We start from the raw sequence: 56360 nt of genomic DNA, 5'->3' as shown, positions 1-56360 counted from the left end.
GGGGCGATTGCTGAGCGAGTGGGCCACGAGTATTGAAACCGACCGCATCAACCGCATCAGCAATACCGTGCGGCAGGGCTTTTTGCTTGGCGATACCACGGAACAAATAGCCCGAAAGGTTCGCGGGCATGCAAACCGGGGCTATCAGGATGGCGCGCTGCAAATGAGCCGTGCTAACGCCGCCAGCATCACGAAAACGGCAGTCGGGCATGTTGCGGCAACGGCGCGTAATCAATTCGCTGATGCCAATGATGACATCATTAAAGGCAAGCAGTGGCTGTCTACCCTCGACAACCGCACAACACCGCAGTGCCGCATACGCGATCGCCTTAAGTACACCCTGAAGAACAAGCCGATTGGTCACAAAATCCCATACCTGCAGGGTCCGGGGAAAATTCATTTCTGCTGTCGCTCCACGGAAACCTACATCCTGAAATCAGCAGCAGAGCTAGGCATCGATGTGCGTGAGATTCCACCTGCCGACCGCGCAAGCATGGATGGCGTGGTTCCGGGAGATACCGACTATCAGGACTGGTTTAGCCGGCAGTCATACGAACGGCAGAAACAGATTGTTGGCCAGCAGCGCGCGAAGCTTATTCGTGATGGTGGCATGTCACCGGACGAACTCTACAGCGACCGGGGCGAGTGGCTGACGCTCGATGAGTTGCGGGATCGGGACGAGCAGGCGTTTAGAGACGCAGGAATCAACTAACGGGTCACTTCGGTGGCCCTTTTTTATGGCCGCGATCCGGATGGTGAGTGGCGCAACGGTCGGATGACCAAAAAGGTAAAAGCATGAAACTGAAAACAGTAGAAGTGAACGGTCAACAATACGCCAGCCTCGACGCCAATGGCCTGCCTGTTTATGTGCATGACGATGGCAAAGAGATTGGTTTCGATGCTGCGCAGGCGATCGGCAAGATTTCCTCCCTGAATGGCGAGGCCAAATCGCACCGCGAAGCTAAAGAGTTGGCTGAAACCAACCTGGCTAAGTTCTCCGGCATCACTGACCCGGCAAAGGCGCTGGAAGCTCTCGACCTCCTCACCAAAATCGACCAGAAAAAGCTCATTGATGCTGGTCAGGTTGATCAGGTGAAGGCCGAAATCACCAAATCATTCCAGACCCAGTTGGATGAAGCCAACGGTCGCAACAAGACGCTGGAAGGCCAGCTCTATGATGCGAAGATTGGCGGCAGCTTCTCTGCATCGAAATTCATCGCTGACAAGATTGCCATCCCTGCCGATCTGCTGCAGGCGCGCTTTGGTCAGGCATTCAAGGTTGAAGATGGCAACATCGTCGCCGTGGACGCAACTGGCAACAAAATCTATTCCCGCTCTAAACCGGGTGAACTGGCCTCATTTGATGAAGCGCTTGAGTTCCTGGTGGAGCAGTACCCGCAGAAAGACCACATCCTGAAGGCCAGCGGCAACAGCGGCGGCGGATCACATACGTCACAGCACCAGGCTGGTCAGAAAACCATGAAGCGCAGCGCGTTTGATTCTCTGGATATGACAGGCAAACAAACTGCACTCAAAGACGGTGTAAGCATCGTCGACTAAAACCCGCATTTGCCGCACCTCCGGATGGGGGCGCGGCGCCAGAGCTGGATAGCTCAACCAACCCCAAAATTATCTCAAAGGAACATTGAACCATGTCTAACACATTGACCGGGTTGATCCCGACTATCTACACCGCTCTGGACGTAGTATCACGCGAGCAGGTGGGCTTCATTCCCGCCGTGGCGCGCAACACCAAAGCAGATGCAGCGGCAAAAGGCCAGACTGTAACGGCACCTGTCGCACCTGTGGCAACAACCGTCGATATCACCCCGGGTGCAACCGCGCCTAACGATGGTGATCAGACTATCGGCACCGTGAACGTGCAAATCACCAAATCCAAAATGGCCCCGGTCAAATGGAACGGTGAAGAGCAGTTGGCCCTTGGCCCGGCCGGTACCTACAACACCATTCTGGCGGATCAGTTCAAACAGGCGTTCCGCGCGCTGTCCAACGAGGTTGATGCTGACCTCGGTGCGCTGTACCTGAACTCTTCACGTCAGGTCGGAACACCTGGCACCACGCCATTCGGCGTGAAAGAAGACCTCAGCGATGCTGCTCTGGCCCGCAAAGTGCTGGAAGACAACGGTGCGCCGACTACCGATCTGCAGATGGTTCTCGGTTCCGCGGCTATCGCTAACCTGCGCGGCAAGCAGTCAGTGCTGTTTAAGGTGAACGAAGCGGGCACTGAAAGCCTGCTGCGCGAGGGTACGCTGGGCCGCCTGGAAGGTTTCAACATCCACAACTCTGCTGGCGTGAAAACTCACACCGCCTCTGCCGCTGCTGGTTATCTGGTCAACGGCGCCAAGGTGGTTGGCGATCGCATCATCGCGGTTGATACCGGCACTGGTTCGTTTGCTGCAGGTGATGTGGTGGGCTTTGCGAATGATGACAACAAGTATGTCGTCGTGGCTGCAACAGCCAGCACCATCACCCTGGCTGAGCCGGGCCTGCGTCAGACCCTTGCCGATAACGCAGCGGTTACCGTGGGCGCTGGCTACGTCGCGAACATGGCCTTTGACCGCAATGCGCTACTGCTGGCATCTCGTACCCCGGCAATGCCGCAGGGTGGCGATACCGCTGATGACGTCATGAACGTTACTGACCCGGTATCTGGCATCACCTTCCAGGTGGCGCTGTACCGTCAGTACCGTCAGGTGCGTTACGAGGTTGGGCTGGCGTGGGGTGTTGCTGCACCGGTTCCTCGTCACAGCGTCATCATCGCAGGCTAATCAAACCATGGGGCTTCGGCCCCTTTTTCATTAACTCTCGAGGTAATGACATGGCTGGTATCACAAAAGAAGAGCGCGCCCGCCGCGCAGAACAGGCAAAGGCTTCTGAGCAGGCCAATCAACAGACCGATCAGGGCGGGGAATCACAAGTATCTGATGCTATCCAGCAGGATGGTCAGCAGGGTGGTGAAAGCTCACTTGGCGGTGAAGGCGGTAATCCCGACCCTGACCTCGAGCTAAAAACTCAAGCCGGTGCGGAAGGTGAGCAGACGTCAGGCGAAGGGAAAAGCGAAGAGAACAAAAAGCCGGATCTGGTAACCATGTATCGCGATGAGCCTGAACATCCGGGCCACCCGACCACCGCCGAAGTGCATCCGGATCAGGTCGAATCATGGAAAGAGCACGGCTGGAAGGTTGAGGAGTAATCCCCAATGGTAATTTTTGTCACAGTCGAAGAGGTTGACGCTCTGCTTGGCGCTGACTGGACTGACTCCTCCAAAAAGGCAAAGTCGGTACTGATGGCAAATGTCTGGTTAAACGGACTTAACCTGACGCTGCCGTGCGACCCTGTAACGCATGAGAAGGTCATCCCTGATGATGTGAAAATGGCTGGCGCGTATGCCGCTCAGGCAGCGGCTAATGGTGGCCTGTTCCAGCAGAAAACCGACTCCGGGGTTCTCCTCAGCAAGTCGGTTGATGCTGATAGCGTTAGCGTGTCGAAGAGCTATGCCGAATTGGCAACCAATAGTAGTTCTCTGCTTGATTCTGATCTGCAACTGGCTATGGCTCTTCTGAAGCCATACGGATATAGCACATCACAAATCCGCATCTATCGGGGGTGATATGAAAAACCCACACATTCATTGCGTTGGAGATGGGCGTGGATTGCGTGATGTATCTGTGAACGGCAATCAAATAAAAAATGTCGTTTATGCCGATGAGCAAAAGGGAATTATCGAATTTGCCCCGAAGCCTTTGCGAGCTAAGAGAAATGGCGAGGTGTATACCAGAAAATTGCGGGGCACGGTAACCGTTGATTTTAGGGAATGCCTTGGAGTCGACAATGGGAATTCGTGAAGAGCTACAGTCGGAGATTTCAGCCGCTTTTAACGCTGATGATGAGCTAGCCGATGCGGTGAACAGCTTCACTGGCACCTACGTTATCGAGGGCGATTATGACCCGGTGACGGAGCAGTCAACCAGCGAAACCATCACCTACACCGGGCGCGGCGTTCTGTCGAAATACAGCCTCAACCGTATTGATGGCGTGAACATCCTTCATGGGGATCTGAAACTGACGGCGCTGGTTAACGAGGTGACTGACAAGCCGAAAGTTGACCACATCATCACGGCCCCCGATTTGGTCACCGGCAATCAGCAGCGCTACAAGGTGATTACAGCGGGCACCGACCCGGCGCAAGCGACCTACTCGATCCAACTGCGGAGGGCGTGACATGGCAAAAGCCTGGAGCTTTGACCCATTGATGTTCGCCAAGCAGGTAGAGGAGGATGTGGGAAAACGGCTGCGGGTGATTGCGATTCAGGTGCTGAATGAGGTGGTCACCCGTTCTCCTGTCGATACTGGCCGGTTTCGAGCCAACAACCAGGTGAGCATCGGAACCGCTGATTACAGTCAACTTGCGACGACTGACGTGTCAGGTGCGAACACCATCCAGCAAGGCAGCGCAGTTATAGCGCAGGGTAAGCCGTATTCAGTCATCTACATCCAGAACAACCTTCCTTACGCCGAGGCGCTGGAAGATGGACACTCCAAGCAGGCCCCGGCAGGCATCTACGCGACATCCTTCCACGGCGTTTCACAGGCATACAAATGACCCTCACCGAAATACGTGCAGCCATCATCACCCGGATGACGGCTCAGACTGCTATTGCCGCAGCAGACGTGCGGTACCCGAATGACAAGACGTATGACCCATCCGGCAAAAGTATCTGGGCGCGGCTAACCAACCTGCCTGGCGTTGCAGGTTCAAACGAGATCGGCAATGGCCCGGTCGTGCACCGCACGGGCATCGCCGTTATCCAGATATTTGTGCCGGCGGGCAGCGGTTCACTTCTGATCACCAAAACGGCGGATCAGCTGAGAGAGCTATTCGAGTTCAAGTCGGACGGTCGCCTCGATTACTTCGCCGTATCAGCCGTGGACGCTGGCGAGACGGGCGGGTGGGCGCAGTACAACTTACAAATTCCATATCGCGCTCTGTAGGGCGCTCCATTAATCAGGAGGCTCATGTGAGCTCTGGCGCAAAGAACGTCACGGCGTATATCCGTGAAACTACCCCCGGCACCACGCCAACCACTGGCACATGGAACTTGCTGAAGCGCAGCTCCTTCGGCCTCGGTCCAACTCAGAACATGATCGACAACGACGAAATCGGCGGAACCCGAATGGCGCAAGGTCGTTCGCCGGGTACCACTGATGTCGGCGGTGACGTCGTGACAAAATTCCGCTGGGGCCAGCATGACGAGTTTCTTGCGTCCTGCTTCGGCGCTGAGTGGGTAAATAACGTGCTCACCATGGGTAATGATCGCATCGCTTTCTCAGTGGCTTCTTACGCTGAAGACATCGGCGTTGCTTCGATTGCCCGCGGTGCTCAGGTCGGCACCTTCCAGCTGGAAATCCCGAACGATGGTGATATTGCCGCGACCGTAACCTTTGCTGGTCTTGGCTGGGATTCCAAGTCCGACGACACCAGCTACTTTACAGCGCCAGCCGATACGGCGGGTGATCTGCGCTATTCCTTCAAGCAGGTGAGCAACATCAGCCTGAACGGTGTGAATGGCGGTGACGGCTTCTGTGTGGACTCGTTCAACATTCAGTTCGATAACAACCTGCAGACGCAGCGCTGTATAGGTACCGGCAATGCCTTCGCTGGCGCAAACATCCCGACCACGTTCACGCCATCCGGCAGCATCACGTTGTCATGGTCGAAGGATGCATACGCAGCCTGGAAGAAAACACTGACGGGGGAAGTGATGCCGTTCAGCTTCACGCTGGAGAACGATGAAGGCAGCTACACCATCAATCTGCCATCCGTTCAGGTAGATGGTGACTGGCCTGATGGCGGCAACACTGACATCGTGCAGGTTGAACTGAACATCACCGGTGCTGACACGCCGCCGACCATCACCCGCGCCGTAAACGTTCCGGCCACAGCGATGACCGTCGCCCCGGCAACATCATCCGGGGTGGTTGGCTCAACCGTGACGCTTACCGCAACGCTGACGCCTGCGGGCTCGACCGACACAGTAACATGGGAATCATCAGACCCATCCATTGCGACTGTGGTCTCTACCGGCCAGAAAACAGCACAGGTCACGCGCGTGGCAGAAGGCAATGCAACCATTACCGGCTCAGTGCGCACCTTCACAGGCACCACGGCTATCACAGTAACCGCAGCATAATGACTTAGCCCACTTCGGTGGGCTTATCTCAGGAGAGAGCATGCTTATCCTCGCACCACGTCTTGATGTTAACGGCGAGCGCTGGTTTACGCCGAAAGAAAAGGGGAAAGACATCCCCGGCTTGCGCCTGAAGGTGGCGAGCATTGAGAACGACAAATACCGCAGCCGTAACGCTCTGATACGCCGCCATATCGAACGACTCGACTCTACCTATGGCGCTGGCACCGAGACATTCGATCTCAGTGTGGTGGGCGATTTCGACTCGATGGATGATTTGCTGATCCAGAACTGCGCACAATTCCTGCTTGTTGGCTGGGAAGGCGTCGGGGAAGTGGTCGATGGCGAACAGCAAGCGGTGGAGTACTCAGCAGAGAAAGGTTTCCTGCTGCTGAAGCAAAAGCCAGAGCTGTACTGGCAGGTGCTTGGCCTCGCCGCCGAAATTGCCCAAGGTAAGGCAGAGCAGAAGAAAGACGCAGTCGCAAAGTAATCCGGGCGCAGGAATGGCTTAATGAATATGCCGGAGAGCTTGGCGAAAAGGCGCGCTGGCGCAGGGAGAAACTGAAGTTACCTCCCGTGCCGGAGCCAGATAGTGATCCGGTTTGCGCGGAGATTCTGGACGCTTATGCGGTCATCTCGCGTGGGCGTCAGTATGCTGGCATGGCCGGCGTCCCTTTGCCGCTAAGCCTGCACGACATTCAGCAATATCTATCCTCGCGCCCATCCCTGATAGACAGGCCAGAATTTGACGCTTGCATCTTTGCGCTTGATGACGCCTATCGCAACGCATGGAGTGAAAAGCAGAAAAAACACTCATGAATGGCCGCTATTTTGCGCTTACTTGCACTTGCCATTTGGTAGGATGTTTCTGATTGCAATCAATGGAAACATAAAAATGAAAAAGGTATTGGCGGTATTAATTTGCGCATCTGCTCTTAGCGGTTGCGTTTCTCCAAGCATGGTCAGCCAGAAAAAGGCAGATTTACCGGTATTCCCGCAGGCTGAGTATTCATCAGTTGTGGTTGATGGTAATGAATCTCTTTCTGGGCAGGCGTTCCTGACCACAGTGGGTGGCGATGTCAAAGTCGCTGCAGGGCAGAATGTAATGTTGATGCCTAAAACCAGCTACACGGACGCGATTTATAACTTCCAGTCAGTCGGGATCGCCTACAACACGCCTGATGCACGCTATGCCAAATACACAAAAATGGTACAGGCTGACGCGCAGGGTAAGTTCACATTCAATGACATCGCGCCTGGTAAGTACTATGTGGAAACCATGGTCATGTGGTACCGGCCATCACAGTTCGGACTTCTGCCTGAAGGTGGCGTGATCATGAAACCAACCGAAGTGGTTAAAGGTAAGTCGAACTCGGTAATGGTCACCAGGTAGCAAAAGAAGAATTCAAATGAACCTCGCTCCGGCGGGGTTTTTTATTGCCCGGAGAAAGCCAATGTCTGAATCACAGTCCCGCCTCGCAGTCATTATCGACAGCACTGGAGCACAGAAAAACGCCGAAAGCCTCACCACTGCTCTCGATAAAATGACGCAGTCAGGTGATAAGGCTGTGACAGGTATGCTGAAGGTAACCAAGGCGTCTGACGAAGAGAAAGCGGCATTAGAAAAGCTCAAGGCGGCTATAGACCCCATTGGCGCGGCGATTAACACAGTCGGTCGCAGATTCACTGAGCTGCAAAAGTACTTTGATAAGGGCCTGATAGACGAAGAAGAGTTCCGAACCCTTTCCCGGCTTCTCCATGAAACCACTGAAGAGCTTAGTGGTGTGGCTCAGGCGCAAAGAGATGCGGAGAAGGCGGGCAAAGATGCGGCTGCCCAGCTAGAAGTCCAGTCACGCGCGCTGCAGGCCACCCTTGATAAAGTTGACCCTCTTGCCGCAGCTCTGCGCAATCTTGAGCAACAGCAAAAAGACCTGTCAACGGCACTCTCTCAGGGAAAGATCAATACATCGCAGTACGATACTTACACCAAGAAACTTCAGGATACGCGCCGTGAAGTGACTGGCGAGGCGCAGGCAGAGCGAGACGCCATTAGAGCCAGGGAAGAGCAGGTGTCGTCACTCCGCCGACTGGAAGCGCAGATCGACCCGGTTGGTGAGGCATTCCGCCGACTGGCAGAGCAACAGCGCCAGCTCGATAGCGCAAAATCGTCGGGGATGCTTTCACCTCTTACCTATGATCGCCTCAACAACAAGCTTGCTGAGTCGCGTGACGCCCTTGAAAAGACATCGACTCAGTTCGGCAAAACCGGCATGTCGGCGGCTGCAACTGCAAACGCCATGAGAATGGTTCCTGCGCAGATGACGGACATCATCGTCAGCCTTCAGGGTGGGCAGGCTCCGCTCACCGTATTGCTTCAGCAGGGTGGGCAGCTGAAAGACATGTTTGGTGGCATCGTACCGGCCGCAAAAGCCATGGGAACATACGTGGCTGGATTGGTGAATCCATTCACGCTGGCGGCGGGCGCTGTAGGACTACTCACCTATGCCGTTTATAGCAACCGGCAGGAATTGGACGCCGCAAGCAAACTGGCAAAATCGTCACTGGGCGCAACCGGGGATTATGCGGAACAGTTGGCGATGAACATCCTCGCCATTTCCGATAATACTGGCAAAGCAGTTGATGAAGTTGCCAGCATGTTCATCACCACCAATGACGGCGCAAGCGAGGCCATCAGCAAGCTCATTGACGTGGGTTATGGCTATGATGATGCCCGTAAAATGGTGGAATCATACAAAGGTTCAGCCAACTTTACGGCGCTGAATAAAGACATCGATGAGCATCAGCGCAAGATCCTGAAAATTGGTGATGCGTGGACCGCAGCAGCCATCGACGTCAAAAACTATTACACCGGCGCACAGTTCGGCAAACAGGATGTTGCGCTTGGTGGCGCTATTGACCCATCCATGCGCTTCATTGGGCAGGCTGTAGATCTGCAGAACACAATGAATGAGTTGCGCATTCAGGGAAACAAAGAGGTTGCCGCATCAGTTGACTGGATCACCAAGGAGTATCTGGCAACTGACCGCGTGGCCGGTGCAGAAGACCGACTGAAACAGGCGAGAGAGCAGGCGCGGAAGATAGCCGCATCTGGCAATCAAGAGGCCATTACCCAGGCCAACAATCTGATCGCTTTGCGCGAGAAAGAAGTTGAGCAGGCGAAGAAGGCGCAGGAACCCAAGCAGAAAAAAGAGAAGGCTTACACGGAAGATGCCGCGACACGCTTGCTGGACCAGATTAACCAGCAGACAGCCTCTCTCATGGATCAATTGCAGGCCACGGATAAATTGTCTGCGGCCACAAAGCAGCGCATCAAGTTTGAACAGCAGATCGCCGACATCAAGACCAAATCACAGCTGACAGCAGACCAGAAATCATTGCTGGCTAACGCTGATGCAATTGAGGCGGCGCTGCGGCGACAGGAGATCATCCAGTCTCAGGTAACAACACTCGATGATTACCGCAAGATGCAGGAGCAGGTTAAGCAGAAGGATGTGCAAACCAATGACCTGCTGATTGAGCGACTGAAGCTACTGGATAAAGCTAAAGCAGCTGGTGCTACAGATACCGATGCCACACGCGCCAATGTGTTGCGCGCCACCAAGGCCTCGCTGCCTTCAAGCGTGACATCTGTGACAGGTGGCCTGAGCCCTACAGGTGGGCAGTTGTCGGGAACGTGGGATGGATTACAGGCGCAGACCAAGCAACTGCAGCAGGCGCAAACAGCGCTCGATCAATGGCAGCAGCAGCAGTTGCAAAGCTATCAGGCCTACTACCAAAACCGTTCTGATCTCACCGCTGAGTACGAGCAGCAGATCGCCGCCGTTCGCCAGCAATATCAGGACCAAAGCACAGCCATCAGCAGTCAGCAGAACACCATTCAGGTTGCAGCCACGCAGTCCATTATGGATAGCATGGTGTCGATCACCCGCGATGGTTTCGGTGAACAGTCAGCCATCTACAAAGCAGCGTTTATCGCCAACAAAGCCTATGCAATCGCTCAGGCAACGTTATCAATAAACCAAGGCATTGCAATGGCAGCCGCCAACCCATTCCCTTACAACCTTGTCGCCATGGCATCAGTCGCCGCCGCTACCGCCAGCATCGTTTCTAATCTTGCCTCGGTGAGTTCGGTAGGTTTCGAGAAGGGTGGCTACACCGGAAATATGGGCACGAAGTCAGTTGCTGGCGTGGTTCATGGTAAAGAGTTCGTCTTCGATGCTCCGGCAACCAAGCGAATTGGCGTCTCTAACCTTGAGGCGATCCGCAGCGGAAACCTTGATGCAACCTTGTCTAAGCCGGGATTCGGCACGGGAAACAATGAGGTGTCAGCAACTGGCGGAAACACCCAAACCAACCATATCAACCAGGTCATCAACATGCCTCAAAACTCAGGGATGACGCAGCAGGAGATGGATTCGGTGCTGAAGCGAAACAACAAGCAACTGGTGACCGAACTCAGTAACCAGACTCTGGAAGGCAAGGGGCAATTTGGTAAATCACTCAGGACGGCTCAGGGTCGCGGAAACAGGATGACATAATATGGCGATGGCAATTTATCCCCATGAGTATCTGCCGCTGCCATTGCAGGACGGCTATGGTTTTCAGCCAGTAACCCCGCTGTTACGTACACAGCTGACGTCTGGTCGAGCGAGGCAGCGCAGGCAGTACAAATCAACGCCTACACAGGCAAGCGTAACGTGGATGTTCACAACGGACGGGCAGTCTCAATATTTCGAGGCGTGGTACAGCGAAACCATTCACGATGGCGCAGACTGGTTCCTGATGCGACTTCAAACGCCGCGCGGGGTTGAGGACTACAAATGCCGGTTCATTGATATCTACGAGGGACCGACATTAGTAGCGCCGATCTACTGGCAGTTCACCGCAACGCTTGAATTGTGGGAGCGCCCAATCCTGCCGCCTGGCTGGGGCGATTTCCCTGACTTTGTGGTTAACCAGAGCATTATCGATCTGGCGATGAACCGGGAGTGGCCTGAAGCATGAACATTCTCGAAAGGCTTTACGCTTCTTCCGGTTCGGAAGTGATCATCCAGACAATGGAGATCAACATCGGCGGCACCAAATACTGGCTGGCCCAGAGCTATGAAGATGTGACGGCGACCATTGAAGATGGCTCGACACAGTTGTTTGAGGCTTGCGCGCTGGATATTGCATTACCGGCGCGCAATTCCGACGGCACCCAAGACCTGAAGTTTGCGATGAGCAATATCACTGGCTTAGTTTCGCGCACTATAAGGGATGCACTGAAGGATTTGTCAGGCGCGACCCTGACGCACAGAAGCTTTATTTCCACCGACCTGACTGGACCAGCGGAAGCGCCGTTCTCGATGACAATAAAGTCTGGTTACTGGACCAACACGGAAGTGCAAATCACCGCGGGCTTTATGAACGTGCTCGACACCCGTTGGCCTCGTTTCACCTACACCCTGAACAGATTCCCCGGCCTTCGTTACACCTGAGGTTCAAATGCTCAACATTGATAAATACCTTTCTGTCAGGTGGCAGATGGGCGGTCGCGTATACCCAATTCTCGACTGTTATGGCCTGGTGCTTGAGGTGCAATCCGACCTTGGCATTGATGTTTGGCCCGCATTCGATGGTCTTGGGCAGAAGGATATTGAGTCCGATGGCGCAGTGAGGGTGCGTGAAATAACTAAGCAGTGTGAAGCGCGTGAGGGGTCAGTTGCCGCTTGCTATAAGGGCGGCATGGTCACCCATGTGGCGATCGTCATTAAGCAGGATGGGCAACTGATGGTGATGGAAAGCAACCAGAAATCAAACGTCACTATCCTGTCACTTCCTCGGTTTGAACGAAAATATCCAAGAGTGGAGTATTACCTGTGACCATCAAAATATTCCCCTCGCGGCTCCCCGGGGAGCCTCTGGAAACGCACGAACACGCCGAAACCACTATCGACAAGTGGATGCGAGAAAACGTGAAATCCTACGAGGGTGACATGAAGCACCCTGTATCGATTGATCTGGATGGTGTGCTCGTCCCGGCGCGCGATTGGCCGACGGCGGTAATCACCAAAGACAGCGATGTGCGAATCTACCCGATCCCAGGCGTCTACATCGTGGCTATTGTGGCGGCTATTTACTCTATCTACGTGATGAGCACGATGGATACGAGCACCAAGGATACCGCCACAGGCAACCAATTGAGCATTGACCCGGCAAAGGCCAACTCTGCCGCCCTTGGAGACCCGATCCGCGAGGTGTTTGGCAAGTATCGCGTTTTCCCAGATTACGCTGTTCAGCCGGTTTCCCGTTTCGACTCCAGCGACCCAGAAATATTCCGCACGACCATGTTGTTGTGCATCGGCGTGGGTAATTTCAGCATCCCCCAATCAGGCATTCGCATAGGTTCGACTCCGGTTGCGAGCTTTGGTGATGACGTGAGTTACACCATCTACCCGCCTGGCGCCACAGTATCGGCAGATGCGCGATCGGAAAACTGGTGGTCATCGACTGAAGTTGGCGGCACAAGCAGCGGATCTGGACTTGATACAAACTCAACGGCGCCAGGTAGTATTTATGCCAGCTCCGATGCGGTACTGCTCGATGGCAACACAATCACCCTGATCGGAGTCACCACTGAAAATGATGATGACGATGATGATGATTCAGACGATATCAGCGTGCCGACATCGTGGGTAGAGGGAACTGTGTTAACCGTTGTCGCGCCTGACAGCTACGTCATCAGTGCTGACGGTGGTTACAGCGTTATCTATGGTGACTTCACCGAACTGGTTCCCGTTGTTGGAATGCCGGTTACGCTGACGTTTAACGATAACAGTTACAGCCTGTTTATTTCCTCATACACCGAAGCGGTGCCGCCCGTTCCGGGAGTCGGAGGAAGTGCGGCAAACATTACCGCAAACGCCGCGCCATCTACATACGACTTCACCTCAACGCCGTACACATTCACCATTACATGGGGCGGTTTTACCTACACGGTAAGCCTGGTGACAAACTATGTGACCATGAGCGGATTGGTTGATGCCATCACCGATGCGCTAACAGGATCCGGTTTAGTGGCAATCGACAGTTCTGGTAAGGTGGTAATTCAGGAAGAAAGCAGCCCATACACTGGCGGAACGATTGTTAATTCAACTTTGCCGGCTGCCGTGTTTGGTGACAACCCGGTAAACACTCCGGGAACTGCTTCAAGTGGTGGCGCAGCGGGTGTGCAGGCGCACATCACACTGGCCTACACCTCTGCAACAGGTAAAGCATTCACCGGCATTCCAGTGGGCACTCAGCGCCTTTCAGTGATGTACGGAGCAGGGCAGTTCATCATCACTTCTGTCGACGACACTACCGTCACCGTTAACCGCCTGGTTGCGACCGATGATGGCTCTACGGTTGTTGATTCGTCATGGCCCGGCTTTAACAGTCGCACGATACTGGACGCGGTTGTCTCTGGTGATAATGATGCCGAGAACTGGCTTGGGCCATTCCTTGCATGTCCCGATGGCGAAACCACCACCGTCATCGAAAACAATTTCATTTTCCCTAATGGTCACATCCAGTACAAAAACAATGGCAGCTCGCAATCGCACAACGTGCATGTGCTGGTCCAGTACCGCAATGCGGCAACGGGCGGCACGTGGAGTCAGGTTTCATACGACTTCAGGGGAGAAACCGCGAATGGCCATGGATACACGAAGCGCATTAGCGGCCTGGCGGCGGCGCAATATGAAATTCGTGTGCGCCGCACCACCAAGATCGGCGGCTCCAGAACAGTGAATAATCTCTACTGGCAGGCTCTCCGTTCAAGGCTGGCAAAGCGCCCATCGTCATATGCGGATGTCACCACTATTGCGCTGACCGTGCGCACGGGTAACAGGCTGGCGGCGCAGTCAGATCGCCGCGTCAATGTGGAAGCGACACGCCTGTATGATGGCTATGCGTCACGCTCTATCAGTGGCGCGCTGATGCACATCATGACCAGTCTGGGCATGACAAACATCGACACCGATACCATCACCGCGCTGGAAAACACCTACTGGACGCCACGAGGTGAGACGTTCGATTTCGAGGCCAACGACAGCAGCACCTCTGCACTGGATATTCTGCAGAAGATAACGAACGCGGGCATGGGTTACTTCCTTTTGTCTGACGGGCTGGCATCGGCTGGGCGCGAAGGCATTAAGGCGTGGACTGGCGTGATAACCCCGCAGGAAACCACTGAAGCGCTGCAAACTGCCTTCTCGGTACCGTCGCAGGATGATTACGATGGTGTAGATGTGACATACATCAACGGCACTACGTGGGCAGAGGAGACTGTGCAATGCCGAACAGCAGATAACCCGACACCCTCAAAGGTGGAGAGTTACACACTGGATGGCGTTCTGGATCAGGACAGGGCATACCGCATCGGTATGCGCCGCCTAATGAAGTATCTCAATCAGCGCCTGACGCACACAACAAGCACAGAAATGGACGCGCTTTGCTACAACTACATGGACCGCCTGGTGCTGACCGACGACATCCCCGGCAACAACACCATAAGCTGCCTGGTGGTTGATGCTTCGCTTAATGGCTCAGCGCTGACGCTGGAAGTGAGCGAACCGCTGGACTGGACATTCAGCAACCCGCGCGTGTTCTTGCGATTACAGGACGGAACGGCAACGCAGTTGCTGACGCCAACGCGTGTCGATGATTACACCCTGATAATGCCACTGACCAGCGCGCTTAATTATGACGAGTGGATAATGGATGATCCGGCTGTAGAGCCACCGCGCCTGATTTTCTGTTCATCCTCGCGCCATGGTTATGATGCAATTGTCTCAGAAATTTCACCCCAATCTGACGGCACCTGTCAGGTCACCGCCTCCGAATACCAGGATGCATTTTACGCTTACGATGACGCCACTTACCCTGGCGACGTAGCCTGAATATATAACCCGCTTCGGCGGGCTTTCTCTTTTATGAGGCCAGAATGAGCACATATAACACCGGCAACCCGCTGGGGTCTGCTGCTGCAAAAGATTTGTTCGATAACGCGCAGGGTCTTGATGTTGCCGTAAATGATACTGCTAACAGGGCTTGGGTAGACCGCTTAGGCATGCCTAGGAAAACATGGTATGGCATTGAGCAACAGGCAAATGATGCAATAAAAGCTTATGGTTACATTACCCTGGACAGCTTTGAGGATGGCAACACCTTAACCTTACCAAATCAAGTGTTGCGCTGGCTAAGTAATGGCGAATACTACAGATGGGATGGTGATTTTCCTAAGGTAGTCAGTTCAGGATCAACGCCAGATACCTCTGGAGGAATAGCAACCGGAGCATGGGTGGCAATAGGTGATGCAGCATTAAGATCACAACTTGCCGATCCAGAGGGAGCAATAAAATATCCAGAACTCCAAGTTGCCAGATGGATTGACGAAGTCAATGTTAAAGGATGGGGTGCGAAGGGGGATTATGATACTGATGATACCGCAGCCATAATTGCAGCTGATGCTTATGCAGCTTCACTTGGTAAATCATTATATTTTCCGTCTGGTGTCTACAGATGCTCTAATGGTATTGAAAAAAAATCACAAAATTGGATTGGCGATGGCGCCCCAAAAATGGGAACTTTCCCAGCAACAGAGGATGATAAAAGATTCCTTCGCCCGGGATTTAAATCACAGATACCTGGAAGTTCTTTAATATTTACAGGTTCAGGGGTAAATACTGCAAGCACAGTAAGATCATCACCGTATAACTCTTTCACATTCTGCGTTAAAGACGGATCAGGGAATAGCTCGCCATCTTCCATTCGTGATATTGGAATCATAATGGATATGGAAGTATTCGACTCCGCCGGAGTAGTTACCACCCCTTCTAATGACAATAGATCTTCATATGATGTTGGCCTTTTCTGCAACGATGTAACGAAAGGGTATATGTCACCAGTAGTTTTTGGATATTTCCCCGTTGCAGGTATTTTACATTACGGGACGGACCCTGATGGCACCACTTTTGCTAATGGTGCGTCCACAGGGGCAAATGGTTTCGTTATTCTAGGTACGGGTAGCGCAGGGCTTAGTCAGACTACTTGGGATGACTGGGAGTTATATGCAAACGACCACCACTCCAGACCAACTAATGTTGACCGAGGGAAATGCCTCGTAATTGATGGCGGCGGATATAGTATCAACGGCCACTATATGAGAGGGGGTAGAGTACAAAGCTATGCCTTAGATTTCATGGCATTATATAGCGCAAACAATGTTTCTTTCTCTCAAGTCGTATTCGAATTGCCTGATGTTGCTGGTGACCCTTACGCTTCTGACTCACGTATAATCAGCAATGGAACTGCTGGAGATGTTTATTTCTTATCATCTCGATTCACGGATAACCCCATCTACGGAACTGATAGGCTATCAGGCCAGATGGCATCGACGGCAACCTTGTTCATGGTTGGCGGACTTACCCTCAAAGGGGTTGAGGTCACAAGAAATAACACAACTACAAGGTTAAGGGCTGATGGAAGTGATAACTCCTTACAGTTATCACCGGATGCAAGTAGTGGAAGTGCGGGCTGGATAGCTCGTCGCAGAGGGGCATCAAGCGATGACCTCCAGTTCATGTACAATAACGTTCTTCAGGAATGGACTACTGTATCCGGGAAAAAAACTTTACGATCAGGCCTAGTTACACAGCAATCGAGATCTTCACCAGCAGCTCCAACAATAACCCTGCATAGCTCAGATACTACCAGCGGATTTTTCACTGATACTGCTAACAACATTGGTGTTGCAATAGGTGGAATAAAAGCATGGTACTGGGGGAGTGATTATCATTTCAGGCCGGGAGCTGATAATTCATATTCCATTGGGTCAGCCTCTTTCAGGCCATCAGTGATATATGCAGCAACTGGATCAATAAATACCTCTGATGAAACCCTTAAAGAGAGGATTGACATTACCGAAGCGGAAAAAAAAGCCGCTCTGGAGATAAAGTCAAACTTATGGAAGTATCAGTTTAAGGATTCAATCGAAGAAAAGGGTGCATCTGATGCCAGATACCATTTTGGTGTGGGTGCTCAAAGCGTTGGTGAAATACTTATTAAAAACGGACTAGATCCTGAGAAGTATGCATTTTACTGTCACGACAAGTGGGAAGATGAGACAAAAGTTGTAACTGCAACTAGAACATATGAATCAGATGATGGTGAAATAATTTCAGAGGAGTATGAGACAGGGGATGTTGAGGTTACATTGAAAGCAGGTGAAAGGTACGGGATAAGGTATGAAGAGCTGCTTTGCTTCATAATAGCAGCTCTTTAAATTGGTAATCGGTATGCTGGATTATACGTCGTCGGTGTAATTCCAGTATTCCGATTTTTCAACGCAACTTTCATCTGGCTTCATAAATGGTTCAGATAAACTCAAGTGAGGCCTTTCCCAGGCAATGTGTTTTCTTGTTATTCTTGCTGGAACTCCAGCAATAATACAATTGTTTGGGAATTTTTTCTTTACTATTGACCCCATCCCTACTATGGAACCATCACCTATTGCACTACCACCAAGCACCATAGCTCTCTCACCAACCCATACGTGATTTCCGATGGTAATATCTTTAGCTGGGTTAACTCTCTTACCTGTTCTTACATCAAAAATGGGGTGTGAGTCATCACTCCTTAAAATTATTGAAGTTGCAAACATGCAATCATCACCAATTTTAACTGTTGCAGCTTCTACACAGCTTATATAAATAGGGCTGCAAGTAACATTGTCACCAATAAGAACTTTGGAGTCCTGCCCAACCCTTATGATACCCTTGAATGGTATTTTAACATCTTTGTGATTTCCTATAACCAACTCACCATTGTCGCAGTCCATATGGATGATTACATTTGCAAGAAATGCACCTTCAGATATTGTTATTTTATTGTTTGAACCCCTGAAGAAAACAGTGCAACCCTCGAATTCTTTGCTGGTTGAAATGCTATTGTTGTTATTATCAGTGTACTCTTTTATTGAATCCAGTTTAACTATCGGCATATCAATAACCCATGGGTTTTAAAAGAACAATCATAGTTAGATTTATGCGCAACAATATGCGCATAAAAAGCAAAAAACATCGCTATTTCATTAGATTACAATCTGTTTTGTTCTGGATTTGCTTTGTTTATCTCAAACAAGAAGTAATCTTCACAAAATGATTTATAAGCAAAGCTACTTACTACTCCACCTACTGAAAAATTTCGTACTTCACCTAGTAGCATGTGTTCAATATCAATCGTTTCAGGATGCTTACGTAACACTCTGATCTTGTTATCAGATTCATGCTCAAAGCAAAGATTACCAGTGATTCCTTCTATCTGAAGTGACCCTTCCATATCAACCCCCCATCATAAAATTTAGAGCATTCTACAGTATAATTTATAAATGTATTAACATTAAATACATCACTCTATAGTGGCTTGCATTAAAAGATTCAATTAAATCTCCTTTCCAACCAACCCTTTCCCGCATCCCGGCAACCTTCCACTTGATCAGTCTTACCGATCAATAATACTGTATACATATACAGTAACTATCGGAGGGTGCGCCATGCCCCGCGACTACGAAATCATGATGGCTTTCAGGCAGGCGATTAAGCGCGACGCCGAGGGCCGGTTCACCATCAGTACACTCGACTTTGTGAAAGAACTTGACCGTATGAACTGGCATCACACACTGCGCGCTGCCAATAAGTGGATCGAAACGCACACGACCACATTCCGCGATATCTCAACCACAGATGGCGATGAACGCGTGTTTCAGGTGTTCAATCCAAACGGTGGAATGTGATGTTCGCTTTAGTTGATGTGAACTCGTTCTATGCCAGCTGCGAAACGGTTTTCCGGCCGGATTTGCGCGGCAAGCCTGTTGTCGTTCTTTCAAATAATGATGGTTGCGTAATCGCAAGGTCAGCTGAGGCCAAAGCCATAAATGTTCCCATGGGGGCGCCGTACTTCAAGCTGAAGGACGAGTTCAGAAGGCATGGTGTGCAGATTTTTAGTTCGAATTATGCGTTGTACGCTGACATGTCGAATCGGGTAATGACGACACTTGAGGATATGGCGCCATCTGTTGAGATCTATTCGATTGATGAGGCTTTCATGTGCCTCGACGGCATCAGCCGCATAGAGCCACTGGAAGACTTCGGACGCCGGGTTAGGGCGCGCATTAAGCAGGAAACGCACCTCACTGTAGGTGTGGGCATCGCGCCAACCAAGACGCTTGCAAAGCTGGCTAACCACGCTGCTAAAAAGTGGACCAAGACCGGGGGCGTGCTCGACCTGTCGAGTGTTGAACGGCAGAAAAAACTCATGGCGCTGGTCAAGGTTGAGGATGTCTGGGGTGTTGGCCGGCGCATCAGCAAGAAGCTGAACGCTATGGGCATAATCACCGCCAAAGACCTCTCTGAGCAAAGCACCTATATCATCCGCAAGCACTTCAACGTGGTGCTGGAAAGAACGGTGCGGGAGCTGCGCGGCGAACCTTGCCTTGAAATAGAAGAGTTCGCCCCGACCAAGCAGCAAATTGTCTGTTCCCGGTCATTCGGCTCACGCATCACCGATTACATGGAAATGCGCCAGGCCATTTGCGCTTATGCGGAGCGCGCCGCCGAGAAGCTGAGAGGCGAACGCCAGTTCTGCCGCCAGGTGGCGGTTTTTGTGCGCACCAGTCCGCACGCGGTGAATGAAATCTATTACGGCAACCAGGCCATGGGTAGCTTACAGACACCATCCAATGACACACGCGACATTATCCGGGTGGCTATGGAGATGCTCGATCGCATCTGGCTGGAAGACCGGCGCTATATGAAAGCAGGCGTCATGCTGGGCGACTTCTTCAGCCAGGGCGTGTCGCAACTCAATCTCTTTGATGAACACAAGCCACAGGCCAACAGCGAGGCGCTGATGCGCGTTGTAGACGGCCTTAACCAAAGCGGTAAGGGGAAATTATGGTTCGCAGGACAGGGCACACAGAAAGCGTGGGCAATGAAGCGGGAAATGTTATCTCCGGCGTACACCACACGAATTTCGGATCTGCCAGTGGCGCGATGATCGATGCGCCGATTCCGGCGCAGAAACTCATGGCGACCAGCACAACCTGTTACCTGGTGGAGTGGAAAGGGCGGAGTTGCATCGTTGACGAGAAGCGGCGGCCACAGAACGGCGACACCGTCTTACTGGATATGTCGGGCATGTATGAATGGGGGCATGCCTATATGCACCCGCGTCGAATCATCACCGATGATGGCCTGACTCTAGAAGATGACTTACTCGAGGATGTTTCGGTGGTGGGGGTTGTCACTCATGAAGTTACCGCGATTCATGCTCAGGACGGCTCACCCATATAAAAATAAAAGCCCGGTACTGGTGGGTGGCCGGGCTCAGCACAATCCGGTGCTAAACATTTCCAATGAGAGCATGGTCAACATCACAGGGAAGTAGAAGTGACAATTTGATGATAGGTGGGCATTGGCGAAAAACTAGCGAAGCGGCAAGAGCAGTTGCCATCGGAAGGCACACAAACACGTTTGGGGCATGGGTGGGGCAAGAAAGGTTGTCAAAATTCACCTAAGTTCGCGATCAAGCGATTCTTTTAACGGTCCAACCGGGATAAATCGGCGCTCCTGGACGATATTTGATGATTTTTAACTACCTGCCTTCACATTAATGATATGAAATTGTTATTGAAGTTGGCGGGACTTAACAAACATGGCGATTCGCAGGTCGCGAACGCAAAATCCCGTTTTCAGTGCAGGCCTGAAGTCGCTACAATAAACAAACACGAAGTGATGCTTTAAGGAAGGCAATAATGAGTACTGTTGAAAAAATTCAGCGCCAGATCGCAGAAAACCCAATCCTGCTGTACATGAAAGGTTCCCCGAAACTGCCTAGCTGCGGTTTCTCTGCGCAAGCTGTGCAGGCACTCTCGGCCTGTGGTGAGCGCTTCGCCTACGTCGATATTCTGCAGAACCCGGATATCCGTGCCGAATTGCCAAAAATCGCTAACTGGCCAACCTTCCCGCAGCTGTGGGTGGATGGTGAGCTGGTCGGCGGTTGCGACATCATCGTCGAGATGTTCCAGCGTGGCGAACTCCAGCCGCTGCTGAAAGAAACCGCTGAGAAGTATAAAGAAGCGGAATAAGTGAAAAGGCCGACAAATGTCGGCCTTTTCTTTGGCTGCTGATCAGGCCGATGCGTCGTCTTCTGGCTGCTCATCATTAAACGCCAGCGGCCAGCCGCCCAAACGTTTCCAACGATTCACCAGTTCACAAAACAGCGTTGCTGTTTGCTCGGTGTCGTACAGTGCGGAGTGGGCCTGTGTGCTATCGAAATCCATCCCCGCAGCCTTACAGGCTTTAGCCAGAACGGTCTGACCCAACACTAAACCACTCAACGCTGCCGTATCAAAAGTGGCAAACGGATGGAAGGGATTGCGCTTCAGGCTGGCGCGCTCGGCAGCGGCCATCACGAAGTTGAGATCGAAAGTGGCGTTGTGCGCCACAATAATGGCACGATTACAGCCGTGATCTTTGGTGCCTTTACGCACCATTTTAAATATCGCATGCAGCGCTTCATATTCACTCACCGCACCGCGTAATGGATTGGTCGGGTCAATGCCGGTAAAGGCCAGTGCTGCCGGATTGAGAATCGCGCCTTCGAACGGCTCCACGTGAAAATGCAGGGTTTCATCACGGTGTAACCAGCCATCTTCATCCATCTTGAGCGTGGTGGCTGCAATCTCTAGCAGCGCATCGGTTTGTGCGTTAAAACCCGCGGTTTCGACATCAATTACCACAGGATAAAAACCACGGAAACGTTGATGGAGAGCGTTTAAGGCGTTCGAATCAGACATCAGGATCTCATAGCTGGAAATGGGGCAGCGCGCATTATGGCAAAAAATACAGCGGGGTGCAGCAGGAGAGGGAGGTCAGCCCGCAAATTAGCAGGCTGACAAACGGGACTAGTGACCGAGGCCGTGACCGGCATGTTTGTTTTCGATCAGCTCGATTTTGTAGCCATCGGGATCTTCAACAAACGCAATAATGGTGGTGCCACCTTTGACCGGGCCCGCTTCACGGGTGACGTTACCGCCCACGCTGCGAATGCGCTCGCAGGTTTCCGCCACGTTATCTACGCCCAGTGCAATATGACCATAGGCATTGCCCAGATCGTATTTATCCACGCCCCAGTTGTACGTCAGCTCAATCACCGCGCCTTCACTCTCTTCGGTGTAGCCAACAAATGCCAGGGTGTATTTGTATTCGGTGTTTTCGCTCTGGCGCAGCACGCGCATGCCCAGCACGCGGGTGTAGAAATCGATTGAGCGTTGCAGATCGCCAACACGTAACATGGTGTGAAGTAAACGCATAACATCCTCTTTTTAAAAGTCATCAGGGAATGACAAAGACTATCAAGTATAGCCAGTTAACGCCCTGAAGAAACAGCACTGCCGCACATCCGGTGCGGCAGCTTGATTCTTACAGGGTTGGATAATCAGTGTAGCCTTCTGCGCCGCCACCGTAGAAACTTTCCGGACGCTGCGGATTCAGCGGGGCGTCTTGTTGCAGGCGAGCCACCAAATCAGGGTTAGCGATAAAGTCGCGACCAAAGGCCACGGCATCGATCAGGCCGCGAGCAATCAGGTCATCCGCTTTCTCAACGGTATACGCACCGGCACCAATGATCACGCCTGGGAAGATCGCGCGCACTTTCTCACGGAAGGCGTCGCTGTAGGGCTGACCACCGGCCCAGTCTGGCTCAGAAAGGTGCAAATACGCGAGGCCGCGTTTACCCAGTTCGGCGATATACCACAGCGCCGCTTCTTCTTCATCCGGGCCATTTTCCAGATTCTGGAACGCGCCAATCGGTGACACGCGAATACCGATACGATCGGCAGACCAGTTGGCAATTGCCGCATCGACCACTTCTAAGGCGAAACGGCCACGCTTCTCGATGGAACCGCCATATTCATCGGTGCGCTGGTTAGAACCTGGCGCCAGGAACTGGTGCATCAAATAACCGTGCGCAGAGTGCAGCTCCAGCAAATCGAAGTCGGCTTCACGCGCGTTGGACGCAGCCTGGCCAAAGTCTTTTACGATCTGCTGAATTTCCGCCACGCTCAGTTCACGCGGCAGGGAAGTATCTTCACGATAGACGCTACCATCTGCGGCGCGCAGTGAGGTGCGGGTACCGGCTGCCAGTGCGGAAGGGGCAACCGGTGCTTTGCCTTCTGGTTGAACGCTGTTATGCGAAATACGTCCGGTGTGCCACAGCTGAACGGCACTGTGACCATGGGCAGCATGAATGCTCTCGTTGACCACTTTCCACGCGGCAATTTGTTGTTGCGTATGCAGACCTGGTGCGCCTGCGTAGCCTTTCGCCTGGAAAGAAATCTGCGTGGCTTCGGTGATGATTAAACCGGCGCTGGCACGCTGCTGGTAGTACTCAGCCATCAGCGGGGTCGGAATATCGCCCGGCTCAATGCTGCGCAGACGCGTCAGCGGGGCCATAAATACGCGGTTAGGTACGGTAATCGCACCTACTTTAAGCGGGGAGAACAGCTGTTTACTCGCCATGATGACTCCTGTAAGTAGACCGGTCGTCTAGAAACTACGGTTTTTAAAAATCAGTAGCCAGTTAGCCACTGTTCGATGGTTTCGAGTGCCAGGCTAATCGGGCCTGGCTCACGGGAAATTTTGCTCTGTAGACTGGCACCGAGCCACAGCAAATAGCAACGTTGCGCCAGTTGCTGCGGCGTTTGCCCGAAAGGTAGAGCCTGTTCAGCTGCGACTTCGGTCAAACAGCGCGCATAAGCCGCAATCATCGCGGTTGCGCCATGTTGCAGCGCATCACGCATCGGCTCAGAGAGGTCGCACACTTCTGCTGATAACTTCACGCCAAGGCAGCCGACGATATGGCCCTGTTCGACGAACAAGGTTTCGCCATAGCGGAAGTGATTGAGCAGTCGTTCACGCGCGGGGATACCGGGCTGATTCAGTTGCTGCTCAACCTGCTGCAGATAGTTAACGAAATAGCGCTCCAGCAGCGCGACACCGAAAGCTTCTTTTGAGCGGAAGTAGTGATAAAACGATCCTTTCGGCACTTCCGCCAGCGCCAGCATCTCGCTCAGGCCCATTCCGGTAAAACCGCGTTGCAGGCAAACCTGCTCGCCAGTAGCGAGCAGATGTTCACGGGTTTCGTTGCGTTGCACAGTCTTGTTCATGGGCAGCAGGTTATTAGACCGGTCGGTCTAATGCAAACCTTATCCAACATGTTGGCACGATCTGATCATATCCAACTGCGGTTGATACTCGCTTGTCTGGACGTTGAACATGCCTAAAACCGTATGGAAAAGATTATCTTGCGACACTTTTTCACTCGCAGCCTGCTGGCGTAAACATGACTCATCAATATGATAGGCCGCGGCGTAACCCGGTGACATCCACATCAGCAAGGGAATGTGCGTCTGTTGTGAAGGAGCAAACAGATAAGGTGCGCCGTGCAGATACATGCCGTGCTCGCCAAGGGATTCACCGTGATCGGAGAGATACACCAACGCCACGTTGAAGCGATCGCTTAAGGCTTTGAGTTTATCAATCGTGCGACTCACCATATCGTCGGTGTACAGCAGCGAATTGTCATAGGTGTTGACCAGCGCCTGATGATCGCAATCCTGAATCTGATTACTGTCGCAGGTTGGTGTGAAACGTCGGAATGCCGCTGGATAGCGCTGGAAATAGGCCGGACCATGGCTGCCCATCTGATGCAACACAATGATGCCGTCGTTATGCAGGCTGTCTACGTAATTATCGAAACGGTGCAGCAGCACATCATCCAGGCAGAAACCGTCGTGGCAATATTGCGGCAATTTCCACTGTGTCATATCGGTGTGCGGGACGCGGTCGCAGGCACCTTTACAGCCACCGTCGTTTTCACGCCACAGCACGCTGACACCCGCGTGGGCAAGGATATCCAGCACGCCTTCCTGATGATGCGCCAGATTGGCATCGTAGTGTTCGCGCGGCATATTTGAGAACATGCAAGGCACTGAAATCGCGGTCTCGGTACCGCAGGAGCTGGCATCAGGATAGTAGATAACCTGCTGTTTTTTCAGTTCTGGGTTGGTTTCGCGCGCGTAGCCGCCCAGTGAGAAATTCTCTGCACGGCCGGTTTCGCCCACCACCAACACCACCAGCGTTTTCTTCTGGGCTTGTGCGATCAGCGGGCCTTTCTTCGCATCCTGGCCCAATTTCACCAGTGCCTGGCTGCCTTGCAGATAGCGCTGGTCGACGTAGTGACCGGTGCCGCTGACAATGTTAGCCGGGGTGATCATTTTCACCAGCCCTTTATTGTTGCGGATCAGTGAGGCGTAGTCTTTATAGAACAGCACCGCCATCAACAGGATAAGCAAGATGGCGCCCAGCGCACCCGCAAGACGTTGCAACAGGCTCCACCACCAGCGCTGTCCCGTTTTAATCCGCACCAGACAGATCGCCGCGACGGGCACGAGTCCCATCAACACCATCCACACCACATAACTGCTGCTGATCAGGGCCCCGGCCTCTTGTGCATCGGACTCAAACACGTTTTCAATCATGTTGGTGTCGATCACCGTGCCGAAGCTGTGCATGAAGTAATTGGCCCCAGCACTGACCAGCACTAAAGCGATCAGTAATGGCTTGCGAACATAGGGCCACGCCAGCAACGAGAATATTAAATAGAAAGCAGATGCTAGCACTACAGGAATACTGGCCGCGAACAGATAATCATGCAGGCGATCATAAGGGATGATCTCCCAGGCCCGCAGCAGAAACAGGGCGTTGAGAACGAAAGTAAAGAACAGGGCGGCAATCAGATTAAAGCGACTGGCATGGCACTGTGGCTTGTTCGGGAATTTCATGAAAACTCAATAGCAAAATGGAATGTGACAATCGTATGAATTCAATATGAGGAAAACCTTAACGTTCACTAAACACTACTGATCTAAAGGTTTACGTGCAGCGATCATTGGTAAATATCCATTACCGCCAGAGGATTCGATTGAAATGTCGACAAATGGCGTTTGCACTTTGCACAATGTGACTAAGCTGTTATCAATAAGGCGTGTGTGGTTAACACTGGAGTAGATGTGGCCGAGCAATTAGAGTTCTTTCCGGTTCCCAGCCCCTGCCGCGGAATTTGCCAAAGCGATGCGCGGGGCTATTGCCGCGGTTGCCTGCGTAGCCGTGAGGAGCGTTTTAACTGGATGAAGTTCACGGATGCTGAGAAACGCGATGTGTTGCGTCTATGCCGTCAACGCTGGTTGCGTCTACATCGCCAGCAAAAAGTGGATGAAAATCATGATCCGGAACAACCGTCGCTGTTTTAAGAAAACGACGATTGGTCTTTCCGTTATACTCCCGACCTGACAATCCGGATTCGTATTTAAGGGAGTGTATCGATGTTACAACAGCAAACTATCGCCCCACAGGGCCCCCTGTTTTCGCCGCTGATTGTCGGCTACTGGCGCCTGTTGGAGTGGGGGATGACACCGCAACAGGTGGTAGGCTTTATTGAACATCACCTGTCATTGGGTATCACTACTGTCGATCACGCCGATATTTATGGTGATTACGGCTGTGAGGCGGCATTTGGTGCCGCACTGCGTCTGGCGCCGGGACTGCGTGAAAAACTGCAGATCGTGACCAAATGCGGTATTGCCACTCGCGCCAAACCAGAGCACAAAATTGGGCACTACATCACTGAAGCCAGCCATATACTGCACAGCGCTGAAAACTCGCTGCAGCATTTCAACACCGATTATCTGGACCTGCTGCTGATTCATCGTCCTGATCCGTTGATGGACGCGGATGAAATTGCTGAAGCCTTTATGGATCTGCATCAGAGCGGCAAAGTGCGTCATTTTGGTGTGTCTAATTTCACCGCTTCGCAGTTCACGCTGTTGCAATCACGCCTGCCGTTTAGCCTGGTGACCAATCAGCTTGAGATCTCTCCGCTGGAACAATCCAGCATTCTTGATGGCACGCTGGACCAGTGTCAGCAGCAGCGCATGCGCCCGATGGCGTGGTCATGCCTCGGCGGCGGGCGTCTGTTTAATGATCCCCTTTATCAACCGCTGCGCGACGAACTCGAACAGGTGAAGCGCGAAACGGGCGCCAGCAGCATTGAGCAGGTGGTGTATGCGTGGGTGATGAAGCTCCCTAGCCGTCCATTGCCGATTATCGGGTCGGGTAAAGCGACGCGCGTGGCAGACGCGGTGGGTGCCTGTAATCTGACGTTGGATCGTCAGCAGTGGTTCCGCATACGCAAAGCGGCAATCGGTTATGATGTGCCCTGAAACGTAAAACTAAGTCAAATTACGGCAGCCCGGCGCATTCCAGTTTAGGATTAATGGGCATCTTAACCGTAAGGAGACGTTATGAAGAAAATCCTCATTGCCGCTGTGGCACTGGCCTGTGCTACGGCAGCGCAGGCCGCTTCTGAAGAGGTCACGCTGCATGAAGTGACCGCGCAAGGTATTGGCGCGGCGATTGGCAAGGTGACAATCAGTGAAACCCCGTATGGCCTGCAGTTCGCGCCCGCGTTAACCGGACTCAAACCGGGTATACATGGTTTCCACGTCCATGCTAAAGGCAGTTGTGAACCGGCAACGATTGAAGGAAAAGCCGTTGCTGCGGGAGCCGCTGGTGGACATTTTGATCCGCAGAACAGCGGGAAACATCTGGGGCCTTACGCTGACGGGCATCTGGGTGATCTGCCCGCTATTTTCGTCACCGATGATGGCAAGGCAGATTATCCGGTGGTCGCCCCGCGCATTAAAATGCTCAGTGAAATTAAAGGCAAAGCGTTGATGGTGCATGTGGGGGGCGATAATCATGCCGATCATCCGCAACCATTGGGCGGCGGCGGTGCGCGTTTTGCCTGTGGTGTGATTTAATCGCCAGGCGGCAGATAATCTGTCGCCTTTCTCTCTTCGCCTCGAAAAATTCTGCACCACTTTCCCGCTACACTCTGCGCCATATCCATCCTATGATGTTGATTCAGGAATAAAACCGCTCAGGGGCTGGAATGAAAACGCGTGGGATTTTGCTGTTATGTTTTTTGCTGGCAGGGTGTGACCAACCTAATGAGACACAGCTGAGGTTGGACGCCAGTCGGCAGTTACAGCGCACCATCGACACCAATCCACTGCGTGGCAGCTGTGAGAGCATCGCCCGTGGACGAGAATGGTTGACGCCGCGCACCCTGGAGCAATTGGAGGCCAAAGGCTGCCAGAATGTGTTGCGTAGCGCCACCGAGACCAACTTCACTCACACCGAAATCTTCCACCGTGCCCTGACCACCGTCTGTGGCGGTATACAAGGCAAAAGTTTCACTGGCACCACCCTCAATCGCCGCTTTATCTACTCATCAGAAGAAAAAGCGCTGGTGATTGAACCTATGACCGATCAGGACAAAACCCGTTTTGAGGGGCACAAAACCTTGCAGCAACTGCAGGACGATTTTGATCGTCAGATGACGCAATACTGCCAGTAATCAATCCGGTACCGCCTGGCTTAACTGAGCCAGAGAGCAGCGCAAGCGCCATAAAATTCCGGCGAGGGTGTTGGCTTCACTGTCTGGCTGTGTTTGCAGTTGTGAAATCATGGCTTCCAGCTCATCCAGTGTGGCCTGCAAGGAGGTGTGACGCACTCCGCGCAGGCTCATAATCCGTTGCAGATCTTGCAAACTGCTGTCTCGCACCTGGGCCAGCGTGGCGGAGGCGGGCTGCCATTCACGCAGTTGCCAGACGATATGGGAACAGTTGAGCAACACCACGCCCCAGCGCAGCAGCCAGACACGTGCCTGTTCATCCCGGCTATTGCTCAACTGGCTGATGTGATGATAAATCTGCGATTCAAAATGACTTTCACTTAATCGCGGATGTCGACGCAGTTGGTCGAGAAAGGCATGACGTAACGCGCGGATATGGCGACGGCTGCGACGAGCATCCGAACTCGGGCGCAACACTTGGAAGGCCATCCACGCCAGCATGACGCCGCACACTTTTGCCAGGTTATCGTTGAGGAAGCTTTGGTAATCCCAGTCCGGCGGGTTCGTTACCGCAATAAAAGACCCCATGAAGACAATAAACTGGCCCCACATTCCGGCGCGTTTTTTCTGCTGCAATTTGAAAAGTTGCAAGGTGATCAGCAGTGGAAACAGCACCAGCAGGAATTGCCATAAGGCGCTGATTTGCACCATCAGACCAAACTGCAGCAAAAAACTAAACAGCGACAGCCATAACAAGGTTTTGAGTAACAACGACACGCTGCCACTGGGTGAGGGCGCAGAGGAGTAAAGCACGCAGGCAATGGCGGTGAGCGTTAATGCCGCGGCACCAGCATCCCATTGGGTGCCAATCCAGAAGGCGCAGCCCAGCATGATCACACTGAAGGTGCGCAACGCGCTCCAGCCGGCTTCAGCACTGTCACTCTCGCGGGCTAGCGAGGGGGCATAAGGTGGTTGAAAACGGGTATCGGCATCGGCGCGTTCTATCAGGCGTATCCAGCGATTAACGTTGAGATAGACCCAGCAGAAATAGCGCAGGCGCTGTACAAACGCACGTTGGCGAAAATCGCCCGTCGCTTCAGGGGTAATGCTGCGTAAAATCAGCGCCAGGCGATATTTGTCGCACTGTGGCAGTGCCAACTCATGCAACAACTGCTGAATGGCGTTATACAGTTCTGGCGGAGCATCGGGCCAGTTAAGCAGCATGCGGCGCAGGCTGGAGAGCACGCTGGTAAGACGCAACTGCTGATGCAGAACATAATTGAGCACATTGTTTTGGCGTCGATAGCGGTAGTGGCTCCAGAACGCCTGAATACGCAGCAGGTTCATGGTGAGAATCTGGCTAATGACATTCTCATGCGCGGTACGCACATTGTCAGTACTGCTCTCTTGTAACAGCAGCACCGCGTGGTCGAGCAGACGTGCATGCATCTGACGTAGCGAGGTCATTAAGGTGTTGCCATCGGAGGTGCTGGGCAAAATCATCATCATCAGCCCGGCGCAAAGAATGCCCGAAATCACCTCGCACACCCGCGCCTGGGTGATATCCCACAGCTGAGTGACGTCCGTGATGTTCACGCTGCTGAAGGCAATAATGGCGGCGGTGTAACCGGCCAGTGAAAAAGCGTAGGCGACATTATTTTGATAGTGGTTGGCAATCCAGGTGCAGAAAGCCAGCCAACCGGCCATAAAGAAGGCGAACAGCCAGGGTTCGTTCAAGGTATGGCCCGCAATCAGCAGGGCAGCCGTAGCACCGAGCAGACTGCCGACGATGCGCCCCAAACTTTTGCTGATGGCGCCTCCCACCGTGGGAAAACTGACAACCGCGGCAGAGGTCATGGCCCAGTAAGGCTCGTCGAGTTGAAGGGCATAGGCGATAGTCAGCGCCAGACACATGGCGATGGCATTGCGCAAGGCATAGCGCCATTCGCCGCCGGTTGCCTTAATCCACGGGAGGTTTTGCCAGGCCAGCCACTGCAAATTCATCCTGACCTCAGTGCGCAATCGATATGGTGCAAGTGGTGCCTGCTACCAGCGGCACGCCATCGGGAATGGCGTCTAAGCGAATCCGCACCGGTACGCGCTGTGCCAGACGTACCCAAGGCACGTTGGGCTTGATATCGGGGACCAGCCCGCTGTCTGTCGAGACGCTTTGATCGTAAATCGCCCGGCCAATACTCTCCACTTTACCCTGCAACCTTGTGCCATTGCTGTAGAGCACAATGTCCGCTTGCGCACCCGGTTGGATATGGCGCAACTTGGTCTCTTCGAAATAACCCATCACGTAATAAGAGTGGCTATCTACCATAGCGAACAGCGGTGTGCCTGCCGTGGCGTAATTGCCTGGGCGCAGTGTGAGATTACTGATCCACCCGTCAGTCGGTGCAGTAATGGTGGTTTGCTGCAGATTCCAACGCGCCTGATCGAGGCTGGCCTGGGCCGCTTTGGTGGTGGCTGCCGCGGCGTTGGCTGTCAGGCGTGCGGCATCCATATCCTCTGCTGAGATGACGTTACGCGGCAGACTGGCTCGACGATTGGCCTCATGCTGGGCTTTGGCCAGGTCAGATTGTGCCTTGGCCAACTGCGCGTCGGCATTATCCAGCGCAATTTGCCATGGCACGGGATCGATCTTCAGTAAGGTGTCACCTTTGTGCACAAACTGGTTATCGCGGACGGCGAGTTCAATGATGCGGCCAGACACTTCCGGGGTGATATCCACCAGTTCCGCGCGCACTTTGCCATCACGCGTCCAGGGGGACTGCATGTAGTAATTCCACATCCACCAACCGGCAATCAGGGCCAGGGCAAACACCACCAGGGTGGAAAAGTATTTAAAAGGGTTGAATTTCATGGTGATTTATCCGAGGCTCAGTATCCACAGTGCGCCAGTGACGCACAAAACGAATAGGGAAAGATCCATCAAGGTGGGATGCCAGATGTCGCCAGAGTAAATCCAGCCGCGTAGCAATGGGTGAATCAGTAACCAGAAGAAGAAACCCAACAGCACAGCTTTGAACAGCGGCGGAAAGAACAGCGAAGCACCGAAAACCAGGTCGGTAAGCGGAGCGGTGGCGGAAAGTGCGGTTATGGACACGTGTCATCATCCTTCTTTGTCCCAGGTTCTCTCTCAAAGAAGCGTAGAAGAGAGCGTGCCGTCTGGCCTGAGATTTGTAATTTGTCCTGTAAACTCGCAGAATAGTGTAAAATCTGGCTTGATAGCTAGCAAGCTAATTATAAGGAGATGAAATGGATACGCCCCTCGGAACAGACCTGTCTCGCTTGGTACGCATTTGGCGTGCCTTGATCGACCAGCGTTTGAAGCCGCTTGAGTTAACACAAACGCATTGGGTGACGTTACACAATATTCATCAACTCCCGCCAGAGCAGTCACAGATCCAACTGGCGAAGGCCATCGGCATTGAGCAGCCTTCATTGGTGCGCACGCTGGATCAGCTCGAAGATAAGGGATTAATCACCCGTGCAACTTGCGCCAACGATCGTCGTGCCAAGCGCATTAAGCTGACCAAGCAGGCTGAACCGATTATCGAACAGGTCGAGAGCGTGATTGATGCTACGCGGGATGACATCCTCTCCGGCATCAGCCTGGAGGAGATCAATCAGATGGTGACGCTGATTGCTCGACTGGAAAAAAATATTCTCGAGTTACAAAACCGCGAGAAATAAAAAAACCGACGCACTGGCGTCGGTTTTTTTTATCTGTTCGCTTAGCGTGGTGAAACGGTCACCTGGCTGCCATTGGAAGCCATGACGACACGCTGGCCCACGGAATAGCGGCTTGCGGCCTGCTTCTGCACCACCATGATGGTGTTGCCATCATCTTTACGGATTTCCAGCTCAACGCCATCAGATTTGTTCACCGCACCCTGAACGCCTTGACCGGCCACGCCGCCAAGTACCGCACCGCCGGCGGTTGCCAGGCTACGACCGGTGCCGCCGCCAATGGTGTTACCGAGGAAACCACCCAGCACGGCACCGCCAATCGCACCAATCACGTTATTCTCATCCCCGCCCTGGATTTTAACCGGGCGAACCGACACCAGAGTGCCGTAAGAAACACTTTGTACTTGTTTGGCTTCGCTGGCGCTGTACACATCACCGGAAAGGGTATCGTTGCTGACACAACCTGCCAGCGTCAGGCCGGTGAGTGCCACGGCTACAAAACGCTTAATCATCAGAAAGCTCCTTAATGCAAAAAAACGCCATGTTCTCGTCCTCTACTGCAAGAGTATAAGACAGAAAGCTGGCAATTGACTCTATGTCCAAATATTACGCGGCTGAAGCAGAGGATAGACCATTGCCCCTCAACAAAAATTCAATTTCGTGCTGAAAATATTTTAGCGCTGAACAGGAGTGTGTCGCGAAGTTGAAAAGCGGAATTTTATCATAGAATTAGCCGCGTTATTTTGCCAGGCTAAACAAAGATGAATCACAGACTCGCGTGTGGGTAAGGAACCGCTATGAAATCAGGACGCTATATCGGCGTGATGTCCGGCACCAGCCTCGATGGCGTGGATGTGGTGCTGGCGGCTATTGATCAGCACATGGTCGCGCAACAGGCCAGCTATTGCCACCCGATGCCGCAAGAGATCCGCCAGCAGGTGTTGGCGATTTGTCAGGGCCAGTCACTCACCCTGTCCCAGCTTGGGCAACTCGATACCCGCCTTGGCAAGCTGTTTGCTGAAGCGGTATTGACCCTAATGCAGCAAGAGTCGCTGGAGGCCAGTGACATTATGGCGATTGGTTGCCACGGCCAAACGGTGTGGCACGAACCACAAAGTGACGCACCCAATACGCTGCAAATCGGCGATAGCAATCAGATAGCCGCTGCAACAGGTGTCACAGTGATTGGTGATTTCCGTCGCCGTGATATGGCGTTAGGTGGGCAGGGCGCACCCTTGGTGCCTGCTTTCCATCAGGCACTGTTAATGGATAGCGTTGAGCGGCGTATGGTATTGAATATTGGGGGCATCGCCAATTTATCCTTACTGATTCCCGGTCAGCCGGTGCGCGGATTCGATACCGGGCCAGGTAATATGCTGATTGATGCCTGGATTTGGCGTCACAAAGGGTTAGCCTACGATAAAGATGCGGATTGGGCGCGCAGCGGACAGGTGGTTCCTGCACTGTTGGAAGAGATGTTAAATGATCCCTGGTTTGCCCTGCCGCCGCCAAAAAGCACCGGTCGCGAATACTTCAACCTCGGTTGGGTCGAACGGCAACTGCAGCGTTTCCCTGCGCTGGCACCCCAGGATGTGCAAGCCACGCTCAGTGAACTGACCACGCTCACTATCGCGCAGCAGGTGCAACTGAATGATGGCTGCGATCGTCTACTGGTGTGCGGGGGAGGCGGACGAAATCCGTTGCTGATGGCGCGTCTGGCTGCGCATCTGCCCGGTACGGAAGTGGGTACCACCGATGCGGCGGGTATACGCGGTGATGATATGGAAGCGCTGGCGTTTGCCTGGCTGGCCTATCGCACATTATCGGGCCTGCCGGGCAATTTGCCTGCGGTGACGGGTGCGCGGGAAATGAGTGTGTTGGGCGCGATCTATCCCGCCAATACCCGACCAACACGTTAAGGAGTGAAAGATGAAAAAAATCGTTATTTTAGTGGGAAGTCTGGTGATGTTGAGTGGCTGCGGTATGCTGCACAAACAGGAACAGGCACCTCAGACGTTACGTTATCAGTGCGGCACTTTGCCCCTGACGGTCACGCTGGATAATCCAAAGCAGCAGGTTAGCTTTATTCTGGATGGCAAGCCGCTGACGTTAACACAAACCGTGTCAGCATCAGGGGCGCGTTACAGTGACGGGACCTATGTCTTCTGGTCAAAAGGCAACGGCGCTTTTGTTGAGCGTAATGACAAAATCGTGATTAATGACTGTGAATTGCAACATGCGGATGCGTCCGCCCAGTAACCAAGAGAACCAGCATGAGCGACAGTGACAGCTTGCAAAATATTGCCCATCTGCGTCGTGAGTACACCCGCGGCGGGCTGCGACGTAATGATCTGCCAGACACGCCTCTGGCACTGTTTGAACAGTGGTTAAAGCAGGCGTGTGATGCGCAGTTGCCCGATCCTACGGCCATGACGGTGGCCACGGTGGACAGCAATGGGCAACCCTATCAGCGCATTGTGCTGCTCAAGCACTATGACGATCGGGGAATGGTGTTTTACACCAATCTCGGCAGCCGTAAAGCGATGCAATTGGCGGATAACCCTCGCATCTCGCTGCACTTCCCTTGGCACTATCTTGAGCGCCAGGTGATGGTGCTGGGAGAAGTGGAGAAACTGACGCCCTTGGAAGTGCTGAAATACTTCAGCAGCCGCCCGCGTGACAGCCAGATTGGCGCCTGGGTTTCAAAGCAGTCGAGCCGTATCTCGGCGCGCGGTGTGCTGGAGGGCAAGTTCCTGGAACTGAAGCAGAAGTTCCAGCAAGGTGAGGTGCCGCTGCCCAGTTTCTGGGGCGGATACCGTGTCAAATTTCACACTATGGAGTTCTGGCAGGGGGGAGAACACCGTCTGCACGATCGCTTCCTCTACCAACGTGAAGACAATGGCTGGACGATTGACCGCTTAGCGCCTTAAAACTGCGTTTTACCCCCTATCAACGCTGGCGCAGTTGGCGTCAGCGCTTTATGCTATACGCCTCTTTTTTTTCGTATCCGCATCTCAGCGGAAAGCTGTGTACCAGCCTAGGTGCAGTCTGATCAATTTGGAGTCAGTGATGACCAGCAGTAACCTGATACAACAATTGCAAGAAAGGGGCTTAGTCGCCCAGGTAACGGACGAGGAAGCGTTAGCAGAGCGACTGGCGCAAGGGCCAATTGCACTCTATTGCGGCTTCGATCCGACCGCTGATAGCTTGCATTTGGGCCATCTGGTGCCGCTGCTCTGCCTGAAACGTTTTCAGGACGCCGGACACAAGCCGGTCGCGCTGGTGGGTGGTGCCACCGGTCTGATTGGCGATCCCAGCTTTAAAGCAGCAGAACGTAAACTCAACACCACCGATACCGTGGGCGAATGGGTTGAGAAAATTCGTCACCAGGTGGCGCCTTTCCTTAACTTCGATTGCGGTGATAACAGCGCCATCGCGGCCAATAACTACGACTGGTTCGGCGGCATGAATGTGCTGACCTTCCTGCGCGACATCGGCAAACACTTCTCTGTTAACCAGATGATTAACCGCGAAGCGGTAAAACAGCGTCTGAACCGTGAAGATCAGGGTATTTCATACACCGAGTTCTCTTACAACCTGCTGCAGGGTTACGATTTTGCAGAACTGAACAAGCGTTATGACGTGGTGCTGCAGATTGGCGGTTCCGATCAGTGGGGCAACATCACTTCGGGTATCGACTTAACGCGTCGTCTGCATCAACAGCAAGCCTGGGGCCTGACGGTTCCTCTGATCACCAAATCAGACGGCACCAAGTTCGGTAAAACCGAAGGTGGCGCGGTCTGGCTCGATGCCAAGAAAACCAGCCCGTACAAGTTCTACCAGTTCTGGATTAATACCGCGGATTCTGACGTCTATCGCTTCCTGAAGTTCTTCACCTTCATGAGCATTGAAGAGATCAATGCGCTGGAAGAAGGAGATAAAAACAGCGGTAAAGCGCCACGCGCCCAGTATGTGTTGGCAGAGCAGGTGACGCGTCTGGTACATGGCGAAGCGGGTCTGACAGCAGCGAAACGCATTACTGAAAGCCTGTTCTCTGGCAGCCTGAGTGAGATGACCGAAGCGGACTTCGAGCAGTTAGCGCAGGACGGTATGCCGGTGATCAATCTGACCGCCGATGACGATCTGCAGCAGGCGCTGGTTGCCGCTGAACTGGTGCCTTCACGCGGGCAGGCGCGCACCATGATCGGCTCTAACGCGGTGTCTCTGAACGGTGAAAAACAATCTGATGCCGAGTATCGTTTCAGCGAGAGTGACAAACTGTTTGGTCGCTTTACGCTGTTGCGTCGCGGTAAAAAACACTACTGCCTGATAAACTGGCAGTAAGGTTCGAGGGCCGGTTTCCGGCCCTTTTTTATGGCAAGGCAGTACAGGGCAATAATGAAAAATATCCTCGCAATCCAGTCTCATGTGGTTTACGGCCACGCTGGTAACAGCGCCGCCGAATTCCCAATGCGTCGCATGGGCGCAAACGTTTGGCCGTTGAACACGGTTCAGTTCTCGAATCACACGCAATACGGTCACTGGACCGGCACCGTGATGCCCGCTACCCATCTGACGGATATCGTCAAAGGTATTGCGGCGATCGATCGCCTGAAGACCTGTGATGCGGTGCTGAGTGGTTATTTAGGTTCTGCGGAGCAAGGCGAGCAAATTTTAGAGATCGTGCGCCAGGTAAAAGCGGCCAACCCGAATGCCTGGTTCTTCTGCGATCCGGTGATGGGGCATCCTGAAAAAGGCTGTATCGTTGCGCCAGGCGTTGCGGAGTTCCACTGCAAGATGGCGATGCCCGCCAGCGATATCATCGCACCAAATCTGCTGGAGCTTGAAATGCTCAGCGGCTATGAAATCGCCAACGTTGAGCAAGCGGTGGTGGCGGCTCGCGCATTGGTCGCGCAAGGCCCGAAAGTGGTATTGGTGAAACATCTGGCACGCGCTGGACGTCGCAGCGATCGCTTTGAAATGCTGCTGGTGACGGCTGACGAGTGCTGGCACATCAGCCGCCCGCTGGTGGATTTTGGTGTGCGCCAACCGGTCGGTGTGGGCGATCTCACCAGTGGTCTGCTGTTGGTCGACTTGCTGCACGGTAAATCACTGCAGGATGCGCTGGAACACGTGACGGCGGCAGTGTATGAAGTGATGCTGAAAACCCACGAGATGGGTGAGTACGAATTACAGTTGGTGGCGGCACAGGATGCGATTGCCCAGCCAACCCAGCATTTCGCCGCAGAAAAGCTGTAAGGGCGGCCTNAAGTGATGCTGAAAACCCACGAGATGGGTGAGTACGAATTACAGTTGGTGGCGGCACAGGATGCGATTGCCCAGCCAACCCAGCATTTCGCCGCAGAAAAGCTGTAAGGGCGGCCTTGGGCTGATAACAGCCACTTGAGCGCTTATATCGGTGCGCATGAATGCGCACCCTACATCGACAATGTGAACGTAGTGTAGGGTCGCCATTGATGGCGACCAAAACGCGAGCGCTTAAACCAGCCCTTCCGCTTTCAACGCTGCCTGCACTGCAGGACGTTCAGCGACCCGGTTAAACCACGCTTCCAGCGCATCCAGCCCACTCAGATCCAGCTTGATGGCTTTTGCCCAGCGTGTCACCACGAACAGATACACATCGGCAACGGTATAACGCAGGCCCATCAGCCACTGCTTATCTTCCAGCGCTGCATTCACCGCCTGATATTTCTTCTCAAGCTGCGCACGGACAATCGCTTTGTACTCTTCTGGCGTGTCCGGACGGAACAGTGGAGAGAAAGTTTTGTGCAGCTCACTGCTGACAAAACTCAGCCATTCCAGCGTGTGATAGCGTGTCAGGCTACCGGTGGGTGCCAGCAGATTACGATCCGGTTTGAGATCCGCCAGATACTGCACAATCGCCACGCCTTCGGTCAGCAAACTACCATCATCAAACTGCAGCGCGGGAACCTGTCCTTTCGGGTTAATCTGCCAGTAATCTTCTCCCAACTCGGTGACTTTCTTCTGCAGATCGACATTCACCTGCGTAAAGTCCAGCCCGCATTCACGCGCAACGATGTGCGGTGACAGCGAACAGGCACCGGGCTTGCAATAGAGTTTCATCATGGCTTCTCCTGGAGTGTTGTAGTGATCGAAACAGCATAAATCTGCAAAAAAATTTTACCAGTGACAGCGATCAGGAATCACCGTCTGGGTTGCGCTTTTCTGCCGTGAAGCAGGGAAGCGAAGGCAACTGCTCAAGGGCAAAATCCCAAAATTGACGGACCTTGGGTGTCATATTCTTCACGCGCTGCGCCACCAGTTGGACCGGCAAGGGCGCGGGTTCCCACTCAGGTAATAAACGGACCAGCTTTCCGTCATGCACGTCATCCAGTACCTGATAAGAGAGCAAACGTCCGATGCCCTGGCCGCCGCGCAGTGTTTCCAGCTGGCTGGCAATATCATTAACACGTAAACGGGGGAAAATTCTCACCCGGAGATCGTGGGCGAAGCGCCACTCTCGCGTGTGGCGCAAGCTGGTGATCAGCGCATGTTGCTGGAGTTCAGCTGGATGAGTGGGCACACCGGCCCGCTGTAAATAATCGGGACTGGCGACTAGCGTAGAACGCACGCTCCCTACCTGGCGCGCCACCATTGAGGAGTCCTGCAGCTCACTTATGCGCAGGGCGATATCCAGCCCGTTTTCAATCAGATCCTGATAGCTGTCGCTGAGCACCACTTCGATTTGCATCTCCGGATGCTGCTGCAGAAACGCATTCACCAGTGGCATCACGTGGAGGCGACCAAAAGGAACGGGCGCGGTGATGCGTAACAGCCCCTGTAAGCCGCTGTGGTGCGCGCTATCCAGCGCCTTTTGATAATCACTCAGCAACTGTTGCGCCTGTTCAAACAGCTGCCAGCCGGCTTCAGTGGGTGCCAACTGACGGGTGGTACGCTCAATCAGTGTGGTACTGAAGCGTGATTCCAGGGCATTCAAGGTGCGCGTGATCACCGGAGGAGATCGCTGAAGAAGGCGTGCAGCGCCTGCCAGGCTACCTTGCTGAATCACCGCGACAAAAATCTGTAGCTCTTCAAACCTATCCATGATGATGCCAGCTCGGTTAACAGGGTGCCGTCATCATGCGTTTAATGAGATAAAAAGCGAAGCTTTGGTAGCAGGAAACGTTAAAGAAGCGGGAAGAAAAGGCGGGGGATGTTAAAAAGCCGGGCATTTGCCCGGCTTTCTGGTCTCAAACCTTATTACTGATTGGCGTTAGCGCTTTTCAGTTCCGGTTGAGTAGCATCATTTTGCGTCATGCGATTCAGCAGTGGCGCAGTGATCAGCATCAGGATGGCGATAGCGCCTGTAGCGATACCAATCTGCTGGAACACGTGGCTATACACAGCCAGCGAGGCATGTGGGTCAGTCACATCATTTGGTACTGCCATCAGGTTGGCCACTTTACCGGCAATCATTGCTGCGCCAGCGGTGGTCAGGAACCATGAACCCATGATGAAGCCCATCAGACGCTGTGGTACCAGCTGTGCAACCATCGCCAGACCCAGACCCGAAATCATCAACTCGCCAATACTCTGCAGCGCATAACTGATGATTAACCAGTTAACTGAAACGATACCGGCATCGTTAGCGAATTTGGCGCCAAACGGCAACACCAGGAAGGCGGCAGAACACAACACCATACCAATCGCGAATTTGTGTGGCATCGGCAGTTTGTCGCCCAGCTTGTTATAAACCGCAGCCAGAATCGGGCTCGCCAGCATGATCCAGAACGGGTTCAGCGCCTGGAACTGCTCTGGCTCAAAGGTGATACCCAGAATCGCATGCTCAACGTTGCGGATGGCAAAGAAGTTCAGCGAGGTTGGCATCTGCATGTACAACACGAAGAAAACAATCGCTTCCAGCATCAACAGGAAGGCGACGATCATTTTACGACGTGCGGCGCCTCTCAGCGCAAAGGCTTCCTTGGCAAACACCAGCACGATACCGATGGCAATCACGCCCAGCGCCATACGCGCGATGCTCTGGTGATGCAACAGCCAGGCGGCGATGGCAATCAGGACCACCACGGCAACCAGCGTCATCAGCAGCTTGCTGACATTCAGCGGGGCGAAGTCTGGTTTAGAACCGTAGTTTTTCACCAGACGCTGGCAGAACAGGAAGTTCAGTAGCGTAATCACCAGCCCAACAACCGACAGCGAGAAGGCCGCGCCCCAGCCGTAATGGGCAGCCAGCCACGGAGTCAGCATCATGGAGAACAGCGAACCGATATTGATCGACATGTAGAACATGGTGAAAGCACCGTCGATACGCGGGTCATCTTTCTCATAGCACGTTGAGAGTAGAGACGATGGGTTCGCTTTAAACAGGCCGCTACCGACGGCGATGGTCGCCATACCCGCGTACACCATGGCGGTATCGTGGCCGGAGAAGGCAATCAGCGAATAGCCTAATGCCAGTACTATGACGCCGAGAACGATCACACGTTTGGTACCCAACACTTTATCGCCCAACCAGCCGCCGATGGCGACCATACCGTAAACCAAGGCGCTGAAAGAGGTGAACAGGGTGATGGAGTCCGCTTCGGTCATCCCCAGTTGTTTCACCAGGTAAACCGCCATGATGGCTTGCAGACCGTAGTAGCCAAAACGCTCCCACAGTTCGATGGAGAAGATCAGATAAAACGCTTTCGGTTGCTTGAAGGCGTTGAGGCTTACTGCCTCGTCAGTGTGTTTGTTTGCAGTTGACACGTGTACCTCAGTTTATACATAGCCTGTTTTACGACAGGAATTAAGTCTGCGTCGGGCTGAGTCATCCCGCGCAACATTGTTATTAGAAAGGAAAAACGGCGCCTAATTTGGCTGAATCAGGCCATCAGGGCAAGCATTTTCTGCACGCTGAAATACTTGTAACAGGTAGGGTTAATGCCGTTATAAGAAGTTGTAAATCAGTGTTAAATATTGCTGAGTGGCATTATATCAGAATAAATCTGTCGGCTGGAGATCTGAAGGATCATTTTCCTGAAATAAACCGCTTAATCGGTATTATACAGAACATAACCCTATATATGATTATTTATACCGTCATTACGTCCATGCAAGCTTAATATTTGAGCACAATAGGTTGATTAATGAGCGTAAAGCGCAGCCAGAAGTTTCCAATAGTCTAATTTGTTGATCCTGCGCACATAATTGCGAATTAATTAAACCAGTAAAAGAAGTAAACGTTTGCGTAGATGACATCTGGCGAGTAAATCACCGTTAACAGCGTGGTTTAACCGCATAAAATGTAGGCTTGCAGTTAAATGCGCGAATGCGAAAACCTGATTCATCGCGCCGAACTCCGTTTAGACAGCGACTCAACTTTGCTGTAACCTCGTTTTTTCCCTGAAAGGAAGTCATCATGACGCAGTCCGTTCGTGTCGCCCTGATCGGCGATTACCGTGCCAATGCCGTTGCACACCAAGCCATCCCTCCTGCTGTTCAGCTCGCTGCAAAATCGCTTTCACTCCACGTCACCGCCGACTGGATCGCCACCCCTGAAATTGATCAATGCAATTTGGCCAATTACGATGCCATTTGGGTAGTGCCAGGCAGCCCCTATCTTAATGATGAAGGTGTGTTCGCCACGATCCGTTGGGCACGCGAAAACCACAAACCCTTCCTCGGATCCTGCGGGGGGTTTCAGTATGCGATAGTGGAGTACGCGCGCCATGTGTTGGGTTGGGAAGATGCGTCCCACGCGGAAACCGACAAAGAGGGGCGCTGGGTGATCGCGCCGCTGGCCTGTTCGCTGGTGGAACAGCGCGGGACGGTGACCTTCGAACCGGGATCGCGTATCGCGCAAGCCTACGGTGCATTAGAAAGTGATGAAGGCTATCACTGCAATTTTGGCGTGAATCCGGAATTCAGCGCTGCGCTGGCCAGCAAAAACCTGAATATCATCTCGTGGGATTTGGACGGTGACGTACGCGGTATAGAGTTGACCGACCATCCGTTCTTTGTCGCGACGCTGTTCCAGTCAGAACGTGCGGCGCTACAAAACCGTTTGTCACCGCTGGTTGTTGCCTGGCTGCAAGCTGCAGCGCAATAAGCTCAGAGGAAGGCCTTTAGGCCTTCCCTATATTGACTCATCAAAACACAACAACGGTTTCCGTGCTCGACCCGACTGGTGATAACAGTCGATCGCTGCGCGCCACTCCGTCAGGGGGAATATTTCCACCTCGCCACAATCACTGTTACGCAACAACGGCCAGAGTTGCGCAAACAGGTGCTGCCACTGCGTCATGCCAATCTCACCCAATGTGTGCCGAACATGGAACCAGTGCAGTGCTGGCCGGGCTGCTTTTACCTGCACCGGCTTGCCGCTGAGCACGCCATAAGCGACAAACTGCGCATTTTCATTAAGCTGTTGCCAAATCAACTGCCCGACATCACCGCCCACCGCATCAAACACCACGTCTGTGACAGCGCTGACGGCCTTCAACGCATCTCGCGCTGATTCCTGTATGGGCGTCATACCCATGGCCTGCAAACGTACAGCATGTTCGGCGGCACGAAACACCACCACCACCTGGTTTGCACCCTGACGCAGGGCCCACTGCGCCAGCAACTGTGCGCAGGTAGAACCGCCAGCGGTGATCAACACATTTTTTCCGGTCACGGGCCACTGTTGCAGCATCAATAAGGCGGCAAGCGGATTGATATAGGCGCGGGCAGCAAGCTGATGAGGAATATCGTTGGGCACAGCGATCGCAAGCCGCGCATCAATATCAACATAGCGCTGCCAGCATCCAGCGCCGCGTAACGGTAATACGCGTTGCCCTAAAAGGTGTTGCATCTCTGACGATGCCTCAATAACGGTGCCGACACCTTCATAGCCAGCCACCAGCGGTGGCGCAACACGATGGCGATAGGCACCGGTAATCGGGATCAAATCGGAAGCGTTAACCGGCGCGAAGTGCATTTGCACGCGCAGCATCCCCTCGGCAAGCGGGGATAAGGGGGAGGATTCCAGCATCAGGACTTGGGCAGGATCGCCGAATTGCCGATACCAGAGCGCGAGGTTGCGCTCGGGTAGCGGCAATGCGTCAGAGTTCGGTTTTGGCGTCAAACTCACACAAATCTTCAATCAGACAGGAACCACAGCGTGGTTTACGCGCCACACAGGTGTAGCGACCGTGCAGAATCAACCAGTGGTGGCAATCCACTTTAAAGGCTGAGGGCACCACTTTGATCAGCTTATCTTCCACTTCTTCGACATTCTTTCCCGGTGCAAAACGGGTACGATTGCTGACGCGGAAAATATGGGTATCCACAGCAATGGTCGGCCAACCAAAGGCGGTATTTAACACCACGTTGGCGGTCTTGCGCCCTACGCCCGGCAGCGCTTCCAGCGCGGCACGGTCTTCCGGCACTTCACCGCCATGTTGCTCAATCAGAATACGGCAGGTTTTAATCACGTTCTCAGCCTTGCTGTTAAACAGGCCGATGGTCTTGATGTACTCTTTGACGCCATCTACACCCAGCGCCAGTATCGCCGCTGGGGTATTGGCGACCGGATAGAGCTTAGCCGTGGCTTTATTGACACTGACGTCCGTGGCCTGCGCGGAGAGCAGTACGGCAATCAACAACTCAAACGGCGAGCTGAAGTAAAGCTCAGTGGTAGGGTGCGGATTCTCATCACGCAGGCGTGTGAGAATTTGCAGACGCTTATCTTTATTCACACTGCCTTCCCGGTTTCACCTTGCGGTGCGGCTTCAGGGGCAGCGGCACGATGAGCCGCACGCTGTTTCATCTTTTGATCGATCAGGTATTTCCCTGCAAGCAACATTCCCAAACCGATAAAGGCACCCGGTGGCAGCATCGCCAGCAGCATCGGTGAATCAAAATGGAACACCTCAATGCGCAGCGCTTTGGCCCATGGCCCCAGCAGCTGATCGGCACCGTTGAACAGGGTGCCACTACCAATTAGTTCACGAATCGATCCCAGCGTGACCATGGCACAGGTTGCCCCCATGCCAATGGCAAAACCGTCCAGCGCCGAGAGCGGGATGCTGCTTTTTGATGCCACCGCTTCAGCACGACCCACAACGATGCAGTTGGTTACGATTAAGGGAATAAAAATCCCGAGTGACTGATAAAGTCCGTAAGCGTAGGCATTGATCAGCATCTGAACGCAGCTCACCACCGAAGCAATGATCATCACGTAGATAGGAATACGGATTTCAGCTGGCACCCAACGTCGGGAAGCAGAGATGGCACTGTTGGTGATGGTCAGCACCAGCGTGGTGGCAAGACCCAGTCCAAGGGCGTTAGTGGCTGTTGATGTCACGGCCAGCAGCGGGCACAGGCCCAATAGCTGCACCAGGGCGGAGTTATTTTTCCACAGGCCACCGACCAGTAGGGTTTTGGCTTCACTCATTGGGCATCTCCACATTCGGGCAGCGAAGCGAGCTTCGCTGGCAACGTTTCAATCAGCAGGGCAGTGCGTTTGGTGGCATTGACCACCGCGCGTGGTGTGATAGTCGCACCCGTAAATTGGTCGAATTCACCGCCGTCTTTTTTCACGGCGAAATTCTTATCGTCGGCGCCGTGCACCACTTTACCGTTAAAGCTATTAATCCAGTCCGAAATACGCAGCTCGATTTTATCGCCAAGGCCGGGGGTTTCATGATGTTCGACCACGCGTACACCCAGAACTTTGCCATGAAAGTCGGCACCAACCAGCATCTGAATCGCACCAGAATAGCCGTCTGGCGCGGTAGTCTCAAGCGCCGCCGCAACGGGTTGATCGCCTTTGCGTGCCAGATAGAGATGATGGGGTTTATCATTACCCAACGCGGCGGCATCCGTGACCAGAAAACACTCCCGCTGGATGTGGTTGTCATACAGATCGGTCGGCACCACCTGATCGAGCAGGTTTTTTTGCTGTAAGGCCGTTTGGTGCTCCACCGTCGGCTTGGTGACATAGTTCACCACGGCCGTCACGCCGGTGGTGATCACGGCAAATGCCGCCAGCGTGACCGCATTTTTACGAATAGCTTCGATCATCTTCAATCCTTGCGATGGCCGTAAACGCGCGGCTGGGTGTAGTAATCAATCAGCGGTACGCAGATGTTGGCCAGCAGTACGGCAAACGCCACGCCATCGGGATAACCACCAAAGCTGCGAATCAGCCACACGAGTAAACCAATCAGTGCGCCATACACCAGACGACCACGATTGGTGGTTGATGCCGTAACCGGATCGGTGGCGATGAAAAACGCGCCCAACATGGTGGCACCGGAGAACAGATGAATCAGCGGTGAGTTCAGCGATTCAGGTGAGAACAGCCAACCGAGGGTGGCACAAAAAGCCAGTGAGACCAGGAAGCTAACCGGGATGTGCCAGCGAATCGCATTCTTCGCCAGCAGCAACATGCCGCCTAACAGATAGCCGAGGTTCACCCACTGCCATCCCAGACCCGCCAGCATGCCAGTGTAAATTGGCTCAGCCAGCAGCTGCTCTGCGGTGTGTCCCGCACGCAGACCGGTTTTGAACGTATCCAGCGGTGTGGCCTGGCTCACGCCATCGACGCCAAGTTGCAGCTGTTGCATGGTTTCCCCCGCCAGCGTGTGGTGGGTGAAAATCATACTGAGCGAGTCCAACAAGCCAGGTTTAATCGCCTGTAACGTGTCAGGCGGCATCCAACTGGTCATCTGTACCGGGAACGAGATCAGCAACACCACATAGCCAACCATCGCCGGGTTGAACGGGTTCTGCCCCAAACCGCCGTAAAGCTGTTTAGCGATCACGATAGCGAAGACGGTACCCAGCACCACCAGCCACCAAGGGGCCAGCGGCGGCAAGCTAATGCCGAGCAGCAGTGCAGTCAGTAACGCGGAATTATCGCTCAGCGTTGGCACGACCGGCGCTTTACGCAGGCGCAGAATGGTACCTTCGGTGATCCATGCGGTGGCTGTGGCCAGTAACACCTGAATCAGAAAACCAATGCCAAAGAAATACCATTGCGCGGCCATCCCTGGCAGCGCAGCCAGCACCACCAACAGCATGATATTGCCAGTGCTGCGGCGGTTATGGGTATAAGGGGAACTTGCGATACGAAAAGCCATTTATTCCTCAGTCGTCGAAGGCTGCTGCTGCGCTTTACGCGCTTTGGCACGGGCGACCGCGGCAGCAATTGCCGCTTTGCGTGGGTCGGCGGAGTCAGGAGAGGCAGCAGCCTCCACTTCAGGGGATGATTCAGATTTCACTTCGGCCTGCTGTGCGGCTGCGGCTTTCTTGGCTTTCGCACGCGCAATCGCCGCTTCGACGGCGGCTTTACGCGGATCGACCTCAGCAGCAGGTACATCAGCCGGTTGTTCAGCGGCTGCGGCTTTCTTGGCTTTCGCACGTGCAATGGCCGCTTCGACAGCGGCTTTACGCGGATCGATGTCAGCAGCAGGTGCATCAGCCGGTTGTTCAGCGGCGGCAGCCGCTTTCTTGGCTTTCGCACGCGCAATCGCTGCTTCGACGGCGGCTTTACGCGGATCGACTTCAGCAGCAGGTGCCTCATCGGGTTGTTCAGCAGCAGCAGCCTTCTTGGCTTTCGCACGCGCAATCGCCGCTTCGACAGCGGCTTTGCGCGGATCGACATCAGCAGCAGGTGCTTCTACCGGTTGTTCAGCGGCGGCAGCCGCTTTCTTGGCTTTCGCACGCGCAATCGCCGCTTCGACAGCGGCTTTACGTGGATCGGCTTCAGCAGCAGGTGCCTCAGCCGGTTGCTCCGGCGCAGACGCCTTTTTAGCTTTAGCGCGTGCAATCGCCGCTTCCACCGCGGCTTTACGCGGGTCGCCTGACTGGCGGCTCAGTGCCTGAGTTTCAGCCTGTTTTTCTGCTTGCTGAGCCAGTGCCTGCGCATGACGTGCTTCGCGCTCGGCAGCCTCCTGCTCTGGGGTTTTGGCCTGACGCGCTTTCACACGTTCCACTGCCGCATCGAGTTCACCCTGGTCAGTGCGGGCAACGCGCTGTTTGGCTTGCTCATGACGGGCTTCGCGTGCCAGTTTTTCACGCTCTAAACGCGCCTGACGGGCTTCAAAACGGGCTTTGGCTTCGGCAGTGCGTTTCGCCTCCAGGTCAATGGCACGCAGTTCGGCCTTCTCCTGGCGATAATATTGCACTAATGGAATATTGCTCGGGCAGACATACGCGCAGGCACCGCACTCGATGCAGTCATCAATATTATGCGCGCGTGCTTTATCGTGATCGCCGCCCTGGCTATACCAGAACAGCTGCTGCGGTAACAATTTGGCTGGGCACGCATCGGCACACGCGCTGCAACGAATACAGGACTGCTCTTCTTCGTTATTGCCCATCTCACTGGCAGAGGGGGCCAGAATACAGTTCGAAATCTTCATCAACGGAACATTCAGCGATGGTAAGGTAAAGCCCATTAACGGGCCGCCCATTATTACCATCTGGCGCGCGCTGGGGGTGAAACCGACATGATGCAGCAGATGGCTGACGGGCGTGCCTAAACGACCCCAGACGTTACGCGGCTGGGCAATCGCTTCACCGGTCAGCGTCACAACACGCTCGGTGATCGGCTCGCCATCAACAATGGCGCGTTTGACCGCCCAGGCGGTACCGACGTTTTGCATCAGCACGCCGATATCCGTGGAGCGCCCGCCGTGTGGCACTTCCCGGCCGGTAAGAATCTGCGTCAACTGCTTGGCACCGCCAGAAGGGTATTTGGTTGGGATCACGCGCAGTTGCAACTCGCGATCGCCACCCAACGCCTGCTTCAGTGCAGCAATGGCTTCAGGTTTATTATCTTCAATGCCAATTAACACCCGCTCTGCCTGTAAAACCCAGGCGAGAATACGACAACCTTCCAGCACTTCCGCTGCGCAATCCTGCATTAAGCGGTCATCCGCGGTGATGTAGGGTTCGCACTCGGCTGCGTTGATAATCAGCGTCTTCACACCACGCAGACCACCACGCAATTTAGTCGCCGTAGGGAAACCCGCGCCGCCTAAACCCGCGATACCCGCATCATGGATGCGCTTCACCACCTCTTCACGCGGCAGGGCGCGGAAGTCAGGTTGCGGATCGAGCGTAGTCCAGCGATCTTCGCCATCGGCGCGCAGGAAGATACACAGTTCCGAAAGACCCGAAGGGTGCGCGGTCATATGGGGCGCAATAGCTTCGATGGTGCCGGAGGTGGGAGCATGCACCGGCAACATCCGCCCACCGCCGAAGGTCAGCGGCTGGCCACGCAGCACGTGATCGCCCGGAGAGACACAAATCTCGCCTTCATGGCCAATGTGCTGCTTGAGCGGAATGATAAATTGTTCAGGCAGCGGCAGCTGACTCAGCGGCGTACCGTTTGACTGCGTCTTCATTTCCGGCGGATGAATACCGCCCTGAAAATCCCACAGTTTCTCTTTGCGGAACAGGTTTAACAAATTAAGCATGAGTTTCTACCGGAATCACCCGTACAGGAATGGTGTCGAGATTCCACTTCCAGTTGGCCGTGGTAGTGGCAACCGGACGCATCTCAATGCAGTCGGTCGGGCAGGGGGCAACGCACAGATCGCATCCGGTGCAAACGTCGCTCAACACGGTGTGCATGGCGCGCGTGGCGCCGACAATCGCATCAACCGGGCAAGCCTGAATACATTTGGTACAGCCGATGCAGTTGGCTTCATCAATCCACGCCACGGTGCGGATCGGCTCCTGCACCTCTTCGCCACCATCCAGCGGTTGCGGTTCGACGTTGAGCAGCGCAGCCAGTTTAAGCATGGTTTGCTCGCCGCCTGGCGCACACTTGTTGATGGCTTCACCGTTGTTGCCGACGGCGTCTGCATACGGACGACAGCCCGGATAACCGCACTGGCCACACTGGCTTTGCGGCAGAATACTGTCGATCTGTTCTACGATCGGATCTTCTTCCACTTCAAATCGACGCGAGGCATAGCCAAGCAGGGCACCGAATACCAGGCCCAACGCAGCTAATGCCACAATAGCAATCCAAATCGCGGTCATTAGAATTTCACCAGACCGGTAAAGCCCATAAAGGCTAAGGCCATCAAGCCTGCGGTGATCAGCGCAATAGAGTTGCCTTTGAATGGCGCGGGCACGTTGGCCAGCACCAGACGTTCACGCATACCGGCGAACAGCACCATCACCAGCGAGAAGCCCAGTGAGGCGCTAAAGCCATAGATCGCCGCCTGCAGGAAGGTATGGTTGAGATTAACGCTCAACAATGGCACGCCTAATACCGCGCAGTTGGTGGTGATCAGTGGCAGGAAGATGCCCAGCAAGCGGTACAGTGACGGGCTGGTTTTGCGCACCACCATTTCGGTGAACTGAACGACAACCGCGATCACCAGGATATAGGCCAGGGTGCGCAGGTAAACCAGGTCAAGCGGGACCAGGATCAGGTGGTTCACCAGCCAGGCGCAGATCGCCGCCAGGGTGATCACGAAAGTGGTGGCAAGTCCCATGCCAATGGCCGTTTCCAGTTTTTTTGACACGCCCATAAACGGGCATAGGCCGAGGAATTTGACCAACACGAAGTTGTTCACCAGCACGGTGCCAATAAAGAGAAGTAAGTAATCGGTCATTTTTTAACCTGGGAAGCCGAAAGGCGACTATTATCCGGAATTGAGAGGTGCATCTCAACCTCTACACAAAAAGTGCGGCAGTTGAGAGCACTCAGAATTAAATTCCTGACGAAACTCGCACCATTATGGCTGGATAAACGTCTGTTTCACGCGCTGTGAGCGCTTGAGATAGGGAACAAACACCGCGGCGGCCAGCAACGACAGCAGCAGGGTCTGAATCGCTTTGCCATCGGGCACTGGGGTAAAGGCAAAGGTTTTGAGTGCTAACAACACCGTCAGCAGCAGCCAGAGAATGTAATGACGCGGTAAGCGGCGCGAACGTTTACAAAAAATCCAGCACACCCAAATACTGTAAACCCACACCAGCCCAGCCGTGAGCAGGGAAATCGACCATTGGGTCAATAGCAGACCACCGTGAGAAAACAGGGTTTCACGTAATTCGGTGTTGAACAGTGGGCTGAGATACATCGCCACCACCAGGGCACTGGTCAACATGGTCATTATCAGCCAAGCCAGCGGCAGTAATAGCCAACCAGCGATGCGCGGCGGGTTCACCGGTTCGGTCATCTTGCAGATCCTGTAACGAATAAGAGAAGGCGTATTATGTCCAAACGGGGCACGCCCGACATGGACAACGCAATAGTGCAGAAAAAGGCAGGAAAATCCAATTACATTACATAGCGCCAGACAGATTTTGGCACGCAGCCTAAATCGAAGAGGCGGCCGCCGGAAACAAGTTCAGCACGGCGATGGTCGGCGGCACGATACATATTGATGATGTCATTATCATCGGTCAGCGAATAATTGAGATGGTCATAGAGCTTTTCCAGACTATCGAGATTATTCACTTTACGGAATTTCAGCAGGTAATCGAGCGCAGTCATGATTGCCATTTAAAAAAATAAAGTACTGGGAAGTGCCCAAGTATAGGGAGCACACGGCCAGAGTCCATATGTCAGCGTTAAAAAAATTCAAAAATCAGACAAGGCGAGCTAATTTGTTTATCAAAAGGCATTTTTTCTCCCTTTCTTGTTTTTTTACGCCCATTTCTTACTGTATCTAAGGCAAATTGCCCCTTGATATTCGGGGGGCGTGAAAAAATTTCACACCCTCAAAATCTCGTCTCTTTCTGCCTGTTTTAGCCCGTTAAATGGCTTATTTCTTTATCAGGCTACGCATAATTAGCTGATTTATTACCAGTTGGTTTGCAAGTTAATGCACGGCTCTTGAAACCACCGATCACATAGTGTGCGAATAGTCACAATTCTGATCATTGCTCACGTCTACAGCGCATAACCATTCTTTACGTAGCAGCTGTAATCGCTTCCAGTTGTTGTGCACATAACCGATTCTGTTTATTACCTTTATTTAACAGCAGTTGAAATAAATCACAGGTGAAATGTCCATAAAGCTGGTACGACTTCTGACGGGGCTAATTCCGTAACTCCTTTAATTCATTCTAATTTGTGAGGCATGTCGCGCTTGTTTATTTCCTTTTGCGCCAGGCTTAATCCGCGTTTTGTACCCCTACAGCACACTCCCTTCAGAGGAATGAAATTATGTGGAAACGTTTACTCTTGACCGCCATGGTGAGTTCAGCACTCAGCGCATCTGTACTGGCTGCAGATATGACGGTGGGCTTCTCACAGGTTGGCTCGGAATCTGGCTGGCGTTCAGCAGAAACCAACGTGGCGAAAAGTGAAGCGCAAAAGCGCGGTATCACTTTGAAAATCGCCGATGGTCAACAGAAGCAGGAAAACCAAATCAAAGCGGTGCGTTCATTCATTGCACAGGGTGTTGATGCGATCTTTATCGCGCCGGTGGTGCAAACGGGCTGGGAACCGGTATTGGAAGAAGCGAAAGACGCGAAGATTCCGGTGTTCCTGTTAGACCGCGCCATCGTGGTGAAAGACAAGTCACTTTATATGGCCGTGGTGACGGCGGATAACGTGCTGGAAGGCAAGTTGATTGGTGACTGGCTGGTTAAAACGGTGGGTGATAAGCAGTGTAACGTGGTTGAGTTGCAGGGCACGGTGGGTGCCAGCGTCGCGATCGATCGTAAGAAAGGCTTTGCGGAGGCCATCGCGGGCCACAATAACATTAAGGTGATCCGCTCTCAGTCTGGCGACTTTACCCGCAGTAAGGGTAAAGAAGTCATGGAGAGCTTCATCAAGGCGGAGAACAACGGCAAGAACATTTGCATGGTTTACGCCCACAACGATGACATGGCAATCGGCGCGATTCAGGCGATCAAAGAAGCTGGCCTGAAACCCGGCAAGGATATCCTGACCGGTTCAATCGATGGCGTGCCAGATATCTACAAAGCGATGCTGGCAGGAGAAGCCAATGCCAACGTTGAATTGACGCCAAATATGGCCGGTCCGGCCTTTGACGCGCTGGAGAAATTCAAGAAAGACGGCACCTTGCCGCCAAAAATCATCAAGACCGAATCGAAACTGTATCTGCCAGATTCTGCGCAGGCCCAGCTCGATACCAAAAAAGGCATGGGTTACTGATCCCCGCAGCCGCCCTTCGGGGCGGTTTTTCATGACGTAAGGCGAGGTAGAACCTGATGAGCACCTCCGATGAATCCGCACTCCTGACGCTGCAAGGCATCAGCAAAGGTTTTCCCGGTGTTAAAGCGCTGGATAATGTTTCGTTCAGTATTCGCAAAGGCGAGATCATGGCGCTGCTGGGTGAAAACGGTGCGGGAAAATCCACACTGATTAAAGTATTGACCGGTGTTTACACCCGTGATGCTGGCACCATTACACTGAATGGCAAAACCATTTCCCCGCACAACACGGCCGAAGCTCAGCAGATGGGCATTGGCACCGTGTATCAAGAAGTGAACCTGCTGCCGAACATGTCGGTGGCAGACAATCTCTATATTGGCCGTGAGCCACGCCGATTCGGCATGATTGATCGCAAGCGAATGGTGCGCGATGCCGATGCACTGATGCGTAATTACGGCTTTGCACTGGATGTGACACGTCCGCTGGGGCATTACTCGGTGGCGATGCAGCAAATTATTGCGATTTGTCGCGCGGTGGATCTGTCGGCACAGGTGTTGATTCTCGATGAACCTACCGCCAGCCTCGATGCCAGTGAAGTGGAGATGCTTTTTACTCTGATGGCGCAGTTAAGAGCCAAAGGGATGAGCCTGATTTTTGTTACGCACTTTTTAGACCAGGTGTATCGCATTACCGACCGTATCACGGTGCTGCGCAATGGTCAGTTTATCGCGACGCGCGAGACGGCATCGCTGCCGCAAATTGATCTGATCAAACTGATGCTGGGCCGCGAACTGCTGGAAACCGCATTGCAGCGACAGGGCAGTACTCTGCGCAGCAATCAACCGGTGGTGGAATTTGAAGATTACGGCAAGAAGGGCACCATCGAGCCGTTTAACTTGCAGGTTCGACCGGGTGAAGTGGTCGGTTTGGCCGGATTACTCGGTTCGGGTCGAACTGAAACCGCTGAAGTGCTGTTCGGTATTCGTCGTGCCGATCGCGGTACGGCAAAAATCAAAGGGAAAGTGCAGCACATTCGCACCCCGGCGAAAGCTTCGCATCTTGGCATGGGCTTTTGCCCGGAAGATCGCAAAACCGACGGCATTATCGGTGCGGCCAGCGTGCGCGAGAATATCATTCTGGCGTTGCAGGCTCAGCGCGGCTGGCTGCGACCGATCAAGCGCCGTGAACAACAGGCGATAGCCGAACGTTTTATTAAAAGTCTCGGTATCCGCACGCCGCACCCCGATCAGCCGGTAGAGCTGCTGTCGGGGGGGAATCAGCAGAAGGTGTTGCTGTCACGCTGGCTGGTGACCAAGCCACAATTTTTGATCCTCGACGAACCTACACGCGGTATCGATGTGGGAGCGCACGCCGAGATTATTCGCTTAATTGAATCCCTGTGCGCCGATGGACTGGCGCTGTTAGTTATTTCCTCTGAACTGGAAGAACTGGTGGGCTACGCCGATCGTGTGTTGATCATGCGCGATCTGAAGCAAGTGGCCGAAATCCCGCTGGAGCAGCTGTCGGTGGCGTCGATCGTTAATGCCATCGCTGACGGAGGAGCACAACATGCTTGAATCGCCTATGACACAGCCTAAACCCGAACGGCGTAAGCCGAAATTGCCGCCTGGCATGCCACAGATTGCCGCACTGATTTTGGTGCTGCTGGTGGATAGCCTGGTGGCGAACAATTTTTTTGCCATCCATGTGCAGGAGGGCCGTTTATTCGGTAGTCCGATCGATATCCTCAATCGCGCGGCACCGGTTGCGCTTTTGGCCATTGGTATGACGTTGGTGATCGCGACTGGCGGCATCGATTTGTCAGTCGGCGCGGTGATGGCGATTGCCGGCGCAACCGCCGCCACGCTGACCGTAGCAGGACACAGCCTGGGCTTTATTATCCTTGCTACGCTGGGTACTGGGCTGGCCTGCGGTTTGTGGAATGGGGTTTTGGTGGCGCTGCTGAAGATTCAACCCTTTGTCGCCACGTTGATTTTGATGGTGGCGGGGCGGGGTATAGCGCAGCTGATTACCCAAGGGCAAATTGTGACCTTTAACAGTGATAGCCTGGGCTGGTTTGGTAGCGGTTCGCTGTGGCTGATGCCGGTACCGGTATGGATTACCTTGCTGGTGGCATTGCTGGTGTGGTTGCTGACGCGCAAAACCGCACTTGGCCTGTTTATTGAAGCGGTGGGGATTAACTTACGCGCTGCGCGCAATGCAGGGGTGACCGGCTGGCTGGTGGTGATGTCAACCTATGCGATTAGCGGCGTGTGTGCCGCCGTGGCGGGGTTGATTGTGGCGGCAGATATTCGCGGCGCAGATGCCAATAACGCCGGTCTGTGGCTGGAGTTGGATGCCATTCTGGCAGTGGTGATTGGCGGCGCATCGCTGATGGGTGGGCGCTTTAATCTGGTTTTGTCGTTGATTGGTGCGTTGATTATTCAGTCGATGAATACCGGTATTTTGCTGTCAGGTTTCCCGCCTGAATTGAATCAGGTGGTGAAAGCCGTGGTGGTGATGTGCGTGCTGTTGCTGCAATCACCGCGCTTTATCGCGATGCTGAAAGGGAGACGTCCAAAATGATCAAGCGCCATCTGCCTTTGATGATTACGCTGCTGGTGTTTGTCGCCGGTTATTTGTTTTGTCTGAGTCAGTTTCCTGGCTTTGCCTCGACGCGCGTGATTTGCAATATCCTGACCGATAATGCGTTTTTGGGCATTATCGCAGTGGGGATGACCTTTGTGATTTTGTCCGGCGGGATTGATTTGTCAGTGGGTGCCGTTATCGCCTTTAGCGGGGTGTTTCTGGCGCGGATTATTGGCGATTACCATGTCGATCCGGTTCTGGCGTTCGCCATTGTGTTAGCGATGGGCGCACTGTTTGGCGCCATGATGGGGTGGCTGATTGATGCCCTGAAGATCCCGGCTTTTATTATTACCCTGGCCGGGATGTTTTTCCTGCGCGGCTGTAGTTATTTGGTGTCGGAGAACTCGATTCCTATCGATCATCCGCTGTATACCACGTTGTCGAGTCTGGCGTGGAAGATCCCCGGCGGTGGAAGGCTGAGCCTGTTGGCGGTGATTATGCTGGTGGTCGTGGTGGGGGGAATTATCCTCGCGCATCGTACCCGGTTTGGTAATCAGGTTTATGCCATCGGCGGTAATTTGACGTCTGCACAGTTGATGGGGGTGTCCACCCGAGCGACCACCATTAAGATCTATATGCTTTCGACGACACTGGCGACTTTAGCGGGGATTGTGTTTTCAATTTATACCTCCGCAGGTTATGCGCTGGCGGGTTTGGGCGTGGAGTTGGATGCGATTGCTTCAGTGGTGATCGGCGGTACGCTTCTTTCGGGCGGTGTCGGTACGGTGCTCGGCACGCTGTTTGGGGTGTTGATTCAGGGGTTGATTCAGACCTGGATTAACTTCGACGGGACGCTGAGTTCGTGGTGGACGAAGATTGCCATCGGTATTCTGCTGTTTGCCTTTATCGCGTTGCAGCGTTTGCTGACCGTGATGTGGGATCGCCAGAAGAATGCACCGGTTAAACGCCTGACGTCGTGAGTGTATGGCCTCGTAGGGTGTGCATTTATGCGCACTTGTTGCTGGGTTTGGCTGGGGTTGCTGCGGGTATCGTGCCCGGCCCCATAAAGGCCAGCCCGATCGCAAAGGAATCTCGCATCCATGCAGATCGGCCGCCGCATCCCGGCGGCGGACGCTTTGCTCTTCGGGCTGGCCTTC

At 53.5% G+C, this 56360-nt stretch carries 60 protein-coding genes and 1 pseudogene (1 of these 61 running past the window's edge); 37 read left to right on the top strand and 24 right to left on the bottom strand.

Translation table 11 applies throughout. From position 1 onward, the window contains the following. The 17 genes from ACPUC8_RS21745 to ACPUC8_RS21665 form a co-directional block, all read left to right on the top strand. On the top strand, window positions 1-712 hold the 3' portion of the coding sequence (locus ACPUC8_RS21745; protein ID WP_494927311.1) for a phage minor head protein. The gene continues 404 nt to the left of window position 1, outside the view; only the last 712 of its 1116 coding nucleotides appear in the window; its start codon lies beyond the left edge, outside the window; the stop codon is at window positions 710-712. 83 nt (window positions 713-795) lie between these two features. Continuing rightward, window positions 796-1560, top strand: coding sequence for a DUF6651 domain-containing protein (locus tag ACPUC8_RS21740; protein WP_494927310.1), 765 nt, complete (start codon window positions 796-798; stop codon window positions 1558-1560). A 92-nt stretch (window positions 1561-1652) separates the two neighbouring features. Beyond that, window positions 1653-2789, top strand: coding sequence for a major capsid protein (locus ACPUC8_RS21735; protein ID WP_494927309.1), 1137 nt, complete (start codon window positions 1653-1655; stop codon window positions 2787-2789). A 50-nt stretch (window positions 2790-2839) separates the two neighbouring features. Next, window positions 2840-3214, top strand: coding sequence for a hypothetical protein (locus ACPUC8_RS21730; protein WP_494927308.1), 375 nt, complete (start codon window positions 2840-2842; stop codon window positions 3212-3214). A 6-nt stretch (window positions 3215-3220) separates the two neighbouring features. After that, entirely contained in the window at window positions 3221-3631 is a 411-nt protein-coding gene (locus ACPUC8_RS21725) for a protein singed (protein WP_494927307.1), read from the top strand. A gap of 221 nt (window positions 3632-3852) precedes the next feature. Then, the gene (locus ACPUC8_RS21720) at window positions 3853-4242 is read left to right on the top strand and encodes a glutamate 5-kinase (protein ID WP_494927306.1); all 390 of its coding nucleotides are present in this window, start codon (window positions 3853-3855) and stop codon (window positions 4240-4242) included. 1 nt (window position 4243) lies between these two features. Beyond that, entirely contained in the window at window positions 4244-4624 is a 381-nt protein-coding gene (locus ACPUC8_RS21715) for an HK97 gp10 family phage protein (protein WP_494927305.1), read from the top strand. Next, window positions 4621-5013 carry a phage tail terminator-like protein gene (locus ACPUC8_RS21710; protein ID WP_494927304.1) on the top strand — a complete coding sequence of 131 codons (393 nt, stop codon included), beginning with the start codon at window positions 4621-4623 and terminating at the stop codon, window positions 5011-5013. Before ACPUC8_RS21715 ends, ACPUC8_RS21710 begins: the two co-directional genes overlap by 4 nt. A gap of 26 nt (window positions 5014-5039) precedes the next feature. Next, window positions 5040-6212 (top strand): phage tail tube protein, encoded by a 1173-nt coding sequence (locus ACPUC8_RS21705; RefSeq protein ID WP_494927303.1) that lies wholly within the window; start codon window positions 5040-5042, stop codon window positions 6210-6212. 40 nt (window positions 6213-6252) lie between these two features. Continuing rightward, window positions 6253-6699: a phage-derived protein YdaY family protein gene (locus ACPUC8_RS21700; RefSeq protein WP_494927302.1), complete on the top strand. Its 447-nt coding sequence runs from the start codon at window positions 6253-6255 to the stop codon at window positions 6697-6699. A gap of 405 nt (window positions 6700-7104) precedes the next feature. Beyond that, window positions 7105-7602 (top strand): hypothetical protein, encoded by a 498-nt coding sequence (locus ACPUC8_RS21695; protein WP_494927301.1) that lies wholly within the window; start codon window positions 7105-7107, stop codon window positions 7600-7602. Between the two features lie 61 nt (window positions 7603-7663). Next, a complete protein-coding gene (locus tag ACPUC8_RS21690; protein ID WP_494927300.1) occupies window positions 7664-10768 on the top strand; it encodes a phage tail length tape measure family protein in 3105 nt (1034 codons plus the stop codon). 1 nt (window position 10769) lies between these two features. Beyond that, the gene (locus ACPUC8_RS21685) at window positions 10770-11234 is read left to right on the top strand and encodes a hypothetical protein (protein WP_494927299.1); all 465 of its coding nucleotides are present in this window, start codon (window positions 10770-10772) and stop codon (window positions 11232-11234) included. Then, window positions 11231-11710 carry a DUF1833 family protein gene (locus ACPUC8_RS21680; RefSeq protein ID WP_494927298.1) on the top strand — a complete coding sequence of 160 codons (480 nt, stop codon included), beginning with the start codon at window positions 11231-11233 and terminating at the stop codon, window positions 11708-11710. The genes ACPUC8_RS21685 and ACPUC8_RS21680 overlap by 4 nt, the downstream gene beginning before the upstream one ends. A 7-nt stretch (window positions 11711-11717) precedes the next feature. Further along, the gene (locus tag ACPUC8_RS21675) at window positions 11718-12095 is read left to right on the top strand and encodes a nitrite transporter (protein WP_494927297.1); all 378 of its coding nucleotides are present in this window, start codon (window positions 11718-11720) and stop codon (window positions 12093-12095) included. Beyond that, window positions 12092-15154, top strand: a complete 3063-nt coding sequence (locus tag ACPUC8_RS21670; RefSeq protein WP_494927296.1) for a host specificity factor TipJ family phage tail protein — start codon at window positions 12092-12094, stop codon at window positions 15152-15154. Before ACPUC8_RS21675 ends, ACPUC8_RS21670 begins: the two co-directional genes overlap by 4 nt. Window positions 15155-15198: 44 nt before the next feature. Beyond that, window positions 15199-17538 carry a tail fiber/spike domain-containing protein gene (locus tag ACPUC8_RS21665; protein WP_494927295.1) on the top strand — a complete coding sequence of 780 codons (2340 nt, stop codon included), beginning with the start codon at window positions 15199-15201 and terminating at the stop codon, window positions 17536-17538. 21 nt (window positions 17539-17559) lie between these two features. Here the strand turns inward: ACPUC8_RS21665 and ACPUC8_RS21660 are convergent, their stop codons facing one another. Continuing rightward, a complete protein-coding gene (locus tag ACPUC8_RS21660) occupies window positions 17560-18255 on the bottom strand; it encodes an acyltransferase (protein ID WP_494927294.1) in 696 nt (231 codons plus the stop codon). 95 nt (window positions 18256-18350) lie between these two features. Beyond that, on the bottom strand, window positions 18351-18593 hold the full coding sequence (locus tag ACPUC8_RS21655; protein WP_494927293.1) for a hypothetical protein: 243 nt from the start codon (window positions 18591-18593) through the stop codon (window positions 18351-18353). 214 nt (window positions 18594-18807) lie between these two features. Here ACPUC8_RS21655 and ACPUC8_RS21650 point away from each other — a divergent pair, with 214 nt between their 5' ends. The 4 genes from ACPUC8_RS21650 to ACPUC8_RS21635 all read left to right on the top strand — a co-directional run bounded on the left by ACPUC8_RS21650 (window position 18808) and on the right by ACPUC8_RS21635 (window position 21399). Beyond that, window positions 18808-19047: a DNA polymerase V gene (locus ACPUC8_RS21650; protein WP_494927292.1), complete on the top strand. Its 240-nt coding sequence runs from the start codon at window positions 18808-18810 to the stop codon at window positions 19045-19047. After that, window positions 19047-20309, top strand: coding sequence for a translesion error-prone DNA polymerase V subunit UmuC (gene umuC / locus ACPUC8_RS21645; protein WP_494927291.1), 1263 nt, complete (start codon window positions 19047-19049; stop codon window positions 20307-20309). Before ACPUC8_RS21650 ends, umuC begins: the two co-directional genes overlap by 1 nt. Further along, on the top strand, window positions 20306-20605 hold the full coding sequence (locus ACPUC8_RS21640; protein WP_494927290.1) for a hypothetical protein: 300 nt from the start codon (window positions 20306-20308) through the stop codon (window positions 20603-20605). Before umuC ends, ACPUC8_RS21640 begins: the two co-directional genes overlap by 4 nt. A 458-nt stretch (window positions 20606-21063) precedes the next feature. Continuing rightward, on the top strand, window positions 21064-21399 hold the full coding sequence (locus tag ACPUC8_RS21635) for a Grx4 family monothiol glutaredoxin (RefSeq protein WP_197063369.1): 336 nt from the start codon (window positions 21064-21066) through the stop codon (window positions 21397-21399). Between the two features lie 42 nt (window positions 21400-21441). Here ACPUC8_RS21635 and rnt read toward each other — a convergent pair whose 3' ends face one another. From rnt to eptA, 5 genes are all read right to left on the bottom strand, one after another. Then, window positions 21442-22110: a ribonuclease T gene (gene rnt, locus ACPUC8_RS21630; protein ID WP_039335807.1), complete on the bottom strand. Its 669-nt coding sequence runs from the start codon at window positions 22108-22110 to the stop codon at window positions 21442-21444. Window positions 22111-22218: 108 nt separating this feature from the next. Next, window positions 22219-22626: a lactoylglutathione lyase gene (gene gloA, locus ACPUC8_RS21625; protein WP_034821634.1), complete on the bottom strand. Its 408-nt coding sequence runs from the start codon at window positions 22624-22626 to the stop codon at window positions 22219-22221. Between the two features lie 109 nt (window positions 22627-22735). Continuing rightward, on the bottom strand, window positions 22736-23833 hold the full coding sequence (locus tag ACPUC8_RS21620) for an alkene reductase (RefSeq protein WP_039335810.1): 1098 nt from the start codon (window positions 23831-23833) through the stop codon (window positions 22736-22738). Window positions 23834-23883: 50 nt separating this feature from the next. Further along, window positions 23884-24480 (bottom strand): TetR/AcrR family transcriptional regulator, encoded by a 597-nt coding sequence (locus tag ACPUC8_RS21615; RefSeq protein ID WP_039335812.1) that lies wholly within the window; start codon window positions 24478-24480, stop codon window positions 23884-23886. A gap of 39 nt (window positions 24481-24519) precedes the next feature. After that, window positions 24520-26157 carry a phosphoethanolamine transferase EptA gene (eptA, locus tag ACPUC8_RS21610; RefSeq protein ID WP_494927289.1) on the bottom strand — a complete coding sequence of 546 codons (1638 nt, stop codon included), beginning with the start codon at window positions 26155-26157 and terminating at the stop codon, window positions 24520-24522. 228 nt (window positions 26158-26385) lie between these two features. Here eptA and ACPUC8_RS21605 point away from each other — a divergent pair, with 228 nt between their 5' ends. From ACPUC8_RS21605 to ACPUC8_RS21590, 4 genes are all read left to right on the top strand, one after another. Next, window positions 26386-26625, top strand: coding sequence for a DUF1289 domain-containing protein (locus ACPUC8_RS21605; RefSeq protein WP_039335816.1), 240 nt, complete (start codon window positions 26386-26388; stop codon window positions 26623-26625). A gap of 72 nt (window positions 26626-26697) precedes the next feature. Then, window positions 26698-27594, top strand: a complete 897-nt coding sequence (locus ACPUC8_RS21600; RefSeq protein ID WP_494927288.1) for an aldo/keto reductase — start codon at window positions 26698-26700, stop codon at window positions 27592-27594. An 81-nt stretch (window positions 27595-27675) separates the two neighbouring features. Beyond that, window positions 27676-28194 (top strand): superoxide dismutase [Cu-Zn] SodC, encoded by a 519-nt coding sequence (gene sodC, locus ACPUC8_RS21595; RefSeq protein ID WP_494927287.1) that lies wholly within the window; start codon window positions 27676-27678, stop codon window positions 28192-28194. A gap of 131 nt (window positions 28195-28325) precedes the next feature. Continuing rightward, complete coding sequence (locus ACPUC8_RS21590; RefSeq protein WP_039335823.1) at window positions 28326-28793, top strand: hypothetical protein; 468 nt, start codon at window positions 28326-28328, stop codon at window positions 28791-28793. Here the strand turns inward: ACPUC8_RS21590 and ACPUC8_RS21585 are convergent, their stop codons facing one another. From ACPUC8_RS21585 to ACPUC8_RS21575, 3 genes are read right to left on the bottom strand one after another with little or no spacing between them, the layout of a single operon-like run. Next, window positions 28794-30794, bottom strand: a complete 2001-nt coding sequence (locus ACPUC8_RS21585) for an FUSC family protein (RefSeq protein ID WP_058972781.1) — start codon at window positions 30792-30794, stop codon at window positions 28794-28796. A 7-nt stretch (window positions 30795-30801) separates the two neighbouring features. After that, window positions 30802-31659 (bottom strand): efflux RND transporter periplasmic adaptor subunit, encoded by an 858-nt coding sequence (locus ACPUC8_RS21580; RefSeq protein ID WP_494927286.1) that lies wholly within the window; start codon window positions 31657-31659, stop codon window positions 30802-30804. Window positions 31660-31665: 6 nt separating this feature from the next. Further along, window positions 31666-31902, bottom strand: coding sequence for a DUF1656 domain-containing protein (locus tag ACPUC8_RS21575; protein WP_039334194.1), 237 nt, complete (start codon window positions 31900-31902; stop codon window positions 31666-31668). Between the two features lie 152 nt (window positions 31903-32054). On the opposite strand from ACPUC8_RS21575, the gene slyA reads away from it, so the two are divergent. Then, window positions 32055-32492, top strand: a complete 438-nt coding sequence (slyA, locus tag ACPUC8_RS21570; RefSeq protein WP_039334192.1) for a transcriptional regulator SlyA — start codon at window positions 32055-32057, stop codon at window positions 32490-32492. A gap of 41 nt (window positions 32493-32533) precedes the next feature. Here slyA and slyB read toward each other — a convergent pair whose 3' ends face one another. After that, the gene (gene slyB, locus ACPUC8_RS21565) at window positions 32534-33001 is read right to left on the bottom strand and encodes an outer membrane lipoprotein SlyB (protein WP_039334190.1); all 468 of its coding nucleotides are present in this window, start codon (window positions 32999-33001) and stop codon (window positions 32534-32536) included. A gap of 285 nt (window positions 33002-33286) precedes the next feature. On the opposite strand from slyB, the gene anmK reads away from it, so the two are divergent. The 6 genes and pseudogenes from anmK to ACPUC8_RS21535 all read left to right on the top strand — a co-directional run. Then, on the top strand, window positions 33287-34408 hold the full coding sequence (gene anmK, locus ACPUC8_RS21560; protein WP_494927285.1) for an anhydro-N-acetylmuramic acid kinase: 1122 nt from the start codon (window positions 33287-33289) through the stop codon (window positions 34406-34408). 10 nt (window positions 34409-34418) lie between these two features. After that, on the top strand, window positions 34419-34748 hold the full coding sequence (locus ACPUC8_RS21555) for an MliC family protein (protein ID WP_039334186.1): 330 nt from the start codon (window positions 34419-34421) through the stop codon (window positions 34746-34748). A gap of 14 nt (window positions 34749-34762) precedes the next feature. Then, window positions 34763-35419, top strand: a complete 657-nt coding sequence (gene pdxH / locus ACPUC8_RS21550) for a pyridoxamine 5'-phosphate oxidase (protein ID WP_058972778.1) — start codon at window positions 34763-34765, stop codon at window positions 35417-35419. A 139-nt stretch (window positions 35420-35558) separates the two neighbouring features. Continuing rightward, on the top strand, window positions 35559-36833 hold the full coding sequence (gene tyrS / locus ACPUC8_RS21545) for a tyrosine--tRNA ligase (RefSeq protein ID WP_494927284.1): 1275 nt from the start codon (window positions 35559-35561) through the stop codon (window positions 36831-36833). A gap of 54 nt (window positions 36834-36887) precedes the next feature. Then, the gene (gene pdxY / locus ACPUC8_RS21540) at window positions 36888-37748 is read left to right on the top strand and encodes a pyridoxal kinase PdxY (protein WP_494927283.1); all 861 of its coding nucleotides are present in this window, start codon (window positions 36888-36890) and stop codon (window positions 37746-37748) included. A gap of 12 nt (window positions 37749-37760) precedes the next feature. Next, window positions 37761-37865, top strand: a pseudogene (locus tag ACPUC8_RS21535) (pyridoxal kinase); the annotation flags it as partial. 123 nt (window positions 37866-37988) lie between these two features. On the opposite strand, the gene gstA reads toward ACPUC8_RS21535, so the two are convergent. From gstA to dtpA, 3 genes are all read right to left on the bottom strand, one after another. Continuing rightward, the gene (gstA, locus tag ACPUC8_RS21530; RefSeq protein ID WP_201023820.1) at window positions 37989-38594 is read right to left on the bottom strand and encodes a glutathione transferase GstA; all 606 of its coding nucleotides are present in this window, start codon (window positions 38592-38594) and stop codon (window positions 37989-37991) included. A 73-nt stretch (window positions 38595-38667) separates the two neighbouring features. Beyond that, a complete protein-coding gene (locus ACPUC8_RS21525; RefSeq protein ID WP_494927282.1) occupies window positions 38668-39576 on the bottom strand; it encodes a LysR family transcriptional regulator in 909 nt (302 codons plus the stop codon). Between the two features lie 155 nt (window positions 39577-39731). Then, window positions 39732-41240 carry a dipeptide/tripeptide permease DtpA gene (dtpA, locus tag ACPUC8_RS21520; protein ID WP_039336859.1) on the bottom strand — a complete coding sequence of 503 codons (1509 nt, stop codon included), beginning with the start codon at window positions 41238-41240 and terminating at the stop codon, window positions 39732-39734. A gap of 652 nt (window positions 41241-41892) precedes the next feature. On the opposite strand from dtpA, the gene ACPUC8_RS21515 reads away from it, so the two are divergent. Continuing rightward, window positions 41893-42582 (top strand): CTP synthase C-terminal region-related (seleno)protein, encoded by a 690-nt coding sequence (locus ACPUC8_RS21515; protein ID WP_039336860.1) that lies wholly within the window; start codon window positions 41893-41895, stop codon window positions 42580-42582. A gap of 27 nt (window positions 42583-42609) precedes the next feature. Here the strand turns inward: ACPUC8_RS21515 and ACPUC8_RS21510 are convergent, their stop codons facing one another. From ACPUC8_RS21510 to ydgT, 10 genes are all read right to left on the bottom strand, one after another. Next, complete coding sequence (locus ACPUC8_RS21510) at window positions 42610-43608, bottom strand: zinc-dependent alcohol dehydrogenase family protein (protein WP_494927281.1); 999 nt, start codon at window positions 43606-43608, stop codon at window positions 42610-42612. Further along, window positions 43580-44215: an endonuclease III gene (gene nth / locus ACPUC8_RS21505; RefSeq protein WP_039336861.1), complete on the bottom strand. Its 636-nt coding sequence runs from the start codon at window positions 44213-44215 to the stop codon at window positions 43580-43582. The genes ACPUC8_RS21510 and nth overlap by 29 nt, the downstream gene beginning before the upstream one ends. Continuing rightward, window positions 44212-44913 carry an electron transport complex subunit E gene (locus ACPUC8_RS21500; protein WP_039336862.1) on the bottom strand — a complete coding sequence of 234 codons (702 nt, stop codon included), beginning with the start codon at window positions 44911-44913 and terminating at the stop codon, window positions 44212-44214. Before ACPUC8_RS21500 ends, nth begins: the two co-directional genes overlap by 4 nt. Continuing rightward, window positions 44910-45542 carry an electron transport complex subunit RsxG gene (rsxG, locus tag ACPUC8_RS21495; RefSeq protein ID WP_494927280.1) on the bottom strand — a complete coding sequence of 211 codons (633 nt, stop codon included), beginning with the start codon at window positions 45540-45542 and terminating at the stop codon, window positions 44910-44912. The genes ACPUC8_RS21500 and rsxG overlap by 4 nt, the downstream gene beginning before the upstream one ends. 2 nt (window positions 45543-45544) lie before the next feature. Then, on the bottom strand, window positions 45545-46603 hold the full coding sequence (rsxD, locus tag ACPUC8_RS21490) for an electron transport complex subunit RsxD (protein ID WP_494927279.1): 1059 nt from the start codon (window positions 46601-46603) through the stop codon (window positions 45545-45547). Next, on the bottom strand, window positions 46604-48946 hold the full coding sequence (gene rsxC, locus ACPUC8_RS21485) for an electron transport complex subunit RsxC (protein WP_494927278.1): 2343 nt from the start codon (window positions 48944-48946) through the stop codon (window positions 46604-46606). After that, a complete protein-coding gene (gene rsxB, locus ACPUC8_RS21480) occupies window positions 48939-49517 on the bottom strand; it encodes an electron transport complex subunit RsxB (protein WP_039331013.1) in 579 nt (192 codons plus the stop codon). Before rsxB ends, rsxC begins: the two co-directional genes overlap by 8 nt. Next, window positions 49517-50098, bottom strand: a complete 582-nt coding sequence (rsxA, locus tag ACPUC8_RS21475) for an electron transport complex subunit RsxA (RefSeq protein WP_039331012.1) — start codon at window positions 50096-50098, stop codon at window positions 49517-49519. The genes rsxB and rsxA overlap by 1 nt, the downstream gene beginning before the upstream one ends. A gap of 123 nt (window positions 50099-50221) precedes the next feature. Continuing rightward, window positions 50222-50665, bottom strand: coding sequence for a DUF2569 domain-containing protein (locus ACPUC8_RS21470; RefSeq protein ID WP_039331010.1), 444 nt, complete (start codon window positions 50663-50665; stop codon window positions 50222-50224). A 101-nt stretch (window positions 50666-50766) separates the two neighbouring features. Continuing rightward, a complete protein-coding gene (gene ydgT, locus ACPUC8_RS21465; RefSeq protein WP_039331009.1) occupies window positions 50767-50982 on the bottom strand; it encodes a transcription modulator YdgT in 216 nt (71 codons plus the stop codon). Between the two features lie 675 nt (window positions 50983-51657). Here ydgT and ytfQ point away from each other — a divergent pair. The 4 genes from ytfQ to yjfF are packed head-to-tail and all read left to right on the top strand — an operon-like array spanning window position 51658 to window position 56183. Then, window positions 51658-52614, top strand: a complete 957-nt coding sequence (ytfQ, locus tag ACPUC8_RS21460) for a galactofuranose ABC transporter, galactofuranose-binding protein YtfQ (RefSeq protein WP_039331008.1) — start codon at window positions 51658-51660, stop codon at window positions 52612-52614. 56 nt (window positions 52615-52670) lie between these two features. Then, window positions 52671-54191 (top strand): sugar ABC transporter ATP-binding protein, encoded by a 1521-nt coding sequence (locus ACPUC8_RS21455; RefSeq protein WP_039331007.1) that lies wholly within the window; start codon window positions 52671-52673, stop codon window positions 54189-54191. Continuing rightward, window positions 54184-55200: a galactofuranose ABC transporter, ATP-binding protein YtfT gene (gene ytfT, locus ACPUC8_RS21450; RefSeq protein ID WP_039331006.1), complete on the top strand. Its 1017-nt coding sequence runs from the start codon at window positions 54184-54186 to the stop codon at window positions 55198-55200. Before ACPUC8_RS21455 ends, ytfT begins: the two co-directional genes overlap by 8 nt. After that, complete coding sequence (gene yjfF / locus ACPUC8_RS21445) at window positions 55197-56183, top strand: galactofuranose ABC transporter, permease protein YjfF (RefSeq protein WP_039331005.1); 987 nt, start codon at window positions 55197-55199, stop codon at window positions 56181-56183. Before ytfT ends, yjfF begins: the two co-directional genes overlap by 4 nt. The last annotated feature ends 177 nt before the right edge of the window (window positions 56184-56360 follow it).

Source organism: Pantoea sp. CFCC18177 (assembly GCF_059412425.1).
The sequence above is the reverse complement of the archived record's forward strand: the minus strand, read 5'-3'. Positions and strand labels throughout refer to the sequence as shown.

Bases quoted from the DNA above. Each gene is read 5' to 3' on its own strand.
- ACPUC8_RS21740 (WP_494927310.1), top strand. From the start codon at position 796: ATGAAACTGAAAACAGTAGAAGTGAACGGTCAACAATACGCCAGCCTC.
- ACPUC8_RS21735 (WP_494927309.1), top strand. From the start codon at position 1,653: ATGTCTAACACATTGACCGGGTTGATCCCGACTATCTACACCGCTCTG.
- ACPUC8_RS21730 (WP_494927308.1), top strand. From the start codon at position 2,840: ATGGCTGGTATCACAAAAGAAGAGCGCGCCCGCCGCGCAGAACAGGCA.
- ACPUC8_RS21725 (WP_494927307.1), top strand. From the start codon at position 3,221: ATGGTAATTTTTGTCACAGTCGAAGAGGTTGACGCTCTGCTTGGCGCT.
- ACPUC8_RS21720 (WP_494927306.1), top strand. From the start codon at position 3,853: ATGGGAATTCGTGAAGAGCTACAGTCGGAGATTTCAGCCGCTTTTAAC.
- ACPUC8_RS21715 (WP_494927305.1), top strand. From the start codon at position 4,244: ATGGCAAAAGCCTGGAGCTTTGACCCATTGATGTTCGCCAAGCAGGTA.
- ACPUC8_RS21710 (WP_494927304.1), top strand. From the start codon at position 4,621: ATGACCCTCACCGAAATACGTGCAGCCATCATCACCCGGATGACGGCT.
- ACPUC8_RS21700 (WP_494927302.1), top strand. From the start codon at position 6,253: ATGCTTATCCTCGCACCACGTCTTGATGTTAACGGCGAGCGCTGGTTT.
- ACPUC8_RS21695 (WP_494927301.1), top strand. From the start codon at position 7,105: ATGAAAAAGGTATTGGCGGTATTAATTTGCGCATCTGCTCTTAGCGGT.
- ACPUC8_RS21690 (WP_494927300.1), top strand. From the start codon at position 7,664: ATGTCTGAATCACAGTCCCGCCTCGCAGTCATTATCGACAGCACTGGA.
- ACPUC8_RS21685 (WP_494927299.1), top strand. From the start codon at position 10,770: ATGGCGATGGCAATTTATCCCCATGAGTATCTGCCGCTGCCATTGCAG.
- ACPUC8_RS21680 (WP_494927298.1), top strand. From the start codon at position 11,231: ATGAACATTCTCGAAAGGCTTTACGCTTCTTCCGGTTCGGAAGTGATC.
- ACPUC8_RS21675 (WP_494927297.1), top strand. From the start codon at position 11,718: ATGCTCAACATTGATAAATACCTTTCTGTCAGGTGGCAGATGGGCGGT.
- ACPUC8_RS21665 (WP_494927295.1), top strand. From the start codon at position 15,199: ATGAGCACATATAACACCGGCAACCCGCTGGGGTCTGCTGCTGCAAAA.
- ACPUC8_RS21660 (WP_494927294.1), bottom strand. From the start codon at position 18,255: ATGCCGATAGTTAAACTGGATTCAATAAAAGAGTACACTGATAATAAC.
- ACPUC8_RS21655 (WP_494927293.1), bottom strand. From the start codon at position 18,593: ATGGAAGGGTCACTTCAGATAGAAGGAATCACTGGTAATCTTTGCTTT.
- ACPUC8_RS21650 (WP_494927292.1), top strand. From the start codon at position 18,808: ATGCCCCGCGACTACGAAATCATGATGGCTTTCAGGCAGGCGATTAAG.
- umuC (WP_494927291.1), top strand. From the start codon at position 19,047: ATGTTCGCTTTAGTTGATGTGAACTCGTTCTATGCCAGCTGCGAAACG.
- ACPUC8_RS21640 (WP_494927290.1), top strand. From the start codon at position 20,306: ATGATCGATGCGCCGATTCCGGCGCAGAAACTCATGGCGACCAGCACA.
- rnt (WP_039335807.1), bottom strand. From the start codon at position 22,110: ATGTCTGATTCGAACGCCTTAAACGCTCTCCATCAACGTTTCCGTGGT.
- gloA (WP_034821634.1), bottom strand. From the start codon at position 22,626: ATGCGTTTACTTCACACCATGTTACGTGTTGGCGATCTGCAACGCTCA.
- ACPUC8_RS21620 (WP_039335810.1), bottom strand. From the start codon at position 23,833: ATGGCGAGTAAACAGCTGTTCTCCCCGCTTAAAGTAGGTGCGATTACC.
- ACPUC8_RS21615 (WP_039335812.1), bottom strand. From the start codon at position 24,480: ATGAACAAGACTGTGCAACGCAACGAAACCCGTGAACATCTGCTCGCT.
- eptA (WP_494927289.1), bottom strand. From the start codon at position 26,157: ATGAAATTCCCGAACAAGCCACAGTGCCATGCCAGTCGCTTTAATCTG.
- ACPUC8_RS21600 (WP_494927288.1), top strand. From the start codon at position 26,698: ATGTTACAACAGCAAACTATCGCCCCACAGGGCCCCCTGTTTTCGCCG.
- sodC (WP_494927287.1), top strand. From the start codon at position 27,676: ATGAAGAAAATCCTCATTGCCGCTGTGGCACTGGCCTGTGCTACGGCA.
- ACPUC8_RS21590 (WP_039335823.1), top strand. From the start codon at position 28,326: ATGAAAACGCGTGGGATTTTGCTGTTATGTTTTTTGCTGGCAGGGTGT.
- ACPUC8_RS21585 (WP_058972781.1), bottom strand. From the start codon at position 30,794: ATGAATTTGCAGTGGCTGGCCTGGCAAAACCTCCCGTGGATTAAGGCA.
- ACPUC8_RS21580 (WP_494927286.1), bottom strand. From the start codon at position 31,659: ATGAAATTCAACCCTTTTAAATACTTTTCCACCCTGGTGGTGTTTGCC.
- slyA (WP_039334192.1), top strand. From the start codon at position 32,055: ATGGATACGCCCCTCGGAACAGACCTGTCTCGCTTGGTACGCATTTGG.
- slyB (WP_039334190.1), bottom strand. From the start codon at position 33,001: ATGATTAAGCGTTTTGTAGCCGTGGCACTCACCGGCCTGACGCTGGCA.
- anmK (WP_494927285.1), top strand. From the start codon at position 33,287: ATGAAATCAGGACGCTATATCGGCGTGATGTCCGGCACCAGCCTCGAT.
- ACPUC8_RS21555 (WP_039334186.1), top strand. From the start codon at position 34,419: ATGAAAAAAATCGTTATTTTAGTGGGAAGTCTGGTGATGTTGAGTGGC.
- pdxH (WP_058972778.1), top strand. From the start codon at position 34,763: ATGAGCGACAGTGACAGCTTGCAAAATATTGCCCATCTGCGTCGTGAG.
- tyrS (WP_494927284.1), top strand. From the start codon at position 35,559: ATGACCAGCAGTAACCTGATACAACAATTGCAAGAAAGGGGCTTAGTC.
- pdxY (WP_494927283.1), top strand. From the start codon at position 36,888: ATGAAAAATATCCTCGCAATCCAGTCTCATGTGGTTTACGGCCACGCT.
- gstA (WP_201023820.1), bottom strand. From the start codon at position 38,594: ATGAAACTCTATTGCAAGCCCGGTGCCTGTTCGCTGTCACCGCACATC.
- ACPUC8_RS21525 (WP_494927282.1), bottom strand. From the start codon at position 39,576: ATGGATAGGTTTGAAGAGCTACAGATTTTTGTCGCGGTGATTCAGCAA.
- ACPUC8_RS21515 (WP_039336860.1), top strand. From the start codon at position 41,893: ATGACGCAGTCCGTTCGTGTCGCCCTGATCGGCGATTACCGTGCCAAT.
- ACPUC8_RS21500 (WP_039336862.1), bottom strand. From the start codon at position 44,913: ATGAGTGAAGCCAAAACCCTACTGGTCGGTGGCCTGTGGAAAAATAAC.
- rsxG (WP_494927280.1), bottom strand. From the start codon at position 45,542: ATGATCGAAGCTATTCGTAAAAATGCGGTCACGCTGGCGGCATTTGCC.
- rsxD (WP_494927279.1), bottom strand. From the start codon at position 46,603: ATGGCTTTTCGTATCGCAAGTTCCCCTTATACCCATAACCGCCGCAGC.
- rsxC (WP_494927278.1), bottom strand. From the start codon at position 48,946: ATGCTTAATTTGTTAAACCTGTTCCGCAAAGAGAAACTGTGGGATTTT.
- rsxB (WP_039331013.1), bottom strand. From the start codon at position 49,517: ATGACCGCGATTTGGATTGCTATTGTGGCATTAGCTGCGTTGGGCCTG.
- rsxA (WP_039331012.1), bottom strand. From the start codon at position 50,098: ATGACCGATTACTTACTTCTCTTTATTGGCACCGTGCTGGTGAACAAC.
- ACPUC8_RS21470 (WP_039331010.1), bottom strand. From the start codon at position 50,665: ATGACCGAACCGGTGAACCCGCCGCGCATCGCTGGTTGGCTATTACTG.
- ydgT (WP_039331009.1), bottom strand. From the start codon at position 50,982: ATGACTGCGCTCGATTACCTGCTGAAATTCCGTAAAGTGAATAATCTC.
- ytfQ (WP_039331008.1), top strand. From the start codon at position 51,658: ATGTGGAAACGTTTACTCTTGACCGCCATGGTGAGTTCAGCACTCAGC.
- ACPUC8_RS21455 (WP_039331007.1), top strand. From the start codon at position 52,671: ATGAGCACCTCCGATGAATCCGCACTCCTGACGCTGCAAGGCATCAGC.
- ytfT (WP_039331006.1), top strand. From the start codon at position 54,184: ATGCTTGAATCGCCTATGACACAGCCTAAACCCGAACGGCGTAAGCCG.
- yjfF (WP_039331005.1), top strand. From the start codon at position 55,197: ATGATCAAGCGCCATCTGCCTTTGATGATTACGCTGCTGGTGTTTGTC.